The sequence below is a fragment of the Chitinivibrionales bacterium genome (assembly GCA_035516255.1).
Lineage (GTDB): Bacteria > Fibrobacterota > Chitinivibrionia > Chitinivibrionales > FEN-1185 > FEN-1185.
The window spans coordinates 57,672-115,342 of sequence record DATJAL010000014.1 but is presented as its reverse complement, the minus strand read 5'-3'; the positions used below and the strand labels follow the sequence as shown (position 1 = coordinate 115,342).

51 protein-coding genes and 1 other RNA gene (2 of these 52 cut by a window edge) are annotated in these 57,671 nt (G+C 55.5%); 24 read left to right on the top strand and 28 right to left on the bottom strand.

Annotated elements, in window-relative coordinates:
• Positions 1-882, top strand: the 3' portion of a protein-coding gene (locus VLX68_05030; protein HUI91596.1) for a SpoIIE family protein phosphatase. The gene continues 1,461 nt to the left of window position 1, outside the view; the window shows 882 of its 2,343 coding nt (coding positions 1,462-2,343); the start codon falls outside the window, past its left edge; it ends in the stop codon at positions 880-882.
• Positions 883-1,106: 224 nt separating this feature from the next.
• Here VLX68_05030 and VLX68_05025 read toward each other — a convergent pair whose 3' ends face one another.
• Positions 1,107-1,304, bottom strand: coding sequence for a DUF2934 domain-containing protein (locus tag VLX68_05025; protein ID HUI91595.1), 198 nt, complete (start codon positions 1,302-1,304; stop codon positions 1,107-1,109).
• A gap of 253 nt (positions 1,305-1,557) precedes the next feature.
• On the opposite strand from VLX68_05025, the gene VLX68_05020 reads away from it, so the two are divergent.
• The 4 genes from VLX68_05020 (at position 1,558) to ssrA (ending at position 5,981) form a co-directional block, all read left to right on the top strand.
• The gene (locus VLX68_05020) at positions 1,558-3,084 is read left to right on the top strand and encodes a hypothetical protein (protein ID HUI91594.1); all 1,527 of its coding nucleotides are present in this window, start codon (positions 1,558-1,560) and stop codon (positions 3,082-3,084) included.
• 66 nt (positions 3,085-3,150) lie between these two features.
• Positions 3,151-4,266, top strand: a complete 1,116-nt coding sequence (gene asd, locus VLX68_05015) for an aspartate-semialdehyde dehydrogenase (GenBank protein HUI91593.1) — start codon at positions 3,151-3,153, stop codon at positions 4,264-4,266.
• 171 nt (positions 4,267-4,437) lie between these two features.
• Positions 4,438-5,514: a T9SS type A sorting domain-containing protein gene (locus VLX68_05010; protein HUI91592.1), complete on the top strand. Its 1,077-nt coding sequence runs from the start codon at positions 4,438-4,440 to the stop codon at positions 5,512-5,514.
• A 110-nt stretch (positions 5,515-5,624) separates the two neighbouring features.
• Positions 5,625-5,981: a transfer-messenger RNA gene (ssrA, locus tag VLX68_05005) on the top strand.
• A gap of 118 nt (positions 5,982-6,099) precedes the next feature.
• Here the strand turns inward: ssrA and VLX68_05000 are convergent.
• The 3 genes from VLX68_05000 to VLX68_04990 form a co-directional block, all read right to left on the bottom strand.
• Positions 6,100-7,887: a right-handed parallel beta-helix repeat-containing protein gene (locus VLX68_05000; protein HUI91591.1), complete on the bottom strand. Its 1,788-nt coding sequence runs from the start codon at positions 7,885-7,887 to the stop codon at positions 6,100-6,102.
• 560 nt (positions 7,888-8,447) lie between these two features.
• Entirely contained in the window at positions 8,448-9,437 is a 990-nt protein-coding gene (locus tag VLX68_04995) for a LacI family DNA-binding transcriptional regulator (GenBank protein ID HUI91590.1), read from the bottom strand.
• Between the two features lie 80 nt (positions 9,438-9,517).
• Positions 9,518-10,477, bottom strand: coding sequence for a DUF5683 domain-containing protein (locus VLX68_04990; protein ID HUI91589.1), 960 nt, complete (start codon positions 10,475-10,477; stop codon positions 9,518-9,520).
• Positions 10,478-10,866: 389 nt separating this feature from the next.
• Between VLX68_04990 and htpG the strand changes: the two genes are divergently transcribed.
• Positions 10,867-12,756 carry a molecular chaperone HtpG gene (gene htpG / locus VLX68_04985; protein ID HUI91588.1) on the top strand — a complete coding sequence of 630 codons (1,890 nt, stop codon included), beginning with the start codon at positions 10,867-10,869 and terminating at the stop codon, positions 12,754-12,756.
• Between the two features lie 109 nt (positions 12,757-12,865).
• On the top strand, positions 12,866-13,645 hold the full coding sequence (locus VLX68_04980) for an SAM-dependent chlorinase/fluorinase (protein HUI91587.1): 780 nt from the start codon (positions 12,866-12,868) through the stop codon (positions 13,643-13,645).
• 22 nt (positions 13,646-13,667) lie between these two features.
• On the opposite strand, the gene VLX68_04975 is transcribed toward VLX68_04980, so the two are convergent.
• The 3 genes from VLX68_04975 to VLX68_04965 form a co-directional block, all read right to left on the bottom strand.
• Positions 13,668-14,066 (bottom strand): YkgJ family cysteine cluster protein, encoded by a 399-nt coding sequence (locus VLX68_04975; protein ID HUI91586.1) that lies wholly within the window; start codon positions 14,064-14,066, stop codon positions 13,668-13,670.
• A 278-nt stretch (positions 14,067-14,344) separates the two neighbouring features.
• Positions 14,345-16,087, bottom strand: coding sequence for a hypothetical protein (locus VLX68_04970; GenBank protein HUI91585.1), 1,743 nt, complete (start codon positions 16,085-16,087; stop codon positions 14,345-14,347).
• Between the two features lie 23 nt (positions 16,088-16,110).
• On the bottom strand, positions 16,111-16,866 hold the full coding sequence (locus VLX68_04965; GenBank protein ID HUI91584.1) for a hypothetical protein: 756 nt from the start codon (positions 16,864-16,866) through the stop codon (positions 16,111-16,113).
• 151 nt (positions 16,867-17,017) lie between these two features.
• Between VLX68_04965 and VLX68_04960 the strand changes: the two genes are divergently transcribed.
• From VLX68_04960 to VLX68_04945, 4 genes are all read left to right on the top strand, one after another.
• Positions 17,018-17,944, top strand: coding sequence for a hypothetical protein (locus VLX68_04960; protein HUI91583.1), 927 nt, complete (start codon positions 17,018-17,020; stop codon positions 17,942-17,944).
• Positions 17,945-18,055: 111 nt separating this feature from the next.
• A complete protein-coding gene (locus VLX68_04955) occupies positions 18,056-18,544 on the top strand; it encodes an HIT domain-containing protein (protein ID HUI91582.1) in 489 nt (162 codons plus the stop codon).
• A 5-nt stretch (positions 18,545-18,549) separates the two neighbouring features.
• Positions 18,550-19,353: a hypothetical protein gene (locus tag VLX68_04950; protein ID HUI91581.1), complete on the top strand. Its 804-nt coding sequence runs from the start codon at positions 18,550-18,552 to the stop codon at positions 19,351-19,353.
• A gap of 166 nt (positions 19,354-19,519) precedes the next feature.
• Entirely contained in the window at positions 19,520-21,058 is a 1,539-nt protein-coding gene (locus tag VLX68_04945) for an Ig-like domain-containing protein (GenBank protein HUI91580.1), read from the top strand.
• Positions 21,059-21,223: 165 nt separating this feature from the next.
• Here VLX68_04945 and VLX68_04940 read toward each other — a convergent pair whose 3' ends face one another.
• From VLX68_04940 to VLX68_04910, 7 genes are all read right to left on the bottom strand, one after another.
• Entirely contained in the window at positions 21,224-21,976 is a 753-nt protein-coding gene (locus VLX68_04940; GenBank protein ID HUI91579.1) for a UDP-2,3-diacylglucosamine diphosphatase, read from the bottom strand.
• Between the two features lie 152 nt (positions 21,977-22,128).
• Positions 22,129-22,308, bottom strand: a complete 180-nt coding sequence (locus tag VLX68_04935; protein ID HUI91578.1) for a hypothetical protein — start codon at positions 22,306-22,308, stop codon at positions 22,129-22,131.
• Positions 22,309-22,563: 255 nt separating this feature from the next.
• Complete coding sequence (locus VLX68_04930; protein HUI91577.1) at positions 22,564-22,830, bottom strand: hypothetical protein; 267 nt, start codon at positions 22,828-22,830, stop codon at positions 22,564-22,566.
• Positions 22,831-23,122: 292 nt separating this feature from the next.
• Positions 23,123-25,609 carry a DUF3536 domain-containing protein gene (locus VLX68_04925; GenBank protein HUI91576.1) on the bottom strand — a complete coding sequence of 829 codons (2,487 nt, stop codon included), beginning with the start codon at positions 25,607-25,609 and terminating at the stop codon, positions 23,123-23,125.
• Between the two features lie 469 nt (positions 25,610-26,078).
• Positions 26,079-27,533 carry a hypothetical protein gene (locus VLX68_04920; protein ID HUI91575.1) on the bottom strand — a complete coding sequence of 485 codons (1,455 nt, stop codon included), beginning with the start codon at positions 27,531-27,533 and terminating at the stop codon, positions 26,079-26,081.
• On the bottom strand, positions 27,534-29,282 hold the full coding sequence (locus tag VLX68_04915; GenBank protein HUI91574.1) for a hypothetical protein: 1,749 nt from the start codon (positions 29,280-29,282) through the stop codon (positions 27,534-27,536).
• A gap of 89 nt (positions 29,283-29,371) precedes the next feature.
• Entirely contained in the window at positions 29,372-29,857 is a 486-nt protein-coding gene (locus VLX68_04910; GenBank protein ID HUI91573.1) for a TraR/DksA C4-type zinc finger protein, read from the bottom strand.
• Positions 29,858-30,070: 213 nt separating this feature from the next.
• Between VLX68_04910 and thiC the strand changes: the two genes are divergently transcribed.
• The 4 genes from thiC (at position 30,071) to VLX68_04890 (ending at position 34,903) form a co-directional block, all read left to right on the top strand.
• Entirely contained in the window at positions 30,071-31,354 is a 1,284-nt protein-coding gene (thiC, locus tag VLX68_04905) for a phosphomethylpyrimidine synthase ThiC (GenBank protein HUI91572.1), read from the top strand.
• A 199-nt stretch (positions 31,355-31,553) separates the two neighbouring features.
• A complete protein-coding gene (locus VLX68_04900; GenBank protein HUI91571.1) occupies positions 31,554-32,408 on the top strand; it encodes a 50S ribosomal protein L11 methyltransferase in 855 nt (284 codons plus the stop codon).
• Between the two features lie 96 nt (positions 32,409-32,504).
• Complete coding sequence (locus tag VLX68_04895; protein HUI91570.1) at positions 32,505-34,409, top strand: serine/threonine-protein kinase; 1,905 nt, start codon at positions 32,505-32,507, stop codon at positions 34,407-34,409.
• A gap of 20 nt (positions 34,410-34,429) precedes the next feature.
• Positions 34,430-34,903: a hypothetical protein gene (locus tag VLX68_04890; GenBank protein HUI91569.1), complete on the top strand. Its 474-nt coding sequence runs from the start codon at positions 34,430-34,432 to the stop codon at positions 34,901-34,903.
• A gap of 79 nt (positions 34,904-34,982) precedes the next feature.
• Here VLX68_04890 and VLX68_04885 read toward each other — a convergent pair whose 3' ends face one another.
• Positions 34,983-36,020, bottom strand: coding sequence for a hypothetical protein (locus VLX68_04885; GenBank protein ID HUI91568.1), 1,038 nt, complete (start codon positions 36,018-36,020; stop codon positions 34,983-34,985).
• A gap of 199 nt (positions 36,021-36,219) precedes the next feature.
• On the opposite strand from VLX68_04885, the gene VLX68_04880 reads away from it, so the two are divergent.
• Both VLX68_04880 and lepB read left to right on the top strand, forming a co-directional pair.
• Entirely contained in the window at positions 36,220-36,984 is a 765-nt protein-coding gene (locus tag VLX68_04880) for an inositol monophosphatase (GenBank protein ID HUI91567.1), read from the top strand.
• A 170-nt stretch (positions 36,985-37,154) separates the two neighbouring features.
• The gene (gene lepB / locus VLX68_04875) at positions 37,155-38,180 is read left to right on the top strand and encodes a signal peptidase I (GenBank protein HUI91566.1); all 1,026 of its coding nucleotides are present in this window, start codon (positions 37,155-37,157) and stop codon (positions 38,178-38,180) included.
• 58 nt (positions 38,181-38,238) lie between these two features.
• Here the strand turns inward: lepB and VLX68_04870 are convergent, their stop codons facing one another.
• On the bottom strand, positions 38,239-39,180 hold the full coding sequence (locus VLX68_04870) for a GDP-mannose 4,6-dehydratase (GenBank protein ID HUI91565.1): 942 nt from the start codon (positions 39,178-39,180) through the stop codon (positions 38,239-38,241).
• A 214-nt stretch (positions 39,181-39,394) separates the two neighbouring features.
• Here VLX68_04870 and VLX68_04865 point away from each other — a divergent pair, with 214 nt between their 5' ends.
• Entirely contained in the window at positions 39,395-39,721 is a 327-nt protein-coding gene (locus VLX68_04865) for a hypothetical protein (protein HUI91564.1), read from the top strand.
• Positions 39,722-40,191: 470 nt separating this feature from the next.
• Here VLX68_04865 and VLX68_04860 read toward each other — a convergent pair whose 3' ends face one another.
• From VLX68_04860 to dprA, 9 genes are all read right to left on the bottom strand, one after another.
• Entirely contained in the window at positions 40,192-41,163 is a 972-nt protein-coding gene (locus tag VLX68_04860; GenBank protein ID HUI91563.1) for a glycosyltransferase family 9 protein, read from the bottom strand.
• A gap of 290 nt (positions 41,164-41,453) precedes the next feature.
• Positions 41,454-42,446, bottom strand: a complete 993-nt coding sequence (locus VLX68_04855; GenBank protein HUI91562.1) for a GSCFA domain-containing protein — start codon at positions 42,444-42,446, stop codon at positions 41,454-41,456.
• The gene (locus tag VLX68_04850) at positions 42,443-43,243 is read right to left on the bottom strand and encodes a glycosyltransferase (GenBank protein HUI91561.1); all 801 of its coding nucleotides are present in this window, start codon (positions 43,241-43,243) and stop codon (positions 42,443-42,445) included. Before VLX68_04850 ends, VLX68_04855 begins: the two co-directional genes overlap by 4 nt.
• Entirely contained in the window at positions 43,240-43,701 is a 462-nt protein-coding gene (locus tag VLX68_04845) for a GatB/YqeY domain-containing protein (GenBank protein ID HUI91560.1), read from the bottom strand. Before VLX68_04845 ends, VLX68_04850 begins: the two co-directional genes overlap by 4 nt.
• A gap of 11 nt (positions 43,702-43,712) precedes the next feature.
• Positions 43,713-44,258, bottom strand: coding sequence for a hypothetical protein (locus VLX68_04840; protein ID HUI91559.1), 546 nt, complete (start codon positions 44,256-44,258; stop codon positions 43,713-43,715).
• On the bottom strand, positions 44,255-45,058 hold the full coding sequence (gene recO / locus VLX68_04835) for a DNA repair protein RecO (GenBank protein ID HUI91558.1): 804 nt from the start codon (positions 45,056-45,058) through the stop codon (positions 44,255-44,257). Before recO ends, VLX68_04840 begins: the two co-directional genes overlap by 4 nt.
• Positions 45,059-45,061: 3 nt before the next feature.
• On the bottom strand, positions 45,062-45,793 hold the full coding sequence (locus VLX68_04830; protein ID HUI91557.1) for a DUF502 domain-containing protein: 732 nt from the start codon (positions 45,791-45,793) through the stop codon (positions 45,062-45,064).
• A gap of 2 nt (positions 45,794-45,795) precedes the next feature.
• The gene (locus tag VLX68_04825) at positions 45,796-46,098 is read right to left on the bottom strand and encodes a septum formation initiator family protein (protein HUI91556.1); all 303 of its coding nucleotides are present in this window, start codon (positions 46,096-46,098) and stop codon (positions 45,796-45,798) included.
• 2 nt (positions 46,099-46,100) lie between these two features.
• Positions 46,101-47,222, bottom strand: coding sequence for a DNA-processing protein DprA (gene dprA, locus VLX68_04820; GenBank protein ID HUI91555.1), 1,122 nt, complete (start codon positions 47,220-47,222; stop codon positions 46,101-46,103).
• Between the two features lie 109 nt (positions 47,223-47,331).
• Between dprA and VLX68_04815 the strand changes: the two genes are divergently transcribed.
• From VLX68_04815 to VLX68_04795, 5 genes are all read left to right on the top strand, one after another.
• Complete coding sequence (locus VLX68_04815) at positions 47,332-48,171, top strand: STAS domain-containing protein (protein HUI91554.1); 840 nt, start codon at positions 47,332-47,334, stop codon at positions 48,169-48,171.
• Positions 48,172-48,173: 2 nt separating this feature from the next.
• Entirely contained in the window at positions 48,174-48,452 is a 279-nt protein-coding gene (locus tag VLX68_04810; GenBank protein ID HUI91553.1) for a hypothetical protein, read from the top strand.
• Between the two features lie 370 nt (positions 48,453-48,822).
• Positions 48,823-49,284, top strand: a complete 462-nt coding sequence (locus VLX68_04805) for a DUF6036 family nucleotidyltransferase (protein HUI91552.1) — start codon at positions 48,823-48,825, stop codon at positions 49,282-49,284.
• A gap of 22 nt (positions 49,285-49,306) precedes the next feature.
• Complete coding sequence (locus VLX68_04800; protein HUI91551.1) at positions 49,307-50,311, top strand: hypothetical protein; 1,005 nt, start codon at positions 49,307-49,309, stop codon at positions 50,309-50,311.
• Positions 50,296-51,048 carry a polysaccharide deacetylase family protein gene (locus VLX68_04795; GenBank protein HUI91550.1) on the top strand — a complete coding sequence of 251 codons (753 nt, stop codon included), beginning with the start codon at positions 50,296-50,298 and terminating at the stop codon, positions 51,046-51,048. The genes VLX68_04800 and VLX68_04795 overlap by 16 nt, the downstream gene beginning before the upstream one ends.
• A gap of 423 nt (positions 51,049-51,471) precedes the next feature.
• Here VLX68_04795 and uvrC read toward each other — a convergent pair whose 3' ends face one another.
• Both uvrC and VLX68_04785 read right to left on the bottom strand, forming a co-directional pair.
• Entirely contained in the window at positions 51,472-53,292 is a 1,821-nt protein-coding gene (gene uvrC / locus VLX68_04790) for an excinuclease ABC subunit UvrC (protein ID HUI91549.1), read from the bottom strand.
• Between the two features lie 699 nt (positions 53,293-53,991).
• Complete coding sequence (locus VLX68_04785; protein ID HUI91548.1) at positions 53,992-56,214, bottom strand: PBP1A family penicillin-binding protein; 2,223 nt, start codon at positions 56,212-56,214, stop codon at positions 53,992-53,994.
• A 184-nt stretch (positions 56,215-56,398) separates the two neighbouring features.
• Between VLX68_04785 and gmd the strand changes: the two genes are divergently transcribed.
• Positions 56,399-57,436, top strand: a complete 1,038-nt coding sequence (gene gmd, locus VLX68_04780) for a GDP-mannose 4,6-dehydratase (GenBank protein ID HUI91547.1) — start codon at positions 56,399-56,401, stop codon at positions 57,434-57,436.
• Positions 57,437-57,658: 222 nt separating this feature from the next.
• Here gmd and tssG read toward each other — a convergent pair whose 3' ends face one another.
• On the bottom strand, positions 57,659-57,671 hold the final stretch of the coding sequence (gene tssG / locus VLX68_04775; GenBank protein HUI91546.1) for a type VI secretion system baseplate subunit TssG. 935 nt of this gene lie beyond the right edge of the window; only the last 13 of its 948 coding nucleotides appear in the window; the start codon falls outside the window, past its right edge — the gene reads right to left on this strand; it ends in the stop codon at positions 57,659-57,661.

Genomic DNA, 57,671 nt, shown 5'->3' with positions numbered 1-57,671 from the left:
GCGGTGCAGTTCTTCACCACGCCGGAATACCTTGACACATACGAACAGGAGCAGACCCTGCTCTCCACGCACGCCGCGCACGCCGCGGCGTGCCTCTCAAACGCCATCCACTACCAGGAACTGGGCGAGAAGGCGCGGCTCGACGGAGAACTCGACGCCGCCCGCAGCATCCAGCGCCGTTTCACGCCGCAGTACAAGCCGCAGATCCCGCGCATCAACCTCAAGGGCGTGTACTATCCCGCCTACGAAGTGGGCGGCGACTACCTCGACTATTTCAAGACCGAGTCCGGCGACTGGGTGGTCGTGATCGCGGACGTGTGCGGCAAGGGAATCCCGGCAGCGCTGCTCATGACCATGCTGCGCAGCACCTTCCGCGTCGAGGGACGCAGCGAGACCTCGGCAAAACGCCTGCTCTGCGCCGTGAACGATTTCATGACCCTCAACCTCGACGACCGTTCGTTCGTCACCGCGCTGTGCCTCATCATCAAGGCTAACGGCACCTCCATGAGCTACGCGCGCGCAGGCCATCCCATGCTGCTCAAGCTGAGCAGCAGCGGCGAGCCGCCCATCCCGGTCATCTCCAACGGCCTGGCGCTCGGCCTCGTGTCCGACACCGCAAAGTTCACGGCCATGATGGACGAGGTGAACGTCGATCTCAAGAAGGGCGACCGCTTTCTTATCTACACCGACGGCCTGATCGACGCGAACAACCCGGAGCGCAATTCCTACGGCGTGCAGCGCCTCAATGACGTGCTCGGCCGCGACAAGGCCTCCGACGCGGACGCACTTATCGCGATGCTCATGGACGACATCAAGAGGTTCACCCGCAACGCGCCGTACCATGATGATTTGACGATACTGGCGCTGCAGGTGACGGAATAGGCTGATGATTGTTTAAGGAAATGCCGGATGATAATCCCCCTTGCGAAAGGGGGATTTTATTTATCTGATGTCAAGCCCGATACTTTATTGCGACAACGGACATGAATTGCGTGAGTAGCGTCGGAGGATCATCGGAAACAATCTGACGGAAAGCAATTAGAAAAAGGGCTCCTGTCAACATGCTAAACAGCAGGCGCCCCTTCTTTTTTTCAAGCAAAACCTATTTAGAATTTTCTTTTCTGTATTGGCGGCTTGTTTTGGACTGGCGGCTTTCCCTTTGCGGCCTTTTCTTTTGCAATTTCCGCCATGACTTCCTTCTCCGCCTTTATCCAGTCGTCAAAATGATGGCCCGGCTGGGCTCCGCGGTGAAGGAAAATCTCATAAGCTTTTTTTTCGATCCTGTTTTTTAATACTGCGTCCATTTACTCCTCCTTTTTTGATTTTTATGGTAAAATGGCGTTTTTTTCAGGAATTTTACGGGTTATTTAACTTGTTAAATAAGTATAATTCTTTTCGGATAAAATATCAACAATTTATTTCAAGCCTATTTCAACCGTGCCCTATTTGAAACGCTATTTACCATGCGGATGAATAAAGTATTTTCATCAACGCTCAAGTCATCATTCTGATATTTAAAAGATCATATCATACACCTATTTTCAGAAGGATTGCATTATGGCAAAAGTCACCACGCTCACAAAATTCACGCTCAAGGGAAGGGAAATTCTTTCTTCGTACGCGAACTTCACGCTCGAAGGCGTGATGACGGCGCGGGTCTCGCAGGGAAAAGACGCCTGGACCATCGAGGAAAGAAACGGCATTGCAAAAGGCACCTCCGACGGCGAGAACGAGGCGATTTACATTCCGAACGACAAGGCCATTGAGTCGATAAAGAAAAACATCGTGCCGCTGCTGCCGAAAAAGGTCGTGATCAAGACGCCGGCCGACATCATCAAGGCCTGCGAGGAGTTCGACCTGAAAATGGTTGCGGGCGCGGGCCCCAACAAAAAAATATGGGGCGGCAACGCCTGTCTCGCTTCGTCAACCGTGTTTTTCCAGACCCTGCTCAAGGCGTCCGGTTTCAAGGCGTGGCAGGTATTTGCGCCCAAGGGCATGAAAACATTTTACATGCCCAACATCGCGTTCAACATGGTGTGCGGCGGCGAGCACGTGCCCGGCACCAAGCAGGACATCCAGGAAATGTTTTTCTTTGCCATGAAGGAGAAATCGGTGAAGGACGTGTTCACCACCGGCACGAAATTCTTCCGCCAGTTCGAAAAAAACCTGGTGCGCGACGGGCTTCCCACGGGAACGGCCAAGGAGCGCGGCTTCGTGTTCCCGGTCAAGGACAATTTTGAAGGGCTCAATCGTATCAAGGAATGCGCGGGACAGCTCGGGCTTGGCGAATCGGACTGGGCCATCGGCACCGACAATGCGTTCTCGGAAATCCAGAAGGGCGAGGAACTGCGGCAGAAGGGGCTTTACGATATGCGGTTCAGCGGGCTTGGCATCAAGACCCGCGAGCAGCTCATCGAGTTCGACTATTCCGTGGTGAGCAGCGCGGACAATTTCGTAAACATGGAAGACCCGGGCTCGGAGGAAGACATCGCGGCGCACAAGCTCATGAACGAAAAATACGGGGATAGAGTGCAGATCGTGATAGACGATGCCGCGGTCACGCAGCTTAGGTTCATTATACCGTTCCTGGCCGCGAAAGACCGCAAGGACAGGGCGGGAAATTCCGTGCTCATCAAGCTGAACCAGGCCGGAACGTTCACCGAGACCTGCCTGGCCACCGAAGTGGTGATCGGCATCGCCGACGCGAAGCGCGTGGAGCGGTTCCTTGCCGCGCGCAACGACACGGACATCGTGCTCGCCGAACTGAAAAAGGTCGGCGTTTCGTCGGTTGAGGAGGCGATCGAGAACATCAAGGACGGCGGCTTCTCCGCGTTCTTTTCGCACCGGTCAACCGAGGGGTCGTCGGAGTTCCTGCCGTACATGCCGCTTCTGTACGGATCGGTGTGCAAGCGCTTGTGGTTCAAGGCGGGCGCGCCCAACGGCGAGCGGAACCTGCAGAACTACAACCCGCTCATCCGCGCCGAGGAGGAAATGCGCGACGCCGGCATCAAGACCGTGGTGACGGGGTTCAACGGTCTGCCAAAGGGCGTAATAATTCCCGCGGTGCAGAAGTCGACGGTTTAGATTAAGGCGTTAACGAATAGGAAATAATCAATTATCTTTTTCGGTAATAGTTCAGAAAGGACGATCATGGTAAAAGTAGGATTTGTGGGCTGGCGGGGCATGGTGGGTTCGGTGCTCATGGAGCGCATGAAAGCCGAAGGTGATTTCAAGGGATTTGAGCCGCTGTTCTTTACCACCTCGAATGTGGGCGGCGCAGGCCCGTCGATCGGGCTTTCGGTTCCGCCGCTCGCTGATGCGAAAGACCTTGCCAAACTTTCGGTAATGGACATTATCGTCACGTGCCAAGGCGGCGATTACACCAACGAGGTGTACCCCAAACTGCGTGCGCAGGGATTTGCCGGCTATTGGATCGACGCCGCTTCCGCGCTGCGCATGAAAGACGACAGCATCATTGTTTTGGATCCGGTCAACCTCAAGGTGATCAAAAAAGGGTTGCGCGCCGGCGTCAAGGACTACATCGGCGGCAACTGCACCGTGAGCCTCATGCTCATGGCGCTTGCCGGGCTTTTCAAAAAGAAACTCGTGTCCTGGATATCTACCATGACCTACCAGGCAGCCTCGGGCGCGGGCGCGAAAAACATGATCGAGCTTGTTCGGCAGATGGCGCACCTGAGCGGCGCGGCAAAACCGCTTCTTGACAATCCGGCAGCGACCGCGCTCGAATACGAGGCGCTGGTGACCGGCGAACTGCGCTCGGGGAAAATGCCGGTCGAGAACTTCGGCGTACCGCTCGCCGCGAGCCTCATCCCGTGGATCGACAAGCCCATGGAGAACGGCCAGACCCGCGAGGAATGGAAAGGCTGCGCCGAGACCAACAAGATCCTCGGCACCAAAAAGACCGTTCCGGTCGACGGCGAGTGCGTGCGCGTGAGCTCCATGCGCTGCCACAGCCAGGGGCTTACCGTGATGCTCAAGAAAGACGTACCCATGGCCGACATCGAGGCGCTCATCGCGGGTGCGCACGAATGGGTGAAGGTCGTTCCCAACAACAAGGAGGCGACCCTCAATGAGCTCACCCCGACCGCGGTGTCGGGCAGACTCACGGTGCCCGTCGGCAGGATGCGCAAGATGATCATGGGGCCCAAGTACCTCACCGCGTTCACCGTGGGCGACCAGCTCCTGTGGGGCGCGGCCGAGCCGATCAGAAGGATACTCAGGATAGTGCTGGATTATCTTGACTGATCAGGAATTGATTCTTTTGTAAAAGGGAGGGCCTCAGGTCCTCCCTTTTTTCATTATTTATTCTTTGGTATTTTCCCCTTTTTATTGCTATCTTATAGTATAGATCACCATATATTTGGTTTGATCTGCTTGATACCATTAAAATCCGAAAGTTTTAAAACGGGAGGAAGCATGAACATCCTCAAAGTCATCCTGCTCTTATACGTTTTCGGATTATTCGCCGGGTGCAGCGTGGACCGGGTCCAGATCATTTCGCATCCCGCGGCGGCAAAGCCCGGCGACACCATTTCCGTTTTGTTCACCGACATTTTCATCGTCATCACCACTACGTCCACCGCAACGCAGTCCTATTCACGCGACAGCCTGCACATTGGTTACGGGCTTCCCGCAGGATGGGCGGTGCTCTCCTCCGATTATTACGTAGCGACCGGCATCCAGCTGGGCCAGATGTCGTCGCTCATCAACGACCCGTCCCAGATCATGACCCTGATGCAGGACTCGCTTGCGATTTACATGTCCCGGAAGCTGCCCATGGCAAAGGACAACGGATGGAGCGCCTATTTTCCGGGAAAGACATTCAGCGCGCACAATATCGACAACACCGATTCGCTCAAGCTGAACGCAAACACCGTGGCGCAGTGGATCGCCTACAGCAGCAGGGTGAACCTTTCGGTGGCAAGCGGCGCCAAAATGGACACCGGCATCGCGCTTGCCTCGCTTCCCATCGATTCATCCACGCAGGCGATGATCAAATCGCTGTACCACACCGATTCCATTTGGGTCAAGGCAATACCCGTTGTCTGCTTCGCGCAGCTCATCGCGGGCCAGGCGGAGGTCACGGATACGCTGTATTATTACACCAAAACCGGGCCGGTGCCGGGACCCAGCAGCCCGTTTCTGCCCAATTTTGACAAAGGCGACATGACCTACGCGGCGATCAACATCAACAAGAAGAACGCCGTTGAGCAGCCGCTTTATGTAAACCAGGCTAGAAGCCTGCTGAGCGTGCGGCCGGGCCCGGGTGCGTCAACGCGCATCATGATCGGCGGCCAGACGCAGGGCCGGCTTTCCATATGCGACATGGCGGGAAAGGTTATTTGGCGGGGCGGCCAAGCAGTACCGCAGAATTCCGCAGTCGTGTGGAACCAGACGAATTCCTCGGGAGTCAAGGTTAATCCCGGCATGTACATTGTAAGATTGCAGACAGAGGGACAATGCGCTTCACAAGTGGTAAAAGTGATAAGATGATAAATGAGGGACGCAATCGAACCAAAATCGCTTTGGATCAATCAGAAGGAAGTATATTTAAAAGGTGACGCGTTTTTTCATTCCACAATCGTCAATCCGCAATTTGTAAAGGGGGTGCACAGGTTTCGACGGGGAGCGTGAGATTTGAGCAGCATGCCGAGGATGTCGGTTGGCCTCGTTAATCATCCGACACCAAAGATAATCGCCAACGATTATTCTTACTCAATGGCTGCCTAATTAAAGGCGGCCGATCTTCCGTTTGGCTGGCGTTCGCCGGGCGGAAGATACAAGCTTGAACGCTAGCCAAACAGGGTGTCCCGACTGTTTGGTGAAACTTACCGGGGCTGGTCTTCTGCAGAGCCTGTCTGCTGGCGCTGCAGGAGATGAGATCAATAGGCAGACTGAGCATGGAGCGGCCCACTTGGATCACTCTTCGGACAGGGGTTCAATTCCCCTCACCTCCACCAGTTAAAAAAGGCACTCGTACGAGTGCCTTTTCTTTTTTAACATTAAAATTCTGTACAACCCTGATCCATTGATAAAAAATCATTTTGTGAATTCAACCGCCGCGCCATTCCACAGCGTTTATCTTGAGAGCAAAACCCTCTGGGAAAAAATCTGTTTGCCGCATTCGACCTTTACCAAATAGACGCCATTTGAGAACTTCCTGGTGTCCCAAAAATATCTGCTGCCCGAAATTGCCCCGTTAGCGACGCACCGGCCGTCGGCGCCGTAGATTGAGATCCGGATTGCGCCTTTTTGCTGCAACTTCGAGCCGTCCACGGTTATAACCGCAAATGCGTTAAATGCGTTCGGAAGGGTTATTTTCAGGGCCACGTCATGAGGGATTGGGGACGCTAACGCCACTGCACCCGCGATCTTCAATTCATACGCGCCGATGTCCCACGCCGAACCCTGCGGCCGCAGCGTTCCTTCAATGTCATCGTTGAAGGAAGACAATGTCATTCCGGCGTCTTTTGCCTTGGACGCGGCGGACAGGTGGAAATCAGAATTCACCGGATCGACCAGATCAGCCGCGGTGATTCCCGGCACGCAGGCCGTACAGGTTCCGCTCCAGGACCCTGAATAGGCGTTGTTCGACGACGACACCGCGCCGCTAAATGAATTTTGCGCGCCGCCGGTGTTATTGTTGAACAATAAATTATTTATTACGCTGACCGTCCCGCCTTTGATCACAATCCCGACGTCTCCCGATTTGTAAATCGTATTGTTGTACAGCGAAAGGGCGGACCCGCTATAGACTTTTATCCCCGCGGTGGTGCTGTTGGTTATCACATTATTTCGCACCTCAACGCCCCGGGGCGTTCCCCAGGAATCAACGAGCGATATTGCCGCGTCCTCGGCGGTGATATCGGAGATGTAGTTGGACGCAATAAGATTATTTTGGTTGGGATCGCCATCCCTTGCGCCCTGCTCTACAATGGCGCGAATGCCGGAGGACAAGGGATCAGACAGATTATGAATATGATTGCCGATGATTTTCAGATTGGCGATTCCTCCTTTTACATCGATGCCGTCGCCTTGACCGCCGTAAACCCCGCCGTTGTAAAGCTCGTTGTTCTGAATGGTAATGAAGCGATGCGACGGAAAACCCATGCATGCGGAGGTTCCCGTGGTATCCGTTGTTGAACAACCGCCGCCCCCGACATAGATAAGCTCGCCCTGACTGTCATGGATTTTGTTGTTTTCGATCACGATGCTGGAACAGGCCGCGCAATACTCGGAACTGCCCTCATGCTCCGCATCAGAAGTCGGTATGATGCAGATCAAAGGGCCGTTGTTCACTCCAGGGCAATGATAAATGTCGCAATTCCTCAAATGCCAGTTGTCACCGCAGATGGCGACGGCCTTTCCGCCGGCGTTCATGCCGATCCGGAATCCATCAATCGTGATATTGCTTCTTTTTGTGTGCTGGCCGTTCTGGGAATAAAAATCGCGTACAAGACACTTCGATGAGCCGGCGTAATCCTGCCAAGCGGGAGCGGAAGCATTCGCGTTGAATTTGCTGTGGCCGTCCAGCGTAAGCGTGAAAGCGCTCACCGCGGTACGCTGATTAAGGTCGATTTCGCTCGGTCCGCCGTAAACCTGGTCGGTGTCCTTCACCGCCGTGCGCGCGCTGAAATAAACCGTCAGGTCCTGAACGCCCAACGCGGCATTTATTGAAGCCCACTGTGCGCTGCCCAATTGGACCCACGGATGGGCTGCAGAGCCGTCCTGCGTGGCTCCGGTATAGCCCGGATCGACGTAATAAACCGTCGGCATCGTTGCCGCGCCAACACAGAGGAAAAGTAAAAAAATGAAACCGATGCGCCTGATGGCTTTATGAGTGAAATCATCACGGATTAACTTCATAAGGTCTCCTGTTTGAAGGGTGAAACGCTTTAATTGAAAAAAATGTCCCCCCTCGCGAGGAATAAATATTTTTTAAGCCCCGCTTTTTATAGCCCCTAACGGCCCATTTTTTCAATCGTAAAAAATCGTAATGTACTTTTACCGGTCCTCGAATCTATGACGGCAGTTTCTTAAGAATCCGCGCTGTTTCCGCAACATTTTTTTGCGGATGCCCCTAATATAAGTCTTTTTTTATTTTGCGTACTATTTTTTTTAATTTACAAATAAGAACAGAAACGGAATGACGGTTTATCTAGCGGAGAATCGGTCATTTTCTGCGCTCATGATGTTTGTTGAAACAAAAAGAAAAACGGGGTTGAAAGTGTTCTGAGGATAAGACGAGACTGATAGACCGACTGAGTATGAAGCGGCCCACTTGGATCACTCTACGGTCAGAGGTTCAATTCTCCGAGCCTCTACCAATTAAAAAGGCACTCATCCGAGTGCCCTTTCTTTTTCCGACTATATTATTTTTTTTTCTCTGTGTCCTCCGTGCCTCTGTGCCTGTTTTTTTACTATGCCTACGCCGACTCCCGCACAATGAACTTCGTCGGCAGCTCCTTATGCTTGATCTCCGACTCACGGCCTTCCAGCTTGTCAACGATCATGTTGATGGCGTAATCGCCCATTTCGAGCTTGGGCTGGCGCACCGTGGTGAGCATGGGTTCGATCACCTCGGCCGCAGGGATGTCGTCGAAGCCGACCACGGCGAGGCTGCCGGGCACTTGAATGCCGCGCTTCTTTGCTTCCTTCACGATACCGATGGCCGCCATGTCGCCCGCGGGCACGAACACCGCCGTGACCTTGGCGGCCATGAGCTTGTCGAGCACCTTGTACCCGGCCTCGATGGTGTCGTCGTCCACCTCGAACACGAGCGCGGGATTGAAAGCGATGTTGTGCTTGGCAAGCGCCTGTTTGTAGCCCGACAGCCTTTCCTCGGCGGGCAGGTTTCCCTTGCGGCAGATGACGCAGGCGATGGCCTTGTGTCCCTTGCCGACAAGGTAATCGGTGGCGTCGGCGGCGCCCCCTACGTTGTTGACAAAAACGGAATCGAGTATGTCGCACTTGCGCGCGACCACGATGCACGGCACGCTCTCGTCGCGGAAGATCTTCATCTCCTCCTCGGGTACGGTGGTGCCGATGAGGATGGCGCCGTCGATGCGGCGCTCGCGGCCGAGGCGCTGGAACAGCTGCGACTCGTTCTCCTTCTGTCCCACGGTGTCGAACAGCGTCACCGTGTAGTCGACGTCGCGGTTGGTGCTCTTGATGCCCTGGAGGATCCTCACCACGAACGACGAGGCGAGGTTGGGCACGATCACCCCGATGGAATTCGATTTTCGCGTGGCAAGGCCGCGCGCGATCACGTTGGGATAGTAGTTGAGCTCCTTGGCGATCTTGAGGACCTTCCTCCGCGTCGCCTCGGAAATGTTCGGCTTGTTGTTGATCACCATCGAGACCGTGGCAGAGGTCACGCCTGCACGTTCGGCAATGTCTTTGAGGGTTACCGGCATATGCGGATCCTTTTTTTGGTTTATCGGTTCAAATAATTGTACGTTCTTGTATTCGGGCCTCGGCGGCGGCCCTCAAACGGTCAGAACGGAATAGTCGCCCGCAGCCCCATTTCTTTACTTTGCGGAACAAGGTCCGGCTCCAGCTTCATCCTGAGCGGCGCGTCGTGCAGGTGCGCATCGACCACCGCGTCGAGGATGCCGTAAAAATAAAATGCCAATGAATACCATAGGAACATGTTCCGGTTCCTGAATGCGTTATTGCGCCGATATTCCCACCGGTCATGCTGCGGACCAATAAAAAGGTTGTACTGCGGCTTGTTGTTCGGGTCGATCGCCGCCTCCGCATTCTCGCAGTCAACCATGCGCAGGTGATAATTTAGGGCGACATAGGCCAGGTTGAACTGCACCATCAGGATCATTCCGGCCTTTGACAATTCGCCGTTGTAAATCTGGCCGAGGCCAAGGCCCGGTATCGCGGAGAGCCACCCCGCGACCGCGGGATTTTTCTTGGAATTGTCCCGCATCACCCCGGCGCTCTGCAGCGCGTCCATGATGTTATAGTAGTAGATACCCAGCATCCAGGCAATGCTCTGGTACAACACGTCCCGCGTTTCCTTTTCCTCATACCGAGCGCTGTCGGCCTTCAACTTGTAGAAAAAACCCACATCGTTTGTGTCGTACGTCGTGGTATCGATTATCGATCTTTTGATCGAGACGGAATCCCTCACCGAATTCCACAGCGCTGCGATGCTGTCCGCGTTTTTTTTAAGCGCGACGGTGTATAAATAGCGCTGATAACCGAACAGCCCCACCCCGATTTCCGAAATAAAAAACAAACCCGCTTTTATATAATGCCCGGTATAAACCTGGCCTGCGCCAGGAATAACCAAGGAAGATGCAAGAGCAATGCCAGGTTTAAATAATGGAGCCCTTTTTAACGAGTCTTTTTTTACAACGGCTGTAGAATCGCTCTCTTGAAAAAGGATCTGCTCTTTATTTCCCTGGCCAAACACAACGGCTGAAACGATCAATAATATCATGAGAAAAAAACGGAAACTATCCATTTTTTTTTACACGCACGTTCATAAAACGCGCTTGAACATTGGAAAAATAAATAGGTTAGACAGTTTAAACCCTTAAGCAATATAATACTTTTCCTAACATGCAACGAGAAAATTTAACTTAATTAAATAGCCCCACAGACTTTAAAAAAAGCCAAGGCATGTTATTTAAGGAGAAAAATACGCCTTTCCAGGGGATTTATTATAGGATAGAAACTCACCAATTAAAAAGGTGTATGAAAATTGCCTTGAGAATAATTTATTTTTATTCGGACTACCGGCATGCATCTTTACATTTTGATGCAACAGGCACAATTTCTGCTGGACTTTACTGCCTGAATCACCAGTCAACAGGATAAGGAACTACTATGGCCCAGGACAAACAGGAGCAGCACCTGAATTTCCAGACCGAGGCGAAGCAGCTGCTTCACCTTATGATTCATTCCTTGTACAGCCACAAGGAAGTGTTCGTGCGGGAGCTCATCTCCAACGCCTCGGACGCGCTTGACAAACTGCGGTTCGCGTCGCTCACCGACGCCGCGATCCTCGGCGGCGACGCTGACCTTTGCGTCCGCGTCAAGGTGGACGCGACGGCAAAGACCGTCACGGTCTCCGACAACGGCATCGGCATGACCCGCGAGGAGGTCATCGACAACATCGGCACCATCGCGCGCAGCGGCTCGCGCGCGTTCGTGGAGCAGCTCACCGGCGACCAGAAGGTGGACAGCAACCTCATCGGCCAGTTCGGCGTGGGGTTTTATTCAGTGTTCATGGTCGCCTCGAAGGTGAAGCTCGTTTCGAAGCGCGCCGGCAGCGCGGAAAAAGCGGTGCTGTGGGAATCGGACGGGAAGAGCGACTACACCATCACCGAAACGGACAAGGAGACGCGCGGCACCGTCGTCACGGTGTATCTCAAGGACGAGGAGGGTTCGTACGCCGAACCGTACACCGTGCGCTCGATCATCAAGAAATTCTCCGATTTCATCGCGTTCCCCATTTACTTTCCAAACGAGAAAGGCCTCGACGAAGTCGTCAACCAGACCAAGCCGCTGTGGAAGAGGCCTCCGCTCGACATCACGGCCGAGCAGTACGAAGAGTTCTTCAAGCAGCTCGGCGGGTTCGACAAACCATGCGCCACGATCCACAGCAAGGCCGAGGGCGTGCTCGAATATTCGTTCGTGCTGTTTCTCCCGTCAAAGGCGCCGTTTGACCTCTTCATGCCCGAGCGCAGCCATGGCGTGAAGCTGTACGTAAAGCGCGTGTTCATCATGGACCACTGCAAGGAGCTTTTCCCGGAATATTTACGGTTTGTAAATGGCGTGGTCGACTCGGAGGATTTACCGCTTAACGTGTCGCGCGAGATGCTGCAGCACAATCCCGTCATCGAGAAGATGAAAAGGACGCTGGTGAGCAAGGTGCTGGGAAAACTCGCCGACATGGCGGTGAACGACCCGTCGGCTTTCACCGCGTTCTGGCGGGAGTTCGGCCCCGTGATCAAGGAGGGCGTTCACACCGACCACGAAAACAAGGAAAAGCTCGTTGAACTGCTGCGGTTCGAGTCGTCGCTGTCCGACACGCCCGCCGATCTTGTGTCGCTCAAGCAGTACGCCGACCGCATGCGCGAGGGACAGAAGCACATTTATTACCTCAGCGGCGAAAACAGGGAGATGGTGCGCAAAAGCCCGCACCTCGAGGTGTTCAGGGACAAGAGCATCGAGGTGTTGTATTTTCTCGACCCCATCGATGAGTGGCTCGTGGGCGATTTGTACGATTACAACGGCAAGCAGCTGCGGTCCATCGCACGCGGCGACCTTGACCTTGGCGACCTCGGCGCCGAGGACAAAAAGCTGCATGACAAAATGGTGTCGAAATACAAGAAGCTGTCGGAGCGCATCAAGAACATTCTGTCCGATGTTGTCAAGGACGTTCGCGTCACGTCACGGCTCAAGGACAGCCCCTGCTGCCTCGTGGTCGACGAGCACGACCTCGGGCCGTACATGGAGAAAATCATGAAGGCCATGGGTCAAGACGTTCCGGAATCAAAGGCCATCATGGAGATCAACGGCGGACACCCGATCATGGAAAGCCTTGCCGCGCTGTACGAAAAGGACGCGAAGTCGCCGCTGCTCGAGGAATGGGTGCGGCTCCTGTACGATCAGGCGCTCGTCGCCGCGGGCCAGCCTCTCAAGGACACGGCGGCCTATGCAAAGAGGGTCAACGAACTGCTGCTCAAGGCGGCAAAAGAGGCGGCCGCCTAGGCCTTGTTTGTCATGAATATTCTTTGATTGTACTTATGCCGCTCGCATAAAAAGGTATGCTGAAGGCATAAATTGACTTTTGAAAATCCGACTCCAACAAAGGTGAATCTTGAGCAGACCTGTCGCCCTCCTCACCGACTTCGGCACCAAAGACTGGTTCGTGGCCAGCATGAAGGGCGTTATCCTGTCAATCAATCCATCCGCAGTTATTGTTGATATCACCCATCATATCACCGCGGGAGACATTTCCTCTGCCGCGTTCAACCTGCTTTCCTGCCATGCGTTTTTTCCCAATGGAACGATTTTCGTCGCAGTTGTTGACCCCGGCGTGGGAAGCTCGCGGCAAGCCATTGCCGTAAAGGCCGGACCGTATTTCTTTATCGGCCCTGATAACGGCGTGTTGTCGCCCGCCATCGACAACTATTACAACCCGGAACTGCGCAGCCTGCTCAATCCGAAATATTTCAGAAAGAAAGTAAGCGCCACGTTCCACGGGCGCGACATTTTTGCGCCGGCCGCCGCGTACCTGAGCAAAGGAATTGCATTTGGAAAGCTCGGCCCGCGGATAAAGGGAGTTGTCCGGCTTACCATGCCCCTGGCACGGGAAGTTGGAAATAAAATTGTCGGATGCATTCTGTATTTAGACCATTTCGGAAATGCAATCACCAACATTCCTTCTTCATTACTTGACAGCAAGGTAAAGTATGTTTCCGTGAAAGGCAGCAAAGTGCCGATGGCGGCGTGTTATTCCGACGTTGACGAAGGAAAGCCTCTCGCCGTTATCGGGTCATGCGGGTTCGTGGAAATATCGGTCAACAGAGGCGATGCGGCGAGAAAAATGAGATTGAAGGTGGGGGATAAAGTAGAGATGATAAATTCTGGAAAATGACTTTTATTTTGCCAAATCATGATCAACTGAACAGGAATTCCCCAATTTCCTTTGCAGAATGGAGCCTTCCCTTTCCGACTCCCGGACATGCCGGACGCACCTCGTTCTCCCAGATTTTTGCGTACATGTTTTCGGGCCAGAAGGGCCACGAGCGGCATTGCGCCGGACGCGCGAGGTACACCCCGCACCGGCCGTTTTCCAGAAAAACGCAGTGGTTTCCCCTGTCCTTCAAATGATAACGTCCGGCGGTTTTCCTGCAATAACGGCGGGTGAAATGGTCAAGTTGTATTTGTAAATGACTGGCAAGGCGCCGGCGTTCCTCCAGAATCACATACACAAAGGCATATTCACCCCTGTTGCCGCAGCAGGAACCGCAGTTCTGGCATTTAAAACGGATCCCCTTACCATAAAAAGATTTCATGCATTAGCCGGTCTAACCAAAAACGCCCGCGAGTGTTTGTTGAAGAATGGCATTGGACTTAATCGCCATATAACATTTTCTTCTTCCGCCGTGTAAAGCACGCGCTGCCGCAACCATATCGCCAGCCACCACTAAGGCTTGCTTATCTCAAAAGAACCGGCGCCAAAGAGGGGGTGTGCCCCCGGATCACCGCCGCACCACGTGGGTGAATTTTTTATTGACATGTGGGATGCGGCGGAAGCCGGGGGCCAGGGGGAGACCTCCCCCTCCAATTTTATTTATATCTTTTCCATTTTTTTTATCAGCTCAAAATTGCAGATCCTCGCCTCCACCCCGCCGTCCCCGTCCTTCACGATGTTACCGTCCTGATCAATGGCGAGCAGGATGTCGTTTCCCTCAAGTAAAGACCCGTCGTAGCCGACCTCCAGCAGTCTGTGCTGCACCGAGGCGATGGTGGCGAGGTATTCCGTGGGCGACAGCATGTTCTTGGCCGCGGCGCTCACGCAGTCGATGGGCCGGAAAAGCTTGCCCTTCTGCTGTGCCACCCATGAGTCGGGACCGTTGTAATACCCGCGAATGGTGATATAATTGCGGTTCTCCATGAGGATGGGGTTTTTGTCGGGCCCCAGGATGCCCCGGTGCGATTCGTAGCGCCGCGGGTCCATGGACTGCTCCACTTTTTCGATTCCTGTCATGTAAATCGCGCGCACATACACGCACGCAACGCCGCTGGCGCCAAGTTCCTGCGCAATGGCGAACTCCTCAAACGGACTGTTGTACCCGTATTCCAATGCCTTGCGGTTGCGCTCTTCGTCCCTGCCGGCCGCCGGCGTCTCGCCCACGCGTGACGTTTTCCACACGATGTGGACATTGTCCTTTGTCACGGTGTAGTACACCTCGTTGTCCTCCGAAAGCCGCCAGCTCGCCGTGCGGCGCCAGCGCTCGGGCAGGAAATAATCGAACAACCGTGCGTTGCGGCCCACCACCCACAGCTGGCCGCCCGTGCTCTCGACATGGCCGTGGATGTACGGTACGCCCAGTACCTCCTGCGCCTGCAGATACGCGGGCATGGGCGTGGGCGTGAACCGGTCCCGCTGGTCGTCGAGGTACGAATGGCGGCGGGCGTACTTCACCTGCTCCTCGTGCGCCTGCGTGCGCATGAGGAGCTCGTAGTCCACCACCGAATAGCGGCCGGCCTCGATGAGCCCGTGCATGAACTCCTTCTGCTTGGTCTGGGCCGCTGCTCCGCCGGCCTTTCCCATGTCCGCGATGATGGCCGTGTACTCCTCGCCCACGATGATGTGCGCCGGCTTCATGTCGGCGACCACGTATCCTTTTTTGTCAAGGTCCGCCATCACCTTTTTGGTGATGGGCTCGAGCGCCGACGCCTGCGCCTCGCCCGAAAGCCCGATCTCCGCGAACAGCTCGACCACGCTCTTCCCCTTGATCCAGCCGTATACGAGCTTGTACTGCCGCAGGATGTCGAGGTCAACGCCCGGGTGCCGCGCCTTGATCTTGTTGATCTTCGAGCGCGACCGCCCGCTCTGCCACAGCTGCATCTTCTCGGGCGGCACGTAGATGGCGAGCGGCTCCTGGGTGCGGATCGCCACGTCGGCGGGGCCGTACTTGCCCTCGGCGAGCTCCATGACAAGCGAGAATTCCTCCCACGGGCTGTTGAATTCGGCGTTGATGAACTCGATGAGCGTGTGCGTGTCGAGCGGCACGTCCTCGCCCACGCGGCAGTTCTTCACCACGAGCTCCATGCTCGCGCCGTCAACCGGTTTGGTGGGCACCCGGTACACCGCGCCGGTCCCGAGCAGGTGCTCGCGGTGCTTCTCGAACCATTCCTTTTCGTACCAGTTCTCCACGGCGAGCAGCGCGGCGCGCGGCAGGCCGTGGCGCGTGAAATACATGTCGCCGCCGTCGCTGGTTTTCTTGTGCACGTACACGACGCCGAGGATGGTGATCAGCGATTCCGGCGTGACAAGCACTTTTACATCGATGATATCGCGCTGTTCCATGGCACTGCTTCCTGCTGCTTTTGTTACTGCCGTCCCGAGTCGGCCGGGAAAAACCCGCGCGACGCGTCCCTGACCTCATTCAGCCGGCACCCGGCCGGCAGCGCGAACGCGCCGGGCGGTACGGCCCTGTTCACGGTCGCGCCCGAAATCAGGACCGTGTCCGCGGTGATCATGCCGTTGCATCTCTGCCGCTTCATGATCCGTATGGGAAAATCATACAATTGCTTTTTCGCGTTGTACCGCATCTTCGCCTGCTCCACCAGCTCGCCCCGCTCGTTGAAGCTCTCGATGCAGGTGAGCGCGCCGTAGTCGCGGTCCTGCTCGAACACGTCGCTGTAGGGCATGTTGTTCCGCTCAAAATACAATTCCAGCCCGATGCTCCCCAAGAGCAGGCGCGAGGCGCTGTCGGCGTTGACGCAGCGCAGGTATGAGTCGAAAATATGGACGGAAAAGTACGGATCGTCGCAGGCAGCGGGACCCGGGGCGCGGTACAGCGCGTAGCCCCGGTTGCGCTTCGTGTCGATGCCGTAGAGCACCGTGTCGGTGACGATGAACCGGAAATAAAACGGCCCGTTGTATTCATATACCGCCTTTTTTTGCCGCGCGTCAAAACAAAAACGGCCCCGCACCACCTTGGAAAACCCGTTGTACGTGTTTTTCCTGACAAACGAGCATTCCACCGTGGTGATCCGCTCCGGCATGAGCACGAAGTCCTGTGAAAATGAAATGGACGGCAGAATGATAAGGACAAGAAAGGAAGTATTTCTAGGCAATGCCATGATTGGTGCTTTACTTGCATGACCGTTGAATGGTACAATAAATCATAATGCGGCAACAGGCCTTTTGCCTTAATGATAATTTGATTATATATTGCTGAATATAATATAACTCGCATTTTTTCACCACCCATCATACCAAGGGGGTATTCCGATGACTCGCTTCAAGAAAATCTGCCTGTGCGCGGCCGTTCCCGTTGTGATGCTGACCGCTCCGGCTTTTGCGCTGGTGGGAATAGGAGTGCATTACGGCGCCGATTTCACCTTGAGCATGAAGAACACGCAGGGGCTCGGCGAACACGTCTCTTTTGACAGCTTAAAACTGAACCTCGGACCTAATGCGGGGAACACGATCCTTATTGGACAGGACATCCCGGCCTATGTCACGCGGTCCAATTTCAAATCGGATTTCGCTTTTGGCGGCAAGATCTATATCGATGTCATCCCGATCATTGACGCGGTTGAAGTGTCAGCCGATTTCGGCATTTGGGACTACATCGGCCAAATAAAATACCCTAACGGCATTATAAATTTGGGCGCCGCAAACCTGGCAGACCCAAATAATTTTACCTATGACTCGACAAAGCTCACGCTCAACAATTTCGGCCTCGGCTACTTTGGACTCGCCAACACTCCTTATGCAAAATTGCAATTAGATGCCACGATTCGCAAATACATCATCCAGTTCCCGAAACCCCTGAAAACGCTGCGGCTGTACGGCGGCGCAGGACTGACCGTGAATTTCGCCACGCCCGTGCTTTCCAGCAATCTTGTTCAGAGCGTCATCAACGAAAGCGCGCAGGGCCAGTTTGATTTATCCGCCGGCAGTACGAATCTGGGGACCGGCCTCCTTAATAATGACGCAATCATGAAAGCCGTTGTGCAGAAAATCATCGCCGGGCTCACCCAGCCCTCCTACGGCGCGCACATCGACCTCGGCGTCATGGTGAAAATCCCCATCATCCCGATCGGCGTGTACGTTGACGGCAAATTCATGATCCCGTTCGGCGAACTTGACAAATACGTCAAGCTCGGCGGCATGGGGGTTCTCCTCAACGGCGGGGTGGCGCTGGCATTTTAAAAAGTAGACGCGTTGACGGGTAGACGAGTAAACGCGTTGAACGGCGAATGATTGAACCGCGTTAACGCGTCAACCCGTTTACTCGTCAACTTCTTACAGGTAAAGCGTATTATGGAAAAGCTCTGGGCGCCGTGGCGCATGAAATATATCAAGGAAGCCATTGACAAGCCGGAGAGCGGCTGCATCTTCTGCGAAAAGGCCAAACAGAAAACCGACAAGGAGAACCTGATCCTTTACCGGGGCAAAAACGCCTACGTAATCTGCAACGCCTTCCCCTACAACAACGGCCACCTCATGGTGGTGCCCTACAAACACACCAGCAGCATGGACGACCTCGACGACGCGAGCGCGCTTGAGGTGTGGAAGCTTATTGCACTGTGCCGCAGGGTTCTTTCCAATACCTTCAACCCGGACGGTTTCAACATCGGCATCAACCTGGGGCGCGCGGCAGGCGCGGGCATCGACACGCATTTACATGTGCACATCGTGCCACGATGGAACGGGGACACGAATTTCATGCCGGTGGTGGCAGACACGAAGGTGATTTCGCAGGGGCTGGAGGAGACGTATGAAGAGCTTTTGAAAGGTTTTAAAGAATAATTTTCTTGTTGTGGTTTCTTTTCTTGCAAATCAAGAATATTCAAGATATGGAAGGGCCTGGCCGGCCCTTAGACCCGCCAAAGAAAATGCGATTATATCGCCCTCCACTTCAAATAATCCTTTTGATGATTTTATTCCATGGTATTTGTGCAAATGCAATTCCCAATTGGCACAATCTCTTAATGTCAAACAACTACTGGGTGTGCTCGTGGGAAGGCCCTTGCGTAAATTCCATTAAATTCATCGATTCAATAAATTACACGGAAAAAAATTGTGAAATCAATGACGAAATTAATGGTCAATATAAAATTCTTGGCGACACGCTGTTCTTAAGCAGCAACAAATTAGGGGAAAACGGATCAAAGTACCCTTCAATTTCGGAACGATACATTATTTACCAGGACAAATTAAAGCTTGTCTATTCTGACTTTAAAAACTATTACGAAGAAGAAGGTATCGGAAATGTTATCTTTACTAAAGACAGTGCCACAAACATAGAAGCTCCAAGCGAAAAATTATTAGCTGACTTAAAAACAAGTGAAGATAGAGTAAACAAGGAATTTACCAAAATTGAAAACGAAAAGAGAAAAGCAGAAATATTTATCTCGACAGACCCTCCCATATGTGAAATATTTATTGGCAATAAATTTGTCGGGAAATCAAATATAATGAAATGTTTTTTCTACCCCGGAACGCAGAAAGTTACTTTCAAATCTTCTGAATTTGAATGTTCAATATTGCTAAAATTAAAAATCGGCATTAATCCAGGCATCATGGTTGATTTAAAGAAATGTAAGGTAATCAATTAAATTCAAAACTATACCTTTGCCTAATGCTCTTCCTGAATACAACAGAATACACTTTCCCCCTCCCCTTTTTTAATTATTAAACTTTTCTTTTCTTCCCGGCGACCATCCTTTTCAAACAGTTAAATCCGATAACATATCTTCCCACACCATTAACAAAGGAGTATCTATGAAGCTCTTCTCTCTCGGCAAGTTGCTGGCCGTACTGGCGGTTGTTCCCTTGTGCTGCACGATCCAGAACATTCTTCCCACCAGTCAAGCGCAGACCTCGGGGTCCATTGCCGGCAAGGTGGTGCAGGTCCAGAGCAAGGCCATGGTGTATCTCGAGCAGGGCAGGCCGGTGGACAGCGTGGCCATCAATCCGGCGGACGGGTATTTCTCCCTTGCAAACATCCCCGAAGGAACGTACCGCCTGAGAATCGCGGCCGACGGCTACGACACGGTACTCGCGACCCTGGTGATCGACCCGGGCAAGTCCTACGACATCGGCTATCTTGTGCTTGTCAAGCGCGTCCAGTCGTTCAACGACAGCATTCCCTCGGTCAACGATTATTATCCCCAGAACAACGCGGAGCTGATCTATCTTCCGCCCGATGAATACAGCCAGGGCAGCGCGCGGCTGTTCGTTTCGGTGAGCTTCGACCGTCCCATGAACCGCGAGTCGGTCGAAAAGGCGCTGACCATTGATCCGCCGCTTTCGGGAGGGTATTTCGAATGGTACCAGAACTCCAGAACGTTCAACTACCAGCCATCCAGCGTCGTATGGAACGGCAGCGCCTACGTGGACACATTGACGACCGCCAGTGACATGGCTCCCACGGTTGCCTACGATGTGGTCGCCACTCCTTCTCTGCCTTCGGCGACGATAACAACCTATTCGGTGGCAAAGTCGTTCACGTTTTATTTCCCACGCTCCGGATGCTTTACCGACACGACTTATACGATAAAGATTTCGCGCAGCGCGGTTGATACCGCAGGCACTCCCCTTGATACGGCGCTGGAATTCAAGTTCCACACCGTTCAATCCACCGTTTCCTACAATGACATAGAAATGCTCCCGCACAGCGGCGACGACTGGGTTGACCTTCTCGCGCCGAACGGGATTCAGATGATCTTCCCGCGCCGCATGGACCAGGCCTCAACAGAAGCGCACCTGCACCTCAACGTGCTGCCCGACCCGGTGTTCATGTGGACCGACTACAACACCTTGACCATCTACACCGGCGGCGTCTTCTTTCCGGACACCAAGTACGTCATCACCCTCGACTCGGCCGCGCTTGACCTTGACAACACGGCGATCGGCAAGGCCGAAACGCTGAGCTTCCAGACCAGTCCCATCATCGTCACGGGCAGCACGCCGCAGCGGGGAGCGCTCGGGGTATACACCAACACCAGCATTGTGCTCACGTTCAACACCTACGTGGACCGGACATCATTTGCCGGGGTTTCGTCCCTGGTTTCCCGCAGCGGCGACACGGTGCAATGCGTCCTCAACAACAACTGGGCATGCGCAAAATATTCATCCTGCTACCCCACCTGCGTTGATTGCCTTGACACCACTTTCACGCTTACCCAGATGCTTTTTGTGCCCGCGGCCGAGCTGCAGCACAACATGCTTTACACGTTGCACCTCAACCCGGGGGCAAAAGACCTGAACGGCTATGCGATGAAGGACGGGTATGATCTGCAATTTATTACAATGCCATAATAATGTTTTGACCTCACCCCACCCCCTCTCCGAATCGGAGAGGGGCTTTCCAAAATTCCATTCAACTCCCCTTCTCCGGTTCGGAGAAGGGGCGGAGGATGAGCTCAAACGATTGTGTAAAAGTCTTAATCAGTCAACGTGAAGCTTTAATCAGCAGAATTTGCCCTATTCTTTTATTTCCACTGCCCGTTTCTCGGGAAACCACTCAAACAATTTTATCTCTCCGTTTTCCATCTTCGCATAGGTATATCGCCGGATCCACTCGCCGGTGTTCACATACACCTTGTCGCCGAATTTTTTTATCTCCGGCTTGTGGGTATGGCCGAAAATGACGATGTCGCTGGTTTCGAGCAGGCGCCGGGCGTTCTGGCGGTACTCCTCGCGCTTTTCTTCGGTGATCCAGTCCGCGAGAATCTTTCTGCTGCTTCCCGAAAAAAAAGAGGCAAGCGGCACGCCGATGTCGGGGTGCAGGAGCTTGTACAGCCGCTGGTTGAAGGGATTGCGCAGGATTTTTTTGAGCACGCGGTAGCCCTTGTCGGCTTTCACGATGCCGTCGCCGTGGTACAGGTGCACTTTTTTCCCCTGTATCTGGGTCTCGAAATGGTCGTGGTGGATCGCCACCCCCACCACGTCGGTGAGGAACGGGCCGAGCGCGAAATCGTGGTTGCCGGCCAGGTAATGCACCCGGACGCCGGATTTGACAAGCGAGAAAAGCTTGCACACCACCGGGAAATAGTCGGGCCGTACGGCACATCGGTACTCGATCCAGAAGTCGAAGAGGTCGCCCACGATGTACAGGGCGTCCGCGTCGGCAAGGAAGGAGTCAAAAAAAGAAAGGAGGTGCGCCTGCCGGCCGTCATGGCCCGAAAGGGAGATGCCCAGGTGGGCGTCGGAAACGAAATAGCAGGCTGATTTCATGCGGCCGTTCATTGCTATCTACGGAATGGGAAAAAGATCCGTGGGCGTATTTGAAAGGGCAGAAACGGGCTGCAGGCCGCCACCTTCCGGTGCTCTGTGCCGGTCATCGACATGAGCCGCACGGCGCCGGAGGCATGGCGCAGGGCTTATGGTCACTCCCATAAATCGTCGGTGTTATCGAGATCGCTCGCCATATCGCTGAAATTGGCGTTTTCGTCGTGGAGCGTGCCGAAATTCAATTCCCTCATGTCGTCGGTGGCGTCAGCATCATCGTCGATATCGTCGATGTCGCGCAGTATTTCATCCGCGTCAAATTGTTCTTCCAAAACCATTCGATATCACCTCCCCTCCCATGATGCTGTCTTCCTCTGCACCAAATTGCAAGAGAATTATAATGGATTCTAAAAGCCGTGTCAATATTTTTTTTACAAAATAATTCATTTAAAATCATCCTTCTCTCCGACGATGCGCCGGCCCGCTTCATGACGGTACTACGGAATGCCCGGCCGGAATATTAAAGTGAATAGGGAATAAAATCAGGAATTATTACGATGCAGGAATGCGTATTAAAATGCGGAAGCGGGGTGTTACGAGGAACTTTTCCTGTTGAGGATGTCGTCGATTTCCTGCTGGACTTTTATCTTGTAAATGACCTCTTCGAGTTCGCGCGCGATCTGCTTTCCCTGTGCAAGCGCATGGGCGCGTTTCTCAAGCAGTTCGGCCTCGAGCTGGCGGCGGCGGTCCTCCTGCCTGCGTATCTTGATGATGAGGACGGAATGGACGATGGAGAGCCCCAAAAGGACAAGAAAGATAACGGCGGTCCAGAAAATCACGTACTCTTCATGCATCGGCATGCGCTCCGCTACAGCGGTTTCTCGGGTGTGGGTGCTGTCTGCCTGCCCGTTTCACCATAAAAATATCTCCGGCATTTTGGTATTTCAAATATTTTTTCAAATGCCATTATTTATAATGAAAATCACCACGGAGACACGGACGGCACAGAAAAGATAAATGGTTTACGGTTGGAAGTTGAAAGTTGAACGGCCATTGTTTGTTTCGTTACTTTCAACTTTCAACATTTAACTTCCAACTCTATTTTCATGTTTCTCGGCGTCATCCGCATCTCGATGGTGGATGTTTTTTCCATCATGCCACCGGAAACGAGTCGGTGTTGAAGTTCATGCGGCGCGCGAACTGGATGAGCCTGATCACGGTTTCCCTGTTCTCGTCGTCGGGGTTCTTCTTCAACGCCTCGTACAGGGGCCGCAGCGACTGCTCGAGGATCGAGAAAAACAGGTCCTCGGTCTTGTTCTTGGAAAACGGGATGCCGAACCGGTCCACGATGTTGAGCAGGTAGCGCATGCGGTCGGCCGAAACCTGGCTCAGGGTCTCGGCGAAAATCTTGAGTTCGGAGACGAGCAGGTCGAGCAGGAGCCGCGTGCTTTCGGTGTAATCGATGGTGATGCTGTACTTCTTCGTTTTTTTCCACAAATCAAGCAGCCGGTTGAATATCTCGTCTTCGCGTCCGTAAATTTCGATCTCGTTGATGGTGGTGTTCCACTGGGCGGTGAGCACGTAGGCGATGGGCGCCGCGATAAACGGCGGTAGCGGCACGCCCAGGCTCGAAAGAGAGTCGAGGCTCCGTTCGTTGCGCTCCATCCACGACGCGTATTTTTCGCGCGTGTCCCTCGCCATCGCGGCGAGGAAATGGCCGGCAAGCCACCCCTTGGACTCCTCGAACATCCGCGACAGGTCGAGCGTGACGCATTCAGGATGGTCGATGTAGCTTTTCGGGTCGGCGGCGTCGAAGGACGCGCCGGCGGCATCCCCGGGCACGCACCACCCGTTGAGCCTGCCGTCCTCCCGCTGGATGCACACGGCATAGCGGCCGCGCTCGCCGTTTTCGAGGTTGTTTATTTCTGCGCTGTAGAAATCGCAGCCACGGCGGTCTTCCGAATGCGGTTTTTCCCATTTGGAAAGCGCCACGGCGTAGCCGAAATAATCGAATTCCATGGCCTTGGCCTTTTCGGGCGCCACGGTTTTTTCGGCGGCCGCGGTGAAGCACAGAATCTCGAGATGGCGCAAAAACGGCACGACGGCATCATGGTAAATGGTGGCGCCGTCCTTGCCCGCGATGTTGCTCTTTGCCTCGGAAAGCAGCCTAAGGAAGCCTTCCGTCACCCGCTCGCGCTGCGATTTTTCGATGCCGAGCCCGAGCGCTCTGCCCGCATAGGCGATGTTCTGCATGGTTTCGATACCGGAGATATCGGAGAAAAACCAGCCGCACGACGTGAACGCGAACAGCATGTACTTTTGCGCCTCGAGCATGCGGCGCAGCGTCATGGCTTGCCCGTCGGAAAGGTGCGCGGACGCTCCTTCCTTGACCAGTTGCGCCTTGAATTCCTTAATCGTGCGGCATCCGGCCAGCGTCGGGTACGCGTCGCGCAGCTTCCACGGGTCCGAAACGATCTTCTTCATCGAAGACTCAAATGCCTCGTCAACGTCCCTCTGCAGGCCCTCAAAGGCGCGGCGCAACGGCGCACGCCATGCCTGGTTCCATGACAGCGGCCCTCCGGCCTTGCACCCGCAATCGCGCGCCCACCGGCCCACGCCGTGCATGCAGCTCCATGCCGTGCCCTCGCCGAATTCGCTTTTAAGCCTTACCTCGTAGGCAGGCGGGTTTTTTTCGAGGTACCAGCCGAAGCTCACCGGCGTGATGCCGAGCTCGGGCGCCACCCGGTTGAAGAAATACGCGAGGCACATGTCGCCGAACGGCTTGTGGTGGCCGAAGGTCTCGCCGTCGGTGGCGATCACCACGGCCTGGTTCCCCGCGGCGGACGCGTCAAAGCAGGAACCGATCCGGGCGCCGAGCGTTGAGGCGTTCACCAGCAAATCGCCGAAGCTCACCTCGCGCGACAGGTTCTCGTCGAAGAAGAACACGTCGAGGTGGCCGCCCGTGCGCCCGCCCTCGGGCGTGCGCGAAAAAACGCGGTAGGCGCGGCGTGTGTCGATGCCGGCCGCGGGCCTGAACTGTTCTTTTCCGTCAAGAGGCCGCAGCGACTCGGCCTGGTTCGGCGAAAGCACCACGAACCTCACGCCTTCCTCGACGAGGCACTGCACGGTCTCCATGTTGATCGCGGTCTCGGCGAGCCAGAAACCCTCGGGCTCGCGGTGGAACCTTGCGCGGAAGAACTGCTTAGCCCACCTGATCTGGGTGAGCTTGTCGCGGCGCGAAGCCAGCGGCATGATAATGTGGTTGTACACCTGGGCCATGGCGTTGCCGTGGCCGTTGAATTTTTTGCAGCTCTCCCGGTCGGCCGCGATCACCTGCTGCGCCACCTTGGGGTGGTTCTTCTCAAGCCACAAAAACAGCGTGGGCCCGAAGTTGTAGCTCAGGTGCAGGTAGTTGCTGTGGATATCGACGATCCTTCCCTTTTTGTCAAGGATGCGCGAGTAGGCGTTGGGCCGGTAGCACTGGTCGTAGATGCGCTCGTTCCAGTCGTGGTCGGGCGCCGCCGACGCCTGCTTTTCCACTATGTCAAGCCATGGGTTTTCCCGCGGCGGCTGGTAAAAATGGCCGTGGATGATGACGAAGCGGTTTTGCGGCCGGGATGGTGTTTCGCTGGCGGTCATGAAGTTTTCCGATATAAAGTCATGCTATTGATGATAAATATACTTGATGATGCAGGGATGAAAAATTTCCATAAAAATTTAGATACGGGCACCTGCCTCCCGCCCCGCCAGAATTTTTGCGGGGTGGTCGGCACCGGCCCTCCTTCTGGTCTCGGCCTCGGCCTCGGACTGCCATGGCACCTCTATGCCTGACGGCGAGGGCCGGGCAGCACCGCGCTCCAGCGACGGCCTCCTGTCCGGCCTGGTGCGTCGAGAACCTTCTGGTTCGAAAAGCAAGTCCTGAGACTCCAATCGATGCCACAGCTTCTTTACAATAAAGAATATTTCTCTATTCGATTTCCAATCATAGGCGGGAATATCAACAAGACGGTATCTGACAGCAAACGGTCAGCAGTCAACCAAAGCTATCCTCCTTACCTCACAACCGCCGCCGCAAGGGTGCGCCGTCCCCCACCAGACACTCATTTTTTTATTTTTTCAAACTTTTCAATATCACCTTCGCCTTGACCGCAAATACGTCCTCCGGATGCGAAAGCACCAGCTGTTCGAGGATTTTGGCGCCCTCGGCGGCCGACCCTTGCTTGATGAGAATGTCGCCGGTGTAATACTGCAGCTCGGCGCCCGCCTCGGCCTGCGGCACCTGCGCCGCGGCCTTTTGGGCTTCGGCATACAGTTTCTTTTCGCACAGCGCCGCCACCAAGTCGCACACCATCATCTGGCGCGCCGCCGCAGGATATCCGGCAAGCGAAAGCCCGGCCGCCCTGAGCGGCTGGCCGAGCCAGAGCGAAAATTCGAGCGCGCCGAAGTCCTTGTAGGCATTCGGCGCGTCCTTGAGCATTTCGAGCTTGTACCGGTAGCCGAGCATTTCGCGGGCGAATTCCGAGCCGGGCCTGAAGGACACGGTGTCTATCCATCCGTCAAGGTCCTGGCCGTTTCCGGAAAAAACCGCGGTGCGCGCCTTCCACAGCATGGCGGCATCGGGGTTTTTTATCGCCTGCGCAAGCTCCCGGGCGCGTGCCGCGTCACCCGCGCACAGGGCGCGCCGCAGCGCGAGCGTATCGCGGCCGAGCCCGGCCGGCAGCGTCGCCAGGAGGCTGTCCGCCTTGTCAAGATATCCCGCGTCCTGCAGAAACGCGACCGCCTGCGCCTTGAACCGGGCGTCCGAGAGCGACGCTTTGGGGAGCCACAGGGCCGCCTCGCCGGTTTTTCCGAGCCGCTGGTAGCACTGGTACACGATGGTGGCGGCAAGCGATTTCTCCTGGCCGGATTCGATCCTTTGGTACGCCTCCATGGCAGGCTCGAGTGCGTCGGCAAAGAACCCCTGCCCGAACCGGTCGCGCGCCATGGCAAGAAAAACGCCCGCCGACGGAAAATGCCTCGAGTCGAGCTCGCGTACGACGTCTGTCTCCTCTGTAAACATGGCAAACGAGCCATATGCGTGCGAAAGCCACTGCCTGACCATCAGCGTGTCGAAGCCCTTTTGCGCAACAACGCATTGGCGGTACGCGCCGAGCGCCGCGCGCTTCGTCTCCACCGGCTGGTCCTTGACAATATCGTAAAGCGTGTTGCAGGCGAAATTGCCGAGCCGGGGCTCCTTATGGCCCGCCCTGCAGCACAACGCGCCCGCGTCCCTGTATTTGTTCAGCACCGCCTTCACCGTCATCCACTTCACCATGTCGGTCGCGTCGAGCAGGCCCGCCGAATCGACAAGGGTGAGCAGGCTGTCCGCCTCGGCGAGGCCGCCTCTTTCGATGTCCTGGAGGCCCTGAGCGCGGAGGAATTTGAGCTTGGAAAGGTCGGGCGATGGTGGCGGCGGTTGGGCTGGCGTTGTTTGTTTTGGCGGCTGGATTGATTGGGCGGCCAGAACTGCTTGACAGGATATCAGAAAAAACACCAGGATTTTTTTTATCGTCCGCATCATCATTCATCTCCCCATGCCTGCCGCTATCGTATTCATCACCGACACATGTATCCTCCCGAGGCTTTTTGTGTCCTGGTAATTGCGCGCCCACTCGATCGCGGCCGTGCCGACCTTTGACGGGATGCGAATACCCAGGCCGTATCCCACCATCCTGGTCGCCGAGGGCAGCGTCATCTGGTCGAGCGGCCCGAACCCGAGGCCCGCATCGGTAAAGGCGTAGATCGAACCCTCAGGATTGAAATAAAACAGAAATTCCACCTGCCCGTACCCGACGGTCTTGAACCTGAACTCGTCGTCGGCATAGCCGCGCAGGGATTTGTATCCTCCGGTCTGGTATAGTTCTGCGGGGCGAAGCGTGTCGGCCGGATCCGATATGATTGTCTGCGCCACGAGCCTGCCCGCGGCCGCCCACCGGTTTGTAAAGGGCACCTGCAGGTTGCCCGCCGCGTCGACGTGCCAGCGGTCGAACTGGCGGCCGTTGTTTTTCGCGAGCCCGCTGCCGGTGCGCAGGGAAAATCCCCTGACAAACTCGCCGGCCCGGTAGCGGTTGGTCTGCCGGTTGATGATCACGTCGGCGCCCACGAACTGCGACGTGGCGCCGCTGGAATCCTGTGGATACTGCACCTCGTGGCCGTTCACGGCCAGGCCGAGCTGCCAGTACGCGGCCAGCTCGGTGAGCGCCTCCACGTCGCCGTGCAGATAGCCATAGGAGTCCTTTTGAGAGCCCTTTTGAATCTCCAGACCGAAATCGACCGACGCGAACACCGGGAAATCGAGCAGGTAGGGCTTCGACACCGCAAGCTCCATGCGCTGCAGGTCCTGTTGGCCGTTGTACGTGAGGGTCCCGGTTTCCCCGCCCCGGAGCAGGTTCAGGAGAGACAGGTTGACAACGCCGTAAAAGCTGTTCGCGGCCGAACCGCCGCCCGCCTGGAAGGTGAGCGCGCCGTCGAAACCGAAGCCGTTCCGGTCGGCGCACGAAACCGGGACTATTACCTTGTCAAGCGGCGGCGCGGCCGCCCGTGCGGCCGTGTCGGAGGTGAGCGTCGCGGTGAGGAGCACCGTGGGCGACGACACCTCGGCCGACGTCACGTAGGGCCGCGACAGCAGGCGGTCGCGCGACTCCTCCACCTTGCGCAGGTCAAAGGGTCGGCCTTCCCTGAACATGATGTCGTGCAACAGGAGTTTGCGGTCGGTCTTCGCGGCACCGGTGATAAGCGGCGCCGCGAAGGCGTAGCGGCCGTTTTCGCGTACGTCAAAGACGACGGCGATCAGCTCGCGCCGCCACCCTGCCCGGACGGCCTGGGAGTCGGGCCTGGTCCGTACGGCAATGGCGAGCGAGGCGAACGGATACCCCTTGGTGCCGAGAGCATAAATCGTTTTCTTTGCAAACGATTGGATTTCCCCGGCGTCGTAGGGGCGCGGGAGCGGAAGCCTTGTCACGGAATCGGGCGCGAGCCCTGCGGCGCTGTTTATTATGATGGAATCAACGCGGCCGCGGCCAGCGGGATTTATTCGGATGGTGTCCTTGGAAACCGTATCGCAGGAGCGGGAAAAAAAGCCGAGCGAATCGAGGAGCTTTTTTACCGCGTCCTGTTTTTTACCCGGAGCGGCCCTTTTCACGGCATCACGGACAAGCGCGGGCTTAAGATCGAGCGATTCATCAATGATGACGGTGCGGCTCGAATCAGAAAAAACTACGGCTTCAATGCCGGATTTCGCAAAAACCGACGCGAAAAGCGGGAGGCAAAACACGAGTGGCCATAGGCGCGAAGGTAGGTCGAGGGAGTGAACAACTAAGGCGGGAACCGGCGCACGAAGAATCCGGAGAAATCCTTTTAGGATTATGCTGTGCCTTTCTGTTTGCGCTTTTCCAAAATTTCCTTGCCGCGGACCGAATATTTGGCAACAGGCACCTCTTCGAGCCGCTCGATGGGAATTGCCTCACCGGTCACCAGGCAGGTGCCGTAGGTGCCGTCATCGATGCGCTGGAGCGCCTCGTCTATCTGTTCCATGTATTTCTGCTGGCGCTCGGCAAGCCCCATGGAGAACTCCCTGCCGTAGGCGAGGGACGCGGTGTCGCCGAGATGGTAGGAGTACCGTGAATTTTCGCCCGACTGGTCTGCGATGGAGGTCTTGAGGCTCTCGTTCTGGATCTCGTCCATTTCCTCAAGCACCTTTTTCTTTTCCTTGAGGAGCCGGTCCTTAAAATACTGGAGCTCCTGCCTGGTGAGCCTCCGCACGGGTTTGATTTCGCGGGACGCCGGTTTGGCCTTTTTCGCCTTTTTAACCGGCTTTGCAACCTTCTTTGACTTGGTTTTTTTTGCCACGGTACAGTCCTCTTTTGAAAAAATTAGTTTACCAAATATAGTTCCCGAGGCATCCGAAAAACAATTTTATAATTCGGAAAAGAGGCTCATTTATTTTATCTTTTTACTCATTTTATCATTACCAAGGTCCGGTTGCCATAGAAAAAGAACTGAATACCATGCTTCCCGCCTGATCTATTTTTGATACATTCTTTGCGCAGAAAGACGATCCTCATGACACGGGTTTCCCAAGCGAAAAAAGGCATTGTCACGGCCGATGCCGAAAAGGCAGCCGTAAAAGAAAACCTGCCTGCCGAACAGGTTCGGAAGGCGTGTTGCGACGGCACCATCGTGATCGTGCGCAATGCGAAGCGCAGCATCGAGCCGCTTGCCATCGGCAAAGGCACACGCATCAAGGTGAACGCGAACATCGGCACCTCGTCGTCAAAAGCGGACATCGCCGAAGAGCTTGAAAAAATGCGTGTCGCCCTGAACTACGGCGCCGACGCCATCATGGACCTTTCCACCTGCGGCGACCTTACCGCGATCCGCAAAACCATCATCGCGGAATGCCCGGTCGCCGTGGGTACGGTGCCGCTGTACGAAATGGCGGTTATCGCGCAGAGCAGGAAAAAATCCATTCTCCAGATCACGCCGGACGAAATGTTCGAGGTGATCGAGCGGCACTGCGAGCAGGGCGTCGACTTTCTCACGCTGCACTGCGGCGTCACCCTGGAGTCGGTGGAGCGTTTCAGGCACGCGGGCAGGACGGCCGGCGCGGTGTCGCGCGGCGGCACCATCATGATGGAATGGATCCACCACAATAAAAAGGAAAACCCGCTCTACGCCGGCTACGGCAGGCTCCTTGACATATGCGCAAAGCACGACGTGTGCATCAGCCTGGGCGACGCGTTCCGTCCCGGCGCGATCGCCGACGCCACCGACCGCGTGCAGGTGCAGGAGCTCGTGATCCTGGGGGAGCTCGTGAAGAAGGCGCGCGAAAAAAACGTGGGCGTGTTCGTTGAGGGCCCGGGCCATGTACCGCTCGACCAGGTCATTTCAAACATGCAGATCGAAAAGACGCTGTGCGACAATGCGCCCTTTTACGTTCTGGGCCCGCTGGTCACCGACGTGTCGCCCGGCTACGACCACATCTCGGCGGCCATCGGCGGCGCGCTCGCCGCCATGGCGGGCGCCGATTTTCTGTGCTATGTGACGCCGGCAGAGCACCTGCGCCTGCCGTCGGTCGACGACGTGCGCGAGGGCGTGATCGCCTCCCGCATTGCGGGACACGCCGCCGACATCGCCCGCGGCCTTCCCGGCGCAAAGGAATGGGACGCGGAAATATCGCGCGCGAAAATAAACCTGGACTGGGACAAGCTCATCTCGCTCTGCGTTGACCCGGAAAAGGCGGCCCGCTACCGCGCCTCGCTGCCGCCGCAGGGCGATCCGTCGCACTGCAGCATCTGCGGCGAGTTCTGCGCCATCCGGCGGTCAAAAGTCGTAAAACCTGATTAAGATAAAAAATAAAATAGCCACAGAGGCATAGAGACACAGGGCAGAATATAGGGTGAATTAAAAATTCAAGATTCAGGACCAATTACGTGTTTTGAAAACTTTAATTTTTGAATCTTTAATCTTATCTTTGATATCGTTTTTTCTCTGTGCCTCTGTGTCTCTGTGGCAGATTTATTTTAAAATCCTAAGAAATTGACTTATGCGCGCATACTGCCTCACCTGTGAATTGCCGCCCGAAGCCAGCGAACGGGCCCAGGCCATCTGGTACGGCTTGGGCATGCTGGGGTGCGAAGAAGAGGAAGCAAAGGGCCGGATAAGACTCAAGTGTTATTTCTCCACCAGCGCCGCGCTCCACACCGCGGAATTTTATCTTATGGACCTCAACCCCTGCCAGCCCATATCGATATCGGTTGTCAAGGACGAGGACTGGAACGCGAAGTGGAAGCAGTCCATGAAACCGGTGCAGGTGGTGAACGGCGTCTGGGTCGCGCCCGTCTGGCTCAGGCCGCCCATGGCTTCCGGAGATACATGGATAAAAATAGAACCGAAAATGGCGTTCGGCACCGGCCACCACGAAACCACGAGGCTTGCCTGCAAGGCCCTCGCCGGCCAGATCGCAAGGGCGGAGAACCCGCCCGCGGCTCTGGACATAGGCACCGGTTCGGGCATCCTGTGTTTTTTGGCAGACCTTTGCAAAACGGCATACGCCGTCGGCATTGATGTTGATCCCGTGTGCGCTTCAAACCTCGCCGAAAACCTCCGGAAAAACCGGGCCCGTTCGCGTATTTCCTTTGCCATAGGTTCTCTTGACATATTCAAGAATGACGGGCTCTTCGATATCGCGGTCATGAACTTGATCTCCTCCGAAGGCACGTCCCTTCTTGACCGCATTTCCCAGTTGCTCAAACCCAGGGGCGTATTTATCTGGTCGGGGCTTCTCCTTAACGAAAAAAACCGGACCCTTGAAATTTTATCAAAAAAGAATTTCACTTTGAAAAGCGATGCCAGGGAAAACGAATGGTGGTGCGCCGTTTTCCGGAAAAATCCCGTTTAATGTTTGATTTTGACCTGCGCCTTGTTGGATTGTTCGCCGATTTTTTCCATTATTTATCGGCTGAAGTTTTCAAATTCTGCTTATATTTAAATGACAATGGGAACCACTTCGATACCTCCTTCCGTTGATGTGCCGGACCGGAATTCCGGAGGCGCAGAAGTCAGCACGGTTACTCCCCCCGGGATCCTTTCCCGGCAGATCCCGGTGCTTCCGAACGGCTCGGCTGCGGTGCCGCTTGGCTCGGGCACCATCATGTCAGTTCTGGGCGAGGGCGGCGCGGCCGTCGTGTACGAGATCTGGGTCGAAAAACTCGGGATCTCGCGCGCGGTGAAGGTGCTCAAGCCGAACGCCTCGGTTGAAACCACGGGCAGGTTCGAGACCGAAATGAGGATCACGGCTCAGCTGAGGCATCCGAACATCATCGAGATCCACAACGTGGGCGACTGGCATGGTCTTCCCTATATCGAAATGGAAAAAATCGACGGCTTTTCGCTCGATGCCGTGATCCGCGAGCGCGGCAGCCTGCCGCTCAAGGTCTGCACCGCCATCGGCATCCTTGTGTGCAGGGCGCTCGATTTCACGCACAACCACGCCTATCTCATCAACGACAAGCGGCACGTGGGCATTCTGCACCGAGACCTGAAGCCCGGCAACATCATGATCTCCAAGAACGGCATGGTCAAGCTCATGGATTTCGGCATCGCCACGCCCACCGGCGTGTCCATGCACACCATGGACGGCACCGTGGTGGGTTCCATGCAGTACATCGCGCCAGAGCTGCTCGAGGGCGCGAAGCGCGCGTCGCCGCGCTCAGACATTTTTTCGCTCGGCTGCGTCCTGTACGAGATGATCGCGGGCCAGCGCACGTTTCCGGAAAAAAACATGGCCAAGCTCGTGACCGCGCGGATGAAAAACGCCTACATGCCGGTTTCCGAGTTCAAGGTGAAATGCCCGAAAAAGCTCATCAAACTCATCAATGCCTGCCTCACCCTCAATCCGGATCGGCGCATCGGGAGCGTTGCGGAAATACTTTCGCGGCTGGAAAAAATTCATTCCAGGCTGTCGAAGGAAAAACCCGAAGACCTTGTCGAATATTACATCAACACTCTTGAAAAAAACATTGTGGGATACCGGCGGAAACCGCGGATACTTCCGAAAGTCGCGGCATGCGGCGCAGTTGCGGCTGCGGCGGCATGTGCTTGGCTCTTTTATATGAAGCCGGCAGGCGGGTCTCATGGCGCAACATCAGCGCCGGGGAATTTTTCATCCGTAAAGGCGTCACCTGCTTCAAAGGGCCCGGTGGCCCATCAACCGACCGCGCCGTCATCCGCAGAAGGATTGTCCCTTCCCGTGAAGAAAGCGTCGGATCCGGAAAAGGCGCGCGCACAGGCGGGCGACATTCAAAGCAACCATGCGGAAGATCTGCTTTTACCGTCCGGCACGGCCACGCCGCTCGTCGCCTCTTTGCAGAAACAATACGGCACAAATGACCTTTTGAAAATTCTTGCCGAAGAAACAAACAAGGGCGACTTCACCACCGCGCTCTCGCTGTTCGACGCGCTCGACCGGGAGAGCGCGGCCACGGTGGCCGCGCGGCTGTACAAGCTGCGCGCGCTGCAGGGTCTGGGCAACAAGGAGGCGCTCGGCGCTTTCTTTTTGCGGCCCGATGTGCCGGACAAGGAATATTATCTGGCCAAGGCCCAGCACCTCGCCTCGTTCAGGCGATACGCCGAGGCCGAGGCCCTGTGCGACGAAAGCCGGCGGGCGCCAGCCAGCATCGGCGACGCCGGCGCGCTCGATCTTACTTCATCATATGTCAAGGCATCGTGCCTCACCGGCGATTTCATGGTGCAGGCGACTGAGGAGGCGCGGAAAAAGGCGCTCGACGCCTGGTCCGAGGTGCAGAACCTGCTCATGGGCAACCCCGGCCATCCCTATTTCAAGCTCGCGGAAAAGAACATCCAGGTTCTCACCGACCAGGCCTCAAAGCAAGCCCGATAATTCCCGAGGAGCGTTACCGCATGTTTTCGCGTCTGTCAATCTTACCGCCGTTATTTTTTTCCTGTCTGTTTGCTTTTGCCGGCAGGCCGCATGCCGATGCCACGGTGACCGCCGGCAGCGGGCCCGATTTCCCCCTCACCGTTGATACTGCTTACTTTTTCGCGTGGCACGATTCTGCCGGGAAAAGCGATTCGGTGATCATCGGGCTTCCCGCGGCGCTGTATGCGGAACTGCGGGAAAACATAGATTCGGTGTACAATTACGCCACCGCGCTCAGGCTTCAAAGAAAAGAGCTTTCGGGCTGCGCCGCAGGCCACGCCTTCGGCTCGTGCCTTTCCTTCGCCACGCGGGGAACGTTCACGGTCAAATTGCTTTTTGCATGCGGCGACTACCGGAGCGCAAAACTTCTAACCGCCGCGGACCGATATCCGTTTGTGGTGAAGTTGACAAAGGGGTTTTCTGAAAAGATAAAGAAGATTGCAAAAAAGAAATAAAATGACAAATAAAAATGGGCGTCCCCCCATGCAAAGCGCGATGCCTTTGATGGGGTCGGTTCTCCCTCCAAAACAAATCTTATTTCTTCCTGCTCTTATGTGTCAATCTCACCTCCCGCCAAAAACCCGAATGCGGTTCCTTGACCAGCTTTAGGTGCGGGGTCTCGCCGCCGTCGAAGATCATGAGCTCCTTGTCGGTGATCATGGTGCGGCCCGACAGGGTAACGCCCATCCGGTTGATGGCGCGGTACTGGGTGACGAGGTGGTCCTTCATCCGCTCGAAATCGTCGCGGGATTCGTTGAACGAAAAAAACAGCGTGGCGATTCCCGCGTCGGCAAGGCGGCGGTACAACCTGAGGGGAAACTGCTTGAGCTGACGGCGACGCTCGTAGTTTCTCTTCTGGTAAATGGAATTCCTGTCGGTAAACAACACGTAGGAGAAATGCGCGTCCGGAAACAGGGTGGCGAGCGGCGCAAAAAGATTTTCCAGCAGGTCGCCGGCGTCCACGGTCAGCTTCTCCAGCTTGCTTTCAAGGACCAGGATGTTGCGCTGCAGAAAATACCGGTAATCGAACAGGCCGTCGAGCTCCTTAATGTTTTCGTACCCGTATTTTCCCCTGCCGGTTTTTTCCAGGATCACCAGGTTGGGGTATCTTCGTATCTTGAGGATGTACTGCTGCGAGTTGGCGATGATGAAGTCGTCGCGCTCCTTGGGGTTGAAGCGCCGGTCGAAGATGCCACCGGTCTTCCCGTGCGGGCTGTGGTGCTTGAGCCAGTATTTGGTGACGCGGCGGGCGATGCGCTCCGCGATGTCGCCGATGATGTTGCCCGAGCCGCCCGCGTCAAAGGAATAGGGCGCGCTCAACAGGTCGCGGATTGTGAACAGCGCGTAGCTGATGGCGTTGATGCGGTATTCGATGATCACCTTGTCAAGGTTGTGGAGGCCGTCGTTGATCTCGTCGTTGGGGTTGTGCAGCCGGTACGCGCCCCGCACGCCGTGGTCGCGCCGTAGGGAATAAACAAGGGAATCGGCGTCGGTTGTCGAACCGCCGGCAGGGTTCCAGCCCACGGGCTCGAACTGCGGGAACAGGGAATACGGATCGTAGGGAGCGGTCATGGTTTCATTTTTTATCAAGAAAAAATAAAATAGCCACAGAGGCCCAGAACACACTGAGAAAATTATAAAATAATACGGGTTACATCGATGAAACATCAAGCAGCCATCTTTCTCCTTGCGATATGCGGGCTCTGGGATGCATTTTTACAGGGGAAAATTTGCGGGACATCCGTCATAATCCAAAGGGTAGAACGTATTCATGTCGTCGTACGATGCGGAACTCAAGGCCTGCCGCGATGCGGCGCTCGCTGCGGGAAAAATCCATCTCGAATACCGGGACAACCTCCCTGAGGTACAGATAAAAAACGACGCCTCGCCGGTCACGGAAGTCGACAGGAAGTGCGAGTCGGTCATCCACGGCATGCTGGCGAAGCAGTTCCCGCGGGACGGGTTTCTCGGCGAGGAGACCGGCGAAGAGAAGGGTCAGAGCGGCAGAACGTGGATTGTTGATCCGCTCGATGGCACGCGGCCGTATTTGCGCAAAATCCCCACACACAGCGTGCTGATCGCGCTTGAAGACGGAAACGAGCTCGTGTGCGGGTGCATTCACCTGCCCGCCATGGCGGAAACCTTCTGGGCAAAGAAAGACGGGGGCGCGTATCTCAACAAGCGGCGGATATCCGTGTCCAAAACCAAGGAGCTTCCGCGCGCCATGGGAAGCGGCATCGGTTTCATAGAAAAGGCATCATCCCGCGAAGCTGAAAAGCTTCTTGCGCTCATGAAGCGCTGGGACTATGCATACGGTTTCATGGACGCGTATTCGTACGGCGGCGTGGCGTGCGGGAGGCTTGACTTGTGCGCCAACCTGGTCGACAAGCCCTGGGACTGCGCCGCGGCGGCATGCATCATCACCGAGGCGGGCGGCAAGTTCTCCGATATCAACGGCAAGCCCTCGATCTATAACGGTTCATTTGTCTGCTCCAACGGCTTGGTGCATGAGGCTGTCTTAGAGTATTTTCACTAACCTGATTGTCGCACAAAATTACCGCAAAGACGCGAAATGCGCAAAGAAAAAAAGGATCACCCCACATTCTCGTTAAACATGCATTTATCTTTGCGCCTTTGCGGTAATGTTTTTTACAGTTTCGTATCATGTCAACAGATGCATTGTCGGTAAAATAATTTGGAGGATTTTTGGACAAAAAGACGGAAGCAAAACAGCAAGACGCAAAGAAAGCGCCCCGCAGATCTGAAAAAGAGGGCATTTTCCATTTCACCAAGGACATGGTCTCGGCGCTCGTCATGGCGCTCATCGCCATTGTCTACGTGATCCAGGCCTTCAAGATCCCCACCGGCTCCATGAAGGAGAGCCTGCTGGTGGGCGATTTTCTGCTCGGCCTCAAATTCATTTACGGCGCGCCCGTGCTGCCGTTCATGTACACCAAGTTCCCCGGCGTCACCGACCCCAAGCCCGGCGACGTCATCATCTTCAAGTACCCGGGCCTTGACAAAAAGGACTACATCAAGCGCTGCGTGGCGGGTCCGGGCCAGACCATCCAGGTGAGCGGCACCACGGTGACGGTCGACGGCAGGCAGCTCATCCTGCCGCCCAAGGGACAGTACATTCACGGCGGGCAGCTCGACCCGCGCATCACCGCGTTCGAGCCGCTCCGGGTGCCCAAGAAGGGCGACACGCTCAACTTCAAGGCCGCGCTCCCGGACCGGGAGTTCCTTTTTTTCAAGCACCTGGTCAAGCAGGAAAACCCGCGCAATATCGTGTCTGTCAAGTTCCAGCTTTATCTCAACAGCGAATTCTCCAACAGCCAGAAGGTGATCATCAACGGGTACTGGGAGGTGCCGTTCAGTGAAATCAACTTCAACCTCATCGACAACTGGATCGCGATCGACGACATCGTGCGCCAGGTAAGCGGCCAGTTCCATGACAAAACCGTGGAAATCCGCAAGCTGCTGTACATCGACGGCAAGCTCGTAACGACCTACGTGGTCAAGAACGACAACTACTTCATGATGGGCGACAACAGGGACGATTCAATGGATTCGCGCTACTGGGGATTCCTCAACCGCAATTTCATCAAGGCAAAGGCCTTCATTCTGTATTTCTCCTGGGACGACAAGTTCCCCTTGTGGCAACTGCCGCTGGGCATCCGCTGGAACCGGATCGGAAAGCTCATCCTGAGCTGGGACGGACTGAAACACTAAGAAGTTGACGCGTGGATGCGCAGACGCGTTTACCGTTAAAGCATGAGTAGGACCAGATTCAGGATTTCCTCAATTCCTGCAGCCAATATTCGTACAGATCATCGAGGGTCTTTTCAAACGGGATCGCCGGTTCCCAGCCGGTTTCCGCGCGCAGGCGCCCATTGTCCCCGGCGAGCCGGCGGTAGGTCTTTACTTCGCCGAGCTTTTTCTTTTCGCAAACCACCGCAATCCGTTTTGAGGATTTTTTCTTCAGATAATCGAGGATATCGGGGAGCTTTCGCGTTTTGCCCGAGCAGACGTTGTAGATCCGGGTCTTTTTCCCTTTCTCCATGATGAGCCGGTACGCGCTCACCACGTCGCGCACGTCGGAAAAATCGATTTCGACATTGCAGTCTCCCACGCGGACCTCGCAAGGACCCAGGCCGGATTCGGCAAGCGCGACCTGGCGGGCCCAGTCGGAGCATACGAACAGGTACGACTGGCCCGGCCCGGTATGGTTGAACGAGCGGGTGAACCGAATGTCAAGACCGTACTGCCGGCAATACTGGAGGCCGATGAGCTCGGTCGCGTATTTGGATATGCCGTAAAAATTCGTGGGGTTGGGGACGATGTCCTCGGTGACCGGCCCTTCGGCGTTGATGTCGTATTCCTTTGCCGACCCGACCACAAGAAGCCTGCCCTTGGGGCAAAACCGCTTCATGGCGTCGATCACCGATATGGTGCCGGTGATGTTGATATCGAGCGCGCTCCGGGGCGTGCGGTCGGCCTCGGCCGGGAAACTCACGCCCGCCAGGTGATATATCTCGTCGGGCGAGAGCCGCTTGAACGCCTGGGCGACGCTGTCGCTGTCCGTTATGTCAACCATCTCGTAGGCCACGTTGTCAAGATCGCAGGTCTGCTTGACGTCCAGCCCGGCAACACGGCGGCCTTTTTTATGCAGCAATGCATGGAGGTGCTTGCCGGCAAAGCCGTTGATGCCGGTGATGAGGGCGGTGGTCATTTGCGGTGCCTTTTTAAATTCGTATTGGTTGAAGATGATTTTTTTCTGTATGCAAAATAGCATGGGGTGGGGGATAAATCAAATTATTCGAGGAAAGTGAATTATTGCTGGAAGTTAAAAGGAGGATCACAAACGAGCCTTATTAGTGTGTTTTCCTACAGAATACATTTTTTAAAAATAGTGATGACACTGATTTGATTAATTGGTAAATTATATGAAAGCTGCAATTCTGTCCTTCAAATATCCGGAGGATACTTCAATGGTTAGAAAGTTTACAATTACAAATATGTTTGGTTTGTTTCCGTTTATTATTGCCCATGGCCAAACAACCATATCGGATGATAATTGGGTAAGCGTTCCGGGGATTAATTGTCCTGGATCATCTTCCAGCGTTAATTGCCTCGCCTTGGATAAATCCGGAAATCTTTATGCTGGCGGCGATTTTGATACGGCTGGCGGGGTCCTGGCAAATAATATCGCAAAGTGGGACGGGGCCCGGAATGAGTTTTCTTGGGAGCAACTATGGAAGTGTGAGCTATGAATGAATCGCAAAATTTAATGGTTCTTCATGGAGTGCTGCGGGAAAGAACTTTTGGAGCGGTTGGCCTGTATCATTCGCAATTGGAACGGCTCGTCATGGAGCTCCTTGGGCAGCGGGTTGGCTGGTATTATCAACCTTATTCCTCCTGTTTATGTGAATGCCCTTATCGTTGACAACTCGGATAATTTATACGTGGGTGGTTTATTTAACATGGCCGGCGGCAAACCAGCCTCGAACATCGCCCGTTGTTCTCAAGGATGTTTCCGCGACTCAATTCCATCGCAACACCAGCAAAATCACTGAATCATCCAGAATCATTAAGGCCGTTGATTGTTCTGGCCGGGTTATATTGCAGTCGGGAATATTAATGCTAGGAACAGGAAAACATATCTTGGATATTTCCCATTTGTCCCCCGGCGTTTATCTCCTTGGCCTCTACGCCGGAAACGTTCCCTTTCAGGAAAAGTTCATCATTGCAAGGGAGCCAATACCTTTTTACAAGAATCAAATACTTCTTCCACGGATATGTCACTCATGCATGATCTCTTGCATACCTTCGGCGTTATTTTGTCTCGTGAAGGATGGCATGGAAAGCAATCCCCATTTCGCGCTTTGACAATGACGATATTCTCCCCCACCGGCCTCCACACCCCTGCATCCGATGGCCCGAACAAAACAACACAGCGTCCGCCGCATGCCGCGGCAAGGTGGGAGATTCCCGAATCATTGCCGATGTAAAGCGAACCGTTGGATAAAATATGGACTAGCAGCGGAAGCGCCGCGTTTTGAACCACGGCATCAGTTGACGGAAAGGACATTTCCGTTTCCGCGGGCCCGGCTATCCAAACCATTCTGAATCCTTTTTCCCTCAGCTTGTCGGCCAGCGCGAAAAATTCATCGGCCGGCCAGTTTTTTCTTTCGCTTCCGCTTCCCGGATGCAACGTAATGAACCTTCCAATTCCATTAAGCTTTTTGTCCGCCTCATTTTTAAAATCGGGATGGGGAAATAGCTTTGCCGTTGATTTCAATGGAGGCTTTGAATCTTTATTGAAAAGCGAGAGATGATAATCAGCAATATGAATTCTCATTTGTGGAAAGGGATCCTGAAAAAGCAGCTTTTTTACTTCCAATTGTCTGAACCGCGCGAGAACCGGCGAATCCCCGGACGTGAATAGAAGCGCGGATTGAATGCCAGACAGCATATCCTTTATTGACGGATGCGCCGGCGAATTTAAATTATAAAGCCACGAAAACGCCGCGCTCTCAACGTCCCAGATTTCATCAAACAATCCTGCGTGAACGCCGAGAATGCCGTAGGAGGGTTTGCCGAGAAGAATTTTCCTGCAACTCTTGTTCCGCTTGTTCCATTCAATTATCGCTGGAAATGCAGTGATAAAGTCTCCGAGTCCGCCGGTATGGTAGACAGTAGATATATTTTCCATGATTGATTACTTTTAAAGGAAAAAAATTTTGGTGCACTGCTAACATTTTTTCCTACCAACTGCCGGTCGCGGGTGCGCCCAACGGAAGGATGAAGCTTGCAACCAGCGGTACCCGGCCGCACCCAGAAGAGGTGGGTGCCGAGGACCCCGCAGCCGCACTGCATCTCGATACTCCGGTCCAAGGAGCGGCTGCTCGATCACCGTGCGGCGAGGAGGCCGAGGCCGGGGGAGACGACCCTGGGAAGTGCCCGAAGGAGTATACCTCTCCCCCGATAAATCTAATTAAACAATTAGGAAATCAATCTTCCGAAATATTCCTTCTCCCCCTCAAACCTAAACCCAGGATATTTTTTTTCCAGCTCCTTTATCTTTTCCAAATTTATCTCAATAAAGTTTTTCGCCTCTTTCCCGCCTTTCATCACCCTGTGCCCCATTGCCGCCCTCACCGGTTCATAATCCTTTACAAATTCTTTCGACCTCTTTTCCACGCAGGCATTAACAAATTTATCCCAGATAAAATCAACCGCGACCTCATTCGGGTGCGCCATGTCTTTTTCGTAAAACCGGTAATCCCGCAATTCGTCCATCATGATTTCGTAGGCCGGGAAATAATACAATTGCGGAATTGCCTTTTCAAGCTCGTGCACGGCGCAGGCGAGGGTTGATTTACTGATAAGATTATCGTGCGGATCGTCGCGCAGATGCCGCACCGGGCTTATGGTGACAATGAACCTTGCCTTTGGATGATGCCGTTGCAGTTCGCGAAATAGTTTCGTCCATTCATCGGCGATGTCCCGGATCGAAAGAAGTTCCCTGACAAACCTTTCCTGCGGCTGCTTGTGGCAATTGGCCACGACCCTGCCGGATTCCTTCAGGCGATAGACAAACGCGGTGCCGAACGTGAGTATCAGAACGTCAAGGCCCTTCAGCGATTCCGTCCCGGCGGAGAACCGTTTATTGATGCCCTTGAGGCAATCTTCCTTCGCCGCCGATGAAAACCGGGAATGATGGTCCCACGAATGCCACAGTCCGTCGGCAGGGAAAATATCATCCTCGGCATATGGCCTTGCATCGAAAAGCCGCCTCAGGCACGCGGCCATCGACAAGGAGTTGAACAGCGGCCCGGCAGGATTGACACATGCGTTAAACCTGTTTTCAACGAGCCTGCCGCCGATGGTTTCGGCAAAGCACGAGCCAAGGCAGAGAATGTTTTGTCCATGGGCAATGCCGGATGAACTTTCCGGAACGTCAACAACGGTCCTGAAAAGAGGATCGCCCGTCATAGGTGCCCCTCAAGCCCCTTTTCGGCCCAAAAATTGGTTGGGGTGCAGAACCGTTTATACGCCTCGATGTCGTGGGGCATGGGATCGGACCTGTGGAAAAAATGATACTGCAGCGCCTCGCGCGTGATGGTCATGACGCGCACGCCCTTCAGCCTGAAGCGCTCCGTAAGATTGATGTCCTCAACGCCCCTGCCCGTGATGGCTTCGTCATAGCCGTTGACAGAGGCGAAATCCGACGCGTGCACTGAAAAATTGCTGCCGACGATCCAGTACCGCTTCCCAAATATGTTTTCGAGCAAGAAAGAGCCGGGGATATATATGCCGTGCTTTCGCTGATCCCGAGGGCAGTGGTTCCACCAGAACGGGGCCTTTTCTATTTTTCCCGATTTTATATCGTCAACCGATATCGTATTTGTAATGTCCTCGTCCAGCATCACCCTGCGGCCCGCAAGCACGGCCCCCCGGCGCTTGTGGTCGTGATGACGTTCGAGGAACCTGTGATGCAGCACACAGTCGCCATCGATGAACACCAGATATTCGGCCTGCGCCTGCGCGGCCGCGGCATTGACGATCACGGTCTTTCTGAACCCCTCATCTTCATGCCACGCATGCCGCACCGCAAGGCTGGATTTCTTCCGCCATTTCTTTACAGTATCCGCGATGTCCGGGCCAGAGCCGTCGTCGGCGACAAGCACCTCGAAGTCGCGAAAGGTCTGGCGGCAAAGGCTCGCGAAAATTTTTTCGAGAAAGTCCGGGCGCTTGTACACCGCGATGATGAGCGACAGCGCGGGTTTCATGCCGAGGGCTTGCCCAGCTTCCGCGCCACCGTTTCATTCACCGTTTTCCCGTCGGCCCTGCCCTTGACCTGCGGCATCACGATCTTCATGACCCTTCCCATGTCAGCCTTTCCCTGGGCGCCGGCCTCGGCGACCGCGCGGTCAATGATGCCTTCGATCTCTTCTTTTGTCAGTTGGCCCGGCAGGTACTTTTTGTAAAGGTCCGCCTGCGCTTGTTCCTTTTCAACCAAATCGGTTCTGCCGGCGGTCTTGTATTGCTCTATTGATTCCATGCGCTGCTTGATCGCCTTGGCGATAACGCCCGCAACGTTTCCGTCGTCGAGCTCCTTCCGTTCCATGAGCTCGAGGTTCTTGATTTCGGAATGCAGGGTGCGCAACGCGAGCAGTTTTTCCTTTTCCTGCGACTTCATGGCGGCCTTGATGTCGGCAAGCAGCGTTTCGAGAATTGATGACGGCATAGGTTCTCCTTTTAAGGGTTGCTCTTCAAAATAATCTCCGGAAGCTCGCCTGCAAGCACGGCCGCCATAGTAAAGCGTCGGGAGGCAAGCTCGGTGATGCCGGCCGCCATGCAGAACGCCATGTTGAGCCGTACCAGGTTTCCGGTGATCGCGGCCGTGTCAAAAACACGGGAGGCCGGCAGCGACGCAGGGTCGCGGCGGGAAAAGTTTAAATCGCAGCTTGAAGCGACGGTTTTTCCCTTGTCAAGAAGAAGGGGCAGGCCGTGCGACCGGCAGATCACCGGACGCGCCGGATATGCGGCGCAGTTCCCGTTAACGCACAGCGCGCATTTCGATCGGTCGCTCCGTTTTTTCCTGGATGGAACGGCCCGTCTTTTCAGGTAAAAGGCAAGGGCATGCGCCTCAATGGCGCACACGCTGTGAAGCTCGCAACAAGCAAAGCACCCTTTTTTGCATGCCATGTCGCCGGGATACCTTTGTTGTACCGCGGTAAAAAATGAATCGCAGTACCGGCGGAGCTTTGCGTAATTGTCAAGTATCTGCACAATCTGCGTCATTGATTGTTGCTTCTCTCGTTTTGAAGCGCCGGCGTTTCTGCAAGGCTGTCGAGAAAATCCACCGATTTGAAACCGGAGGCGCGCTGGAAATGGTACTGGCAGTAGGCGGCCAGCAGCCGGTTCACGCGCCGCATCTCGGCACCGGGCAGGCTCCGAACTTCGTCGAATTGCTCGGATGATGCGCCGTCCGCGAGCAGGGCCAGCGCCGCCTGCGGCAGGAACGCGCCGCTTTTCTGGCGCTGCGGCGTGCAAGCGCCGCACAATAGCGTGCCGTTTTCCACGATCAGGTAAGCGCCGTTTTTCCCGGCAATGTTTTGTCCGCAATTTGCGCATGTGTCAATATTCGGCCCGAAGCCCATGAGCGAGGAAAAATCGTACAGGAAGCGCCAGGCCATGCCGGGAAAGCAGCGGGCGCACGGTTGCGTTTCGAGAAGCGCCATAAAGTCAGACAGGTACGAAAACAACTCCGGGTGCGGCGCATCCGGCGACATGGTCGCGAGCATCACCTCAAAGGCGGTGTCGCGGACCGCGGCCTTATGCACGTCGGTGCGCAGCCGCGGATAATGGTCGAGAACGGCGACGGCCCCGAGCGTGTGAAGCTCCCGGTGCGGCCTCGCATACAGCAGCAGCTCAACTAAAAACCCGCGTTCGAGGTTCGGGACCCCGCTCTTTTTCCGCCGTACGCCTTTTGCGACGCCGTGCACAAGACCGTGGTGCTCGGTGAGAAGGTACAGGATGCTGCTTGACTCGCGGAAAGGATTTACTTTGAGAATGAACGCTCTTGTCTTGTGGGGTGCCATGGGTCAGTCGCGCGGATCGTCCGGCGGCCGCTTTCCCGGCCTGAAAAGCCTGCCCAGGGACGCAAGGGTGAGCGGTTCCTCGAGCGTTTCTTCGACGGGCTGCCGGCGCTCAGCCGAAACCACGCCGCCCGACACCACGAGCTTGATGGCCTTCTCGACGCTGATATCCACTTCCACGAGCTTCGATTCAGGGACAAATATGAGAAACCCGGCCGTGGGGTTGGGCACTTTAGGGAGAAAAACGCCCACCATTTTCTCACCGGTTTTCGCGGAAATCTCCCGGTTTTCCCTGGCGGTGACAAACGCGAGGCAATAGGAGCCTTTTTCGGGAAACTCGATAAGCACCACCTTATTGAATACCTTTTTCTTGGGGCTCGCGATCGCGTCAACGATCTGCTTGAGAATCCCGTAGATTTTGTTGAAAAACGGGATCTTGGTGAGCAGCGAATCGCCCGCTTTCATCAGCCGCCGGCCGATAAAATTCCGCGCCACCGCCCCGGTGAACCACGCAACCGCGAGGAGCACCACAAGGCCCATGCCCGGCACGATATGCACCCGCTGCGCCGCGGGAACCGCGAAATACGCCCATGAATCGAGCAGCTTGAACAGCTTGTACAATATAAGAATCGAGGCGAAGATCGGAAGGAGCAAGAGGAATCCCGCAAGGATGTTGGTGCGCATCTGCCTGAGTGAATGCGTCAGCTGGTGACGGAAGGCATGCCAGAGCCGGTACATGGCTATTTTGGCTCCTGGATGAATTTGTAAACCTTTTCGTCCTTGCGGGCCATGCCGAGCTTTTCCCGCGCGATTTTTTCCATGTAGGCGGTGTCTTTTTCGAGCTTTTTATTCTGCACCTTCAGGGTATCGATGTCCCGGTGTTCCTGAACGAGCGCGCGCTCCTTTTTCTTGACATCAAGGAAAGAATGGTAGATCTTCACCAGGCTGGCCCTGCCGAAAAACAGCGAATACGCCGCAAGCGCCGCGGCCGCAAGCACGATCCACCTGCCGACTTTCTTGATTTTGATTTTCTTTTTAAGCATGGCTACGCCCGCACAAACTGCTGGCCCGAAACCTGCCGGATATGGCCCTTGAGCTCGAGGTTCAGCAGGATGTCGAACAGCTCGGGAATGGCGCGTCCCGCTTTTTCGGCGATCGCGTCGAGCCGCAGCGGCTCCGCCTCGATGCAGGAGAAGATCTCCGTCTCGGCCGGCGACAGAAGCTCGAGCGGCATGGCAAGGTTGAGCCCCTCGTGCGGCGCCTTGACATCAGAGACTCCCGGCATCCTGAGGTGCTGCATGTTCTCGATGATGTCGTCGCCGCTCATCACCGGGATGGCCCCGCTTTTAAGCAGGGAAAAGGTGCCGTCGCTGGCGGCCGAAAAAATGGATCCCGGCACCGCGAACACGTCCCTCCCCTGCTGCAGCGCGTAATTCGCCGTGATGAGGCTGCCGCTCTTCCGGGGCGCCTCCACCACGAGCACGCCGGCCGAAAGACCGGCGATGATCCGGTTGCGCCGGGGAAAGTGAAACGCCTCGGGCAGCGAGCCCAGGTCGAACTCCGACACCAGCGCGCCGTTTTCCGCGATGCGGTCGAAAAGCTTTTTGTTCGCTGCCGGATACACCCGGTCGAGCCCGCATCCCAGCACCGCGATGGTGACGCCGCCACTGTCGAGGCAGGTCTGGTGCGCCACGGTGTCGATGCCGAGCGCAAGCCCGCTCACGATGGCGACCTGCTTCTCCGCCAGCCGCTTCACGATCGAGGCCGTTGCGCTCCTGCCGTACTGGCTCATCTTCCGCGTGCCCACCACCCCGCACGCGTGCCGCGTGAAACTGTCGAGCCTGCCCTTGACAAACAGCACTGGCGGCGGCGCGTAGATCTCCCGCAACAGCGGCGGATACCCCTGGCTCTCAAGCGTGAGCACCGCGATGCCGGCCCGGTCAATTTCATCAAGCAGCTTTTCCGCGGCATCAAGGAACGCCCGGGGCTCCACGGCCTCCTTCGAGAAGGCCGCCGCGCAGCGGATCAGCGCCGCCCTGCCTTCACCTTCAAATAAAGAAACCGGCGAGCCGTATTTCTCCACGAGTTCCTTGGCGTGCACCGGACCCACCCCTTTTATCGAATTAAGGGCGAGCCATGCCGCCGTTGTCTCCCTCGGAACATCCATGACAGGAAAATAATTCGTGGCCGAAAGCCTCTTTGCGAAGCGTGCTCTTGCATAACGGCCACTTTCATTATATTATTTAGTTTATCATGCAGTGAAAGGACGCACTCCCGTGAAATGCCATGAAGTCGTAAAATGCTCAAAGGAAGCGCGCGAAGCCTGTTTTGTCTGGAACAGCTTCCGCGACAATCCGCAGGACATGGACAATGTCAAGTGCTGGGTGCTCAAAGGCGCCTACCAGGACGAGTCGGGCCAGCAGCTCAAGAAGTGCAGGCAATGCGCCTATTACCTCTCGATGAACCGTGATACGGGCATCATGTCCGCCTCGGACGCGGAAATCGCAATGGTCACCTGCGACGGGATGATCAACTTAGAAAGAACCAAGGCGCTGGAAAAGGTTTGGGAAACCCTCAAGCAACACAACCGGTTCAAGGTTATTCTCGATTTAACCCGCGTTAAAAACATTTATTCGAGCGGGCTCGGCGCGATCGTCAAAATGCAGAAGGACATCACCGCCGCAAAGGGACTCCTCGTGGTGGTCGCCGGCGACGGACACATCGCCGACTTGTTTATCTCGTCAAGGATTTCTCGCATCCTCCGCATTGTAAAGACTTCAATGGAGGCCCGCGACATTTTCGAACAGATCAAGAAAAAAGAAACCGAGGCCGAGCAGAAGGCGGAGGCCGCGGCGCGGGCCGCAGCAGAAAAGGCGGCGCTTGCGGCAGCCGAGGCGGCCAAGCCCAAGGAACGACCCGCGTGCTACGTGTATTTTAAAAATCATAATCCAAAGAACGCCACCACCTGCGACGAATGCTCCAAAAAGATCAAACCCACGGGCCAACCCTGCTGGATCGTAGACGGCATGATCGAGGGCATCTCCTTCCAGTACGTTGAAGAAGAATGCGAGGAATGCCCGTATTTCATGGAGTTCGGCGGCGCGCAGGAGCTTTAAGAATGGCGCTCATCGAATGTCCCGAATGTAAAGCGCAGATTTCCGATGCTGTCTGCCACTGCCCGCGCTGCGGATTTCATGTCAAAAAATGCTGCGGCCATTTCCACAACAACGCTTCTACGCTTCCCCTTGTTTTTCTCGGACTGGCGCTTCTCGCCATCTTCTTCCTTATTTTCGCCGCCGGCGTGAACGTCAACGGCAACAACGGGATGATCAGTATTCAAAAAGGAAAGAAGGGGATTTTTCCAAGGATTAGGCTGTGCGGGTGCGGACCGAGATAGTCGACAATTGATAAAAAAGCGGAACGGCAGGATGAATCGATATTTTCCTTATTTATTTTGAAATATATTTCCACAGTTGCCACTAAGAACTTACGATTTGACAAAAAGCGTTTACGGGTATCAAATAGTCAATCCCCCTTCCTCGATGATTTATATTCCTTCCATGCAAATCAAACGGACCATGCGGCCCGTCGGGTTTGACGATATCATTAATTAATCCGACGACGTTAAAAAATGACACGAAAATCCCGGATGAAAATTACCGTAAGAAAGCTCCATTCAAAAAAGTCCGACGATGATGTTCCTAAAACGCCGCGCGCTCGTCTTGAAATGCTCGAGCAGTTGAGGATCCAGGCAGGTAAATTCCTTTATGACTACCCAGCGAGATTTCGAAGAGTTGTTAACGTTGTTCGAGAAAAATAACGTCCGCTACATGATCGTGGGCGGCTATGCCGTTGCCTTTCACGGTCATCCACGGTTTACAAAGGATATTGACATTTTCTTCCTCGGTTCTGAAGAAAATATTGATAAAGTAATAAAATCTTTGATCGATTTCGGGTTTTCCAAGACTTCAATCTCCCATAAGCTTCTCGGAAAAAAAGGAAATATCGTTCAGTTCGGGGTTGTGCCGGCCAGGGTTGATCTTTTAAATACGCTGCCGGGCATTACCTTCAAGAAGGCCGAACAAAACACCCTGCGCGGGCCCTTTGGCGAAACGTGGGTGAATTTCATCGGGAGAAACGACCTTATTAAAAACAAAAAAGCGTCCGGGAGGCCGCAGGATATCGCCGATGCGGCAATCCTTAAGAAAAGACGAAAATCATCAAAATGAAATTGCAAACAATATTCCATCTATGAAAATCATTTCTTGTCTTTTACTGTTTACAGTGGCATCCTCCCTTTCCGCCTTCACTCTGCCCGACTCCCTGCAGGTCCAGGCCTGGGCCGGCGCGTGGATTTCGCTGCAGCAGCCTGCCGGCCTCAAGGCGTATGAGGCGGGCATCGTTGACGCCTCGGTCGCGCATAATTTTACCGACGCGTTGTTCAGCCGCGTTGCGGTGCGCGGCACGGTGTCGTTTTCATCCCCGTTTTTCGAGGAGGTTTCGCTCGGCTATCGTTACAAAGGACTTACCGCGCGGGCCGGTATGCTCTCTGAGCATGTTGGAAGGGCGAGCCTTTACAAACCGTTTTCCGTGTTCAATCCTTTTGTGCGCACATCGGTGATATGGGACTCCTACGGGTTCGGCCTGGCGCTTGACCAGCGCCTGGGCGGCTCCAGCCTGAGCGGCGCGGCGGCCATCAACGATAGGGAAAACGGGAGCGCCTATCTCATGTGGACAGCGCTTGACAACGGCGTCATCAATGAACGCGTCATCGCCGGCATCCAGACCCAGGAACTGCAGACCCAGGACAACAGCGCCACGGCCGGCGACGATTTTTGCCTAAACCTCCCGGCCTTTTCCCTGCACGCCGCGGCCAAGTATTCGTATTACCAGGGCTGGGGGAACATTACCATGAAGCAAGGATACCTCACCGAGATGCTCGGCGAAGCAAAATATACGCCGTTGGCCGGGCTCACCCTGAGCGGCTGCGGGTATTACAAAGAATTCAACAAGTCCTATTATTCTAACCAGATACTGGCCGGACTTGACGCACAGTACTTGCTATTCGGATGGATCGGCGCCTATGGCGGATATGAATACCAGAAAAGCATGGACACGCGGACGCAGGTTCCCGAACTCGGCCTTGCCGTTTCCCCTTTTGCCGACCGCACGCTCATCCGCATCGGCTGGGAATCACCCATCACGGGCAATGCATGGCTCAACCGCATCATCGGACTCTTATGGCTCGCCTTCTGACCGCTGCCCTACTCGCGTTGCTGCTTTTGTCCTGCAACGACCCGTTTTTGCCGGTCATCTCCCCGACCGACGCACCGCTGGTCGTCATCACTTTTGACGATGCTGATGAGTCAATCTATTCTTACAGTTACCGGCTGATGCGCCAAACGGACACCACGTGGGCGGCAACGCATTTTTTCCCCAACAGCTATCTCGGCGCGCAGGGCAACGTGACGCTTGACCAGGAGCGCGAGATGGAGGCGGGCGGCTGGGAAAGCGGCGGGCACGGCTCGGCACACATCAACCTTACCTCGGTGCCGCCCGACACCGCCGCTGCCATGCTGAAGGCGAGCCATGATTTTCTCGTACAAAACGGCCTTGCGCACGAAAGTTTCGCCTGGGCTTCGGGCGAGTACAACGACACGGTCAAATCCCTTGCACTCTCTTATTTTGTCAATATCCGCTCCGCGCACGATTATTACTACCTCGACGGTGTCGACCGCACCGAGCTCGGCTACTTCGCGGTGAAAAGCGGCTTTACCACCGACGACATCACGGTGCGCATCGAGGATGCGAAACGCCTCGGGTCGCCGCTCGTGATCATCGGTTTCCACGTTATCCAGCCCGACACGGCGCCGCCCCTTCCGGTGTACTGGTGCAAGGAATCGGCGTTCAGGGGATTTTTGCAGTATTTAAAAAGCCAACACCTCAGGCCGATGACGGTGCGAGAGGCAATGAGAATTCTTAAAGGATCATAAATAAAATTACAGGATATCGGGGGAGAGGTATCTCCCCCGGCCTCGGTCTCCTCGCCCCTGCGGGGCTGCGGGGTCCTCGGCACTCCCCTCTCCTGGGTGCGGCCGGGTTCCGATCGCTGCAAGATTCATCCATCCGTTGGGCGCACCCGCGAACTGTAGTTGTTTAATGAAGATGAAATGGCTGCTTGATTTATTAAAAACAGCGATGCGAACTCGATGTCCGCTGGAGTTACTAAGGCATCTTGTCGAATCGGAAACTCGCCGACGCGTTAGGCAGAACTGGAGGCCGCGCTGGAGCGCGGTGCTGCCCGGCCCTCGCCGTTAGGCATACCGGGGCCGCGGCAGCCCGAGCCGAAGGCGAGACCGGAAGGAGGGCCGACCCGAGCCTGAGGTTTACCGAAGGCGAGGTGAACGCCCAGCTTATCATTCTTGTTTATCAATATCCTTCAGAAACCTCTTTATCTCCATCGCCAACTTTGCCGGAATCCCTTTTACTCCCGCGATTTCATCAACGCTCGCTTCTTTTACCCTTTTCAACGATCCGAAATGCCTTAAAAGCTCCACCACCCGCTTTTTCCCCATTCCCGGCACCGACTGCAGCGCCGAAACGCCGATGCGATGGCCGCGAAGGGTGCGGTGATAGGTGATGGCGAACCGGTGGACCTCGTCGCGCACGCGCTCGAGGAATTTCCGCACCGGGTGGGTTGCCGCCAGGCGCGCCGGTTCTTTACAATAAGGAGAATAAACTATTTCTTCCTGCTTTGCCAGTGCCACGACCATAGGCGCCTTTTCCACTCCCGCAAGCGGCTGCATGGCCGCGTGGAGCTGCCCAAGCCCGCCGTCGATGAGATACAAATCGGCGAACCGCTGTCCCTCTTCTTTCTGGCGATTGATCCTGCGGCCCACCACTTCCATCATCATGGCGAAATCGTTTTGGCCGTTCACGGTTTTGATTTTATACCTGCGATATCCCGATTTGTCGGGCTGGCCGTCCTTGAACCGCACCATTCCCGCCACGGCGTTCGTCTCGCCCAGGTTCGAGATGTCGAACGCCTCGATGACATGCGGGAACCGCGGCAGGCACAGAAGCGCCTGGAGATCGGCAAGATCGTCAAGCGCGTTAGGGGGAAGCTTTTGCATCAGGTAAAGGCGCGCGTTTTTCACCGCCATCGCCGCCAGGTCCGCCTTTGGCCCCTTTTGCGGCACGGTCACGCTCGCCTGAGCGCCGAACTGCGCCGCCAGCGCCTTCTGCACCAGACGCGGGTCCGCCGCCGCCGCTTCGTGAATAAGCACCTCAGGGGGAGGCTCCTGGCCGGCGTCAAGGTAAAACTGCAGCAGAAGCGTTTCCACGCCCGCCCCCGACGCCTCGAACGCGGCCCGATCAAAGGCGAAGCTCCGCGCCGACATAAGCAGCCCCTCGCGGACGTGCAGGGCCGCCAGACACATGGAACGGTCTCCTTTGTAAACGCCGAACACGTCGCAGTCGAGGTCCGGGGCCGCGAAATCCACCTGCTGGAGCTTTGAGGCGTCCCTGATGAGCCGTATCTGGTCGCGGACATTGGCGGCGGATTCGAAATGCATCGTTGAAGACAAGAGCTCCATTCTTTCCTGCAATTCCCGAATGAGGTCCTTGCGCTTTCCGGAAAAGAACCGTATCACCATGTCAACGTTTGAACGGTACTCCTCCTGGGAAATTTTTGAGGCGCAAGCGCCGCTGCACCGGCCGATGCCCCAGTTCACGCACGGGCGCGCCGGTTTCTTGAGCGGCAGTTCCTTGTTGCAGTCCCGAATCCTGAATATCCTTTTCGCAAACTGCACGAGCCTGCGCATGGCACGCGCGTCGGTGTAGGGCCCGAAATACCGCGCGCCGTCGTTTTCCGCCCTGCGCACCACGAGCAGGCGCGGGAACGGCTCGTTCACCGTGATCTTGAGATACGGATAATGCTTGTCGTCCTTGAGGTCTATGTTGAACTTCGGCTTGTGCTTGCGGATCAGGTTCGCCTCGAGGATGAGCGCCTCGGCCTCGGTGTTCGTCGCGATCCAGTCCACGTGGTGCAGCCGCGCCAGCATGAACGGGATATGCGGCCGGTCTTCGTGCGTGTCAAGAAAGTACGACCGCACCCGGCTTTTCAGGTTGACGGCTTTCCCGATATAGAGAATAACGCCCGCTGCGTCTTTCATGAGATAGACGCCGGGACTTTCGGGGAAGCGGTCGAGGGAATCAATTAAATCTTTTTCCGGCATGATGGAAAAATACAACAAGAAATGCGGATTGCGGAATGCGATTTTAAAATGATGAACAAAAATAAATTAATCGCGGGGGAAGTCTCCCCCTCGCTCCGGTCCGGTCGTGCTCAACCCTATTTTAAATGCTTTGTACCCGTAAAGCACGCCCGGTCCTGCGCTGCCCCCTCCTGGGTGCAGCCGGGTACCAGCCGTTGCAAGCGCTAACCACCTGCTGGGCGCACCCTTGAAGCGACCGATTACCGGGAAATGCTATTTACATGAGCCGTTGCGGTGATATCTGGTAAAATAAGCTGACAGACTTCCGAGGAAACATTTAAGGGCGATGTCCAATTGACAATAGATAATTAGCAAAAACGGAGATCCTTGAAATTCGACGCGTTAGGGGCGACTGGAGGCCGCAGCGGATGTTTTACGAGCGTAACGCGTATTGCAGATTATCACTATAAGAATCGATTAGAATAAGATTCGCAGGTCGCCTCTACCGATGCAACAATCTCTTCTTCCGCCATGTAAAACTCGCGCTGCGGCGATCGTATCGCCAGCCACCACTTAAGTCTGCGAATCACTGAGTACCGGCGCCAAAAAGGGGGTGTGGGAGCAGATCGCCGCCGCGTCATTTTGGTTTTTGTCAAGCTAAGCGGCGGAAGCCGCACCCCAGGTGGAGACCTCACCCGCCAGCTTTATAATTTTATCTTGCTAAAACATTAATCGCTTCTTCGGCGGCACCTTCTCCTGCGCCTTCTCTTTCGGCCCGAACATGTTCATCATGTCGGCATTTTTTACCTTTCCCGGGCCGTGCATGTCGCAATCCCCGGGCTGCGTGCCCTCGATGAAACATTCGTCGTAAGGCTGGGGGCAGTATGGCGTCGCGACCTTGTGCGACACGGGGCATATCTTGAGGCTGACGATGCTGTCGGGCTTTTCGAAGTTCTCGGGCTTGATGTTGCGGTGCAGGGCGATCATCGCCTTGACATAAAGGGGGATCGCGCCGAGCGCGCCGGTCACGCCGTAGCCGAATGAACGCCGCTCGTCCATGCCCACCCACACCGCGCAGGCGATCTGCGGGGTGAAGCCCACAAACCAGGCGTCGGAATAATCGTTTGACGTGCCCGTCTTTCCGCCTGAGGGACGGGGGAACCCCATACCCGGGATCGCCGCGCCCGTTCCCCTGCGCACCACGCCCTGGAGCAGGTCGCACATCATGTAGGCGGTTTGCGGCGACAGCACCTTAGTTGACATGGTCTGGTGCTCCTCGAGGACGTTTCCGTTTTTGTCAATCACGCGCTCCACGTAGTACGGCTCCACGCGCACGCCCTTGTTGGGGAAAATGGCATAGGCGTCGAGCAGCTCCATGGGCATCACTTCGCACGAACCGACGGCGAGCGACGGCACCGGCTCCATGCGCTGCTTGAGTCCCATCCTTCGCGCGTAATTGACCACGGTGTCGCCGGTCACCTGCAGAAGAACCTGGATGGCCACGAGGTTGAGGGAATGTTCGAGCGCGGTGCGCACCGTCACGGGGCCGCGGAACTTGCCGTCGAAGTTTTCAGGGCGCCACTCGCCCTGCGGCGTCATGAGCGTGATGGGCTGGTCAAGCACCACGCTCGCGGGCGTGAAACCGTGGTCGATGGCCGCCGTGTACACGATGGGCTTGAACGCCGAGCCCGGCTGCCGCACCGACTGCACCGCGCGGTTGAACTTGCTTTCGAGGAAATTGCGGCCGCCCAGGAGCGACAGGATGGCGCCGGTCTTCACATCCATGGCGACGAGCGCGGTCTGCACGATGCGCAGGCGCAGGGAATCGGGCAGGGCCTCGCACGCCGTCTTGTTCGCGGCGTACACCGAATCGAAGTGCTTGATGAAAAAGTCCCTCTTGATTTTAAGCTTGCGGCAGATGTTCGAACGGTCGAGGAAATACGCGTTCATCTTGCGCTGAAGCGTGTCGAGGTGCGGCACCTTTGCCTTGTCGATGGAATCCTGCGCCGCAGGGTCGAGCGTCGTGTAGATGGTAAGACCGCCGTTGTATAAAAGGTCGTCGCCGTATTTCTGCTCGCAGTACTTGCGCACCATTTCCACGAAATACGGGGCGCGTTCGGAAACGTCGCTCTTCGGATTGGACGGCAGCCCCTCCTTCATGACGCCGGCGGCCGATGCGTTGTCCAGAAAACGCATTGACACCATTGATTTGAGCACCTGGTCGCGCCGGGCGAGCGTGTTCTTGAGGTTGGAGGGCCGGTCGGGCCGGTACCGCTCGGGCAGCTGGATGATGCCCGCAAGCACCGCGCATTCGTTAAGGGTGAGCTTCGAAACGTGCTTGCTGAAGTAACACTGGCTCGCGGCTTCCATGCCATAGACGCCGGCGCCGAGGTACACCTGGTTCAGATATAATTCGAGGATCTGCCGCTTCGTGTAAAACTGCTCGATCTGGATTGCGGTCATGGCCTCGCGCACCTTGCGTATCATGGAGGTCTTCGACGACAGGTACACGTTGCGGGCGAGCTGCTGGGTGATCGTGGACGCGCCCTGCGCGGCGTGCCTCCTGCGGATGTTGACGAACATGGCGCCGATGATTCTCTTTAAGTCAACCCCCCAATGGCTGTAATACTTCCGGTCCTCGATGGCGATCACCGCGTTGACGAGATGCTGGGGTATTTCCGCGAGCGGCACCCATGAGCGCTTCTCGATGGAAAATTCATGGATGAGCGTGCCGTCCCTGCCGAGCACCTTGCTCGACAGCGGCGGCTCGATGTTCTCAAGCTGGTCGAGCGTGGGCAGGGTCTGGTACATGCGGTAGAGAAACCATGCACTTGCGGTCGCTCCGCACGAAAGGGCAAAAACCAGGGCCAGGACAACAATCGTAAGCCTCTTCCCTCGCATGGGGCCGGCCTGCTGAACAACGGTTTCTGCCGTCTGGTTCATGAAATCGTCCGTCGCGACAGTTTATTGTAAACTGCCCTTGGTTCTCTAAATTATTTTATTTTGCGGTGCGTAAAAGTATCGGCACCTGTCACGTAAAAATACATGGCCTGCCGTCTGATGGACACAAACTTTTTTACAGGGACGGCTTTTCTCCTCGGGTAGTTGCGTCATCAGAAAGGGTATCATGAAAAAACGCGCCTTCATCACCGGCGTCACGGGCCAGGACGGGTCGTACCTTGCCGAGCTGCTGCTCCAAAAAGGGTACGAGGTCCACGGCATGATACGCCGCGCCAGCTATTTCAACCGCAAACGCATCGACCACCTGTTCCGCGACTCGCACAACAAGGACGTCAATTTCTTCCTCCATTACGGCGACATGACCGACTCGAGCAACATGAACCGTTTGCTCGAGAAAATAAAGCCCCACGAAATCTACAACCTCGCGGCGCAGTCGCACGTGGCCGTGTCCTTCGAGGTGCCCGAATACACCGCCGACGTCGACGCCTCGGGCACGCTCCGCATCCTTGACGCCATAAAGGAGACCGGCATCCAGACGCGTTTTTACCAGGCGTCAACCTCGGAACTCTACGGAAAGGCCGTGCAAACGCCCCAGAACGAGTCCACGCCTTTTTATCCGCGGTCGCCGTACGGCGCGGCAAAATTGTACGCGTACTGGATCGTGGTCAATTACCGCGAGGCGTTCGGTATCCATGCGAGCAACGGCATCCTTTTCAACCACGAGTCGCCGCGCAGGGGCGAGAATTTCTCCACGAGAAAGATCACCATGGCCGCGGCCGCGATCAAGGCGGGAAAAAAGGACTGCCTGTACATCGGCAACCTCAACGCCAAGCGCGACTGGGGCTATGCGCCGGATTACGTGCTCGCCATGTGGCTCATGTTGCAACAGGACGGGCCGGATGATTACGTGATCGCCACCGGTGAAACGCATTCGGTGCGGGAATTCTGCGAAAAGGCGTTTGCGTGCCTCGGCATGCACCTTCAATGGTCCGGGGAAGGAACCGGCGAAACCGGCGTCGACAAAAAAAGCGGCAAGACCCTCATCAGGGTCGATGCGAAATATTTCCGGCCCACCGAGGTTGACCTCCTTCTGGGCGACCCGAGCAAAGCAAAACAAAAACTGGGCTGGCAGCCGTCGGTCTCCTTTGACAAGCTCGTGGAGATCATGGCAACGGCGGACTGGGAAGCGGCGCAGGGGAAATGACGCGAGATGTCCAGGGTATTCAATAAAAAGAAAAGCCTCACCGCAAAGGCCGCAAAGAATATTTTAGCTAAGATCATGCACCGAATAAACCGACTTTTTTTCCTTTGCGTTCTTTGCCTCTTTGCGGTGAATTTTTTGCCGAAGTAAACGAGAGAAGAAACGACCCGAGCCAGAGGGTGATCGAAGGCGAAGGAAACGCCCGGCTTTAAATCCCAATAAAATTTATTCGATTACT

What these genes read in the sequence shown, in the direction of transcription:
- VLX68_04800 (HUI91551.1), top strand. Translation starts at nt 49,307, where the DNA reads ATGAAAATCATTTCTTGTCTTTTACTGTTTACAGTGGCATCCTCCCTT.
- VLX68_04920 (HUI91575.1), bottom strand. Translation starts at nt 27,533, where the DNA reads ATGATGATGCGGACGATAAAAAAAATCCTGGTGTTTTTTCTGATATCC.
- VLX68_04960 (HUI91583.1), top strand. Translation starts at nt 17,018, where the DNA reads ATGACTCGCTTCAAGAAAATCTGCCTGTGCGCGGCCGTTCCCGTTGTG.
- VLX68_04860 (HUI91563.1), bottom strand. Translation starts at nt 41,163, where the DNA reads ATGGAAAATATATCTACTGTCTACCATACCGGCGGACTCGGAGACTTT.
- VLX68_05010 (HUI91592.1), top strand. Translation starts at nt 4,438, where the DNA reads ATGAACATCCTCAAAGTCATCCTGCTCTTATACGTTTTCGGATTATTC.
- gmd (HUI91547.1), top strand. Translation starts at nt 56,399, where the DNA reads ATGAAAAAACGCGCCTTCATCACCGGCGTCACGGGCCAGGACGGGTCG.
- thiC (HUI91572.1), top strand. Translation starts at nt 30,071, where the DNA reads ATGACACGGGTTTCCCAAGCGAAAAAAGGCATTGTCACGGCCGATGCC.
- VLX68_04900 (HUI91571.1), top strand. Translation starts at nt 31,554, where the DNA reads ATGCGCGCATACTGCCTCACCTGTGAATTGCCGCCCGAAGCCAGCGAA.
- htpG (HUI91588.1), top strand. Translation starts at nt 10,867, where the DNA reads ATGGCCCAGGACAAACAGGAGCAGCACCTGAATTTCCAGACCGAGGCG.
- VLX68_04870 (HUI91565.1), bottom strand. Translation starts at nt 39,180, where the DNA reads ATGACCACCGCCCTCATCACCGGCATCAACGGCTTTGCCGGCAAGCAC.
- VLX68_04925 (HUI91576.1), bottom strand. Translation starts at nt 25,609, where the DNA reads ATGACCGCCAGCGAAACACCATCCCGGCCGCAAAACCGCTTCGTCATC.
- VLX68_04990 (HUI91589.1), bottom strand. Translation starts at nt 10,477, where the DNA reads ATGATATTATTGATCGTTTCAGCCGTTGTGTTTGGCCAGGGAAATAAA.
- dprA (HUI91555.1), bottom strand. Translation starts at nt 47,222, where the DNA reads ATGGATGTTCCGAGGGAGACAACGGCGGCATGGCTCGCCCTTAATTCG.
- VLX68_05020 (HUI91594.1), top strand. Translation starts at nt 1,558, where the DNA reads ATGGCAAAAGTCACCACGCTCACAAAATTCACGCTCAAGGGAAGGGAA.
- VLX68_04970 (HUI91585.1), bottom strand. Translation starts at nt 16,087, where the DNA reads ATGGAACAGCGCGATATCATCGATGTAAAAGTGCTTGTCACGCCGGAA.
- VLX68_05025 (HUI91595.1), bottom strand. Translation starts at nt 1,304, where the DNA reads ATGGACGCAGTATTAAAAAACAGGATCGAAAAAAAAGCTTATGAGATT.
- recO (HUI91558.1), bottom strand. Translation starts at nt 45,058, where the DNA reads ATGGCACCCCACAAGACAAGAGCGTTCATTCTCAAAGTAAATCCTTTC.
- VLX68_04880 (HUI91567.1), top strand. Translation starts at nt 36,220, where the DNA reads ATGTCGTCGTACGATGCGGAACTCAAGGCCTGCCGCGATGCGGCGCTC.
- VLX68_04795 (HUI91550.1), top strand. Translation starts at nt 50,296, where the DNA reads ATGGCTCGCCTTCTGACCGCTGCCCTACTCGCGTTGCTGCTTTTGTCC.
- VLX68_04805 (HUI91552.1), top strand. Translation starts at nt 48,823, where the DNA reads ATGACTACCCAGCGAGATTTCGAAGAGTTGTTAACGTTGTTCGAGAAA.
- asd (HUI91593.1), top strand. Translation starts at nt 3,151, where the DNA reads ATGGTAAAAGTAGGATTTGTGGGCTGGCGGGGCATGGTGGGTTCGGTG.
- VLX68_04850 (HUI91561.1), bottom strand. Translation starts at nt 43,243, where the DNA reads ATGAAACCCGCGCTGTCGCTCATCATCGCGGTGTACAAGCGCCCGGAC.
- VLX68_04995 (HUI91590.1), bottom strand. Translation starts at nt 9,437, where the DNA reads ATGCCGGTAACCCTCAAAGACATTGCCGAACGTGCAGGCGTGACCTCT.
- VLX68_04930 (HUI91577.1), bottom strand. Translation starts at nt 22,830, where the DNA reads ATGCCGATGCATGAAGAGTACGTGATTTTCTGGACCGCCGTTATCTTT.
- VLX68_05000 (HUI91591.1), bottom strand. Translation starts at nt 7,887, where the DNA reads ATGAAGTTAATCCGTGATGATTTCACTCATAAAGCCATCAGGCGCATC.
- VLX68_04890 (HUI91569.1), top strand. Translation starts at nt 34,430, where the DNA reads ATGTTTTCGCGTCTGTCAATCTTACCGCCGTTATTTTTTTCCTGTCTG.
- VLX68_04865 (HUI91564.1), top strand. Translation starts at nt 39,395, where the DNA reads ATGAAAGCTGCAATTCTGTCCTTCAAATATCCGGAGGATACTTCAATG.
- VLX68_04810 (HUI91553.1), top strand. Translation starts at nt 48,174, where the DNA reads ATGGCGCTCATCGAATGTCCCGAATGTAAAGCGCAGATTTCCGATGCT.
- uvrC (HUI91549.1), bottom strand. Translation starts at nt 53,292, where the DNA reads ATGCCGGAAAAAGATTTAATTGATTCCCTCGACCGCTTCCCCGAAAGT.
- VLX68_04845 (HUI91560.1), bottom strand. Translation starts at nt 43,701, where the DNA reads ATGCCGTCATCAATTCTCGAAACGCTGCTTGCCGACATCAAGGCCGCC.
- VLX68_04840 (HUI91559.1), bottom strand. Translation starts at nt 44,258, where the DNA reads ATGACGCAGATTGTGCAGATACTTGACAATTACGCAAAGCTCCGCCGG.
- VLX68_04955 (HUI91582.1), top strand. Translation starts at nt 18,056, where the DNA reads ATGGAAAAGCTCTGGGCGCCGTGGCGCATGAAATATATCAAGGAAGCC.
- VLX68_04965 (HUI91584.1), bottom strand. Translation starts at nt 16,866, where the DNA reads ATGGCATTGCCTAGAAATACTTCCTTTCTTGTCCTTATCATTCTGCCG.
- VLX68_04975 (HUI91586.1), bottom strand. Translation starts at nt 14,066, where the DNA reads ATGAAATCTTTTTATGGTAAGGGGATCCGTTTTAAATGCCAGAACTGC.
- VLX68_04785 (HUI91548.1), bottom strand. Translation starts at nt 56,214, where the DNA reads ATGAACCAGACGGCAGAAACCGTTGTTCAGCAGGCCGGCCCCATGCGA.
- VLX68_04855 (HUI91562.1), bottom strand. Translation starts at nt 42,446, where the DNA reads ATGACGGGCGATCCTCTTTTCAGGACCGTTGTTGACGTTCCGGAAAGT.
- VLX68_04945 (HUI91580.1), top strand. Translation starts at nt 19,520, where the DNA reads ATGAAGCTCTTCTCTCTCGGCAAGTTGCTGGCCGTACTGGCGGTTGTT.
- VLX68_04935 (HUI91578.1), bottom strand. Translation starts at nt 22,308, where the DNA reads ATGGTTTTGGAAGAACAATTTGACGCGGATGAAATACTGCGCGACATC.
- VLX68_04885 (HUI91568.1), bottom strand. Translation starts at nt 36,020, where the DNA reads ATGACCGCTCCCTACGATCCGTATTCCCTGTTCCCGCAGTTCGAGCCC.
- VLX68_04830 (HUI91557.1), bottom strand. Translation starts at nt 45,793, where the DNA reads ATGTACCGGCTCTGGCATGCCTTCCGTCACCAGCTGACGCATTCACTC.
- VLX68_04940 (HUI91579.1), bottom strand. Translation starts at nt 21,976, where the DNA reads ATGAAATCAGCCTGCTATTTCGTTTCCGACGCCCACCTGGGCATCTCC.
- VLX68_04825 (HUI91556.1), bottom strand. Translation starts at nt 46,098, where the DNA reads ATGCTTAAAAAGAAAATCAAAATCAAGAAAGTCGGCAGGTGGATCGTG.
- VLX68_04895 (HUI91570.1), top strand. Translation starts at nt 32,505, where the DNA reads ATGGGAACCACTTCGATACCTCCTTCCGTTGATGTGCCGGACCGGAAT.